This is a genomic window from Myxococcus llanfairpwllgwyngyllgogerychwyrndrobwllllantysiliogogogochensis, from assembly GCF_006636215.1.
Taxonomy (GTDB): domain Bacteria; phylum Myxococcota; class Myxococcia; order Myxococcales; family Myxococcaceae; genus Myxococcus; species Myxococcus llanfairpwllgwyngyllgogerychwyrndrobwllllantysiliogogogochensis.
This window is the reverse complement of record NZ_VIFM01000009.1, coordinates 1-57,671: the sequence shown is the minus strand read 5'-3', so window position 1 is coordinate 57,671 and position 57,671 is coordinate 1. Positions and strand designations below refer to the sequence as shown.

General features: G+C 68.4%; 37 protein-coding genes and 2 tRNA genes. 19 read left to right on the top strand and 20 right to left on the bottom strand.

Annotated features, from left to right (window positions below; all coding sequences use genetic code 11):
* Positions 1-278 precede the first annotated feature (278 nt).
* Genes hemE through FJV41_RS03910 form a run of 4 tightly spaced genes read right to left on the bottom strand, consistent with a single transcriptional unit; the run spans position 279 to position 7,814 of the window.
* Entirely contained in the window at positions 279-1,325 is a 1,047-nt protein-coding gene (hemE, locus tag FJV41_RS03925; RefSeq protein ID WP_141641044.1) for a uroporphyrinogen decarboxylase, read from the bottom strand.
* A 13-nt stretch (positions 1,326-1,338) separates the two neighbouring features.
* Entirely contained in the window at positions 1,339-3,843 is a 2,505-nt protein-coding gene (locus tag FJV41_RS03920; RefSeq protein ID WP_141641043.1) for an alpha-amylase family glycosyl hydrolase, read from the bottom strand.
* Positions 3,834-5,333, bottom strand: a complete 1,500-nt coding sequence (locus FJV41_RS03915; RefSeq protein ID WP_141641042.1) for a hypothetical protein — start codon at positions 5,331-5,333, stop codon at positions 3,834-3,836. Before FJV41_RS03915 ends, FJV41_RS03920 begins: the two co-directional genes overlap by 10 nt.
* Positions 5,334-5,372: 39 nt before the next feature.
* Positions 5,373-7,814, bottom strand: coding sequence for a glycogen debranching protein (locus FJV41_RS03910; protein WP_141641041.1), 2,442 nt, complete (start codon positions 7,812-7,814; stop codon positions 5,373-5,375).
* Between the two features lie 221 nt (positions 7,815-8,035).
* Between FJV41_RS03910 and FJV41_RS03905 the strand changes: the two genes are divergently transcribed.
* The 7 genes from FJV41_RS03905 (at position 8,036) to FJV41_RS53455 (ending at position 17,786) form a co-directional block, all read left to right on the top strand.
* Positions 8,036-9,124 (top strand): ABC transporter ATP-binding protein, encoded by a 1,089-nt coding sequence (locus FJV41_RS03905; protein WP_141641040.1) that lies wholly within the window; start codon positions 8,036-8,038, stop codon positions 9,122-9,124.
* The gene (locus FJV41_RS03900) at positions 9,121-11,301 is read left to right on the top strand and encodes an extracellular solute-binding protein (RefSeq protein WP_141641039.1); all 2,181 of its coding nucleotides are present in this window, start codon (positions 9,121-9,123) and stop codon (positions 11,299-11,301) included. The genes FJV41_RS03905 and FJV41_RS03900 overlap by 4 nt, the downstream gene beginning before the upstream one ends.
* Positions 11,298-12,146 carry a sugar ABC transporter permease gene (locus FJV41_RS03895; RefSeq protein WP_141641038.1) on the top strand — a complete coding sequence of 283 codons (849 nt, stop codon included), beginning with the start codon at positions 11,298-11,300 and terminating at the stop codon, positions 12,144-12,146. The genes FJV41_RS03900 and FJV41_RS03895 overlap by 4 nt, the downstream gene beginning before the upstream one ends.
* Before the next feature lie 6 nt (positions 12,147-12,152).
* A complete protein-coding gene (locus FJV41_RS03890; protein WP_246136975.1) occupies positions 12,153-16,268 on the top strand; it encodes an IPT/TIG domain-containing protein in 4,116 nt (1,371 codons plus the stop codon).
* A gap of 141 nt (positions 16,269-16,409) precedes the next feature.
* A tRNA-Val gene (locus FJV41_RS03885) sits at positions 16,410-16,481 on the top strand.
* A gap of 7 nt (positions 16,482-16,488) precedes the next feature.
* Positions 16,489-16,565: transfer RNA gene (locus tag FJV41_RS03880), tRNA-Asp, on the top strand.
* A gap of 513 nt (positions 16,566-17,078) precedes the next feature.
* Positions 17,079-17,786 (top strand): cell wall protein, encoded by a 708-nt coding sequence (locus tag FJV41_RS53455; RefSeq protein WP_246136974.1) that lies wholly within the window; start codon positions 17,079-17,081, stop codon positions 17,784-17,786.
* Positions 17,787-17,950: 164 nt separating this feature from the next.
* Here FJV41_RS53455 and FJV41_RS03870 read toward each other — a convergent pair whose 3' ends face one another.
* Both FJV41_RS03870 and FJV41_RS03865 read right to left on the bottom strand, forming a co-directional pair.
* Positions 17,951-18,196 (bottom strand): hypothetical protein, encoded by a 246-nt coding sequence (locus FJV41_RS03870; RefSeq protein WP_141641037.1) that lies wholly within the window; start codon positions 18,194-18,196, stop codon positions 17,951-17,953.
* Positions 18,197-18,359: 163 nt separating this feature from the next.
* On the bottom strand, positions 18,360-19,760 hold the full coding sequence (locus tag FJV41_RS03865; RefSeq protein WP_141641036.1) for a hypothetical protein: 1,401 nt from the start codon (positions 19,758-19,760) through the stop codon (positions 18,360-18,362).
* A gap of 414 nt (positions 19,761-20,174) precedes the next feature.
* Here FJV41_RS03865 and FJV41_RS03860 point away from each other — a divergent pair, with 414 nt between their 5' ends.
* The 3 genes from FJV41_RS03860 to FJV41_RS03850 all read left to right on the top strand — a co-directional run bounded on the left by FJV41_RS03860 (position 20,175) and on the right by FJV41_RS03850 (position 23,708).
* Entirely contained in the window at positions 20,175-21,053 is an 879-nt protein-coding gene (locus tag FJV41_RS03860) for an alpha/beta hydrolase family protein (RefSeq protein WP_141641035.1), read from the top strand.
* Positions 21,054-21,211: 158 nt separating this feature from the next.
* Positions 21,212-22,027: an SDR family oxidoreductase gene (locus FJV41_RS03855; protein WP_141641034.1), complete on the top strand. Its 816-nt coding sequence runs from the start codon at positions 21,212-21,214 to the stop codon at positions 22,025-22,027.
* A gap of 337 nt (positions 22,028-22,364) precedes the next feature.
* Positions 22,365-23,708 carry an alpha/beta hydrolase family protein gene (locus FJV41_RS03850; RefSeq protein ID WP_141641033.1) on the top strand — a complete coding sequence of 448 codons (1,344 nt, stop codon included), beginning with the start codon at positions 22,365-22,367 and terminating at the stop codon, positions 23,706-23,708.
* Between the two features lie 65 nt (positions 23,709-23,773).
* Here FJV41_RS03850 and FJV41_RS03845 read toward each other — a convergent pair whose 3' ends face one another.
* Both FJV41_RS03845 and FJV41_RS03840 read right to left on the bottom strand, forming a co-directional pair.
* Positions 23,774-24,583, bottom strand: a complete 810-nt coding sequence (locus FJV41_RS03845; RefSeq protein ID WP_181790366.1) for an outer membrane beta-barrel protein — start codon at positions 24,581-24,583, stop codon at positions 23,774-23,776.
* Between the two features lie 180 nt (positions 24,584-24,763).
* A complete protein-coding gene (locus FJV41_RS03840; protein ID WP_141641031.1) occupies positions 24,764-25,840 on the bottom strand; it encodes an NADH:flavin oxidoreductase in 1,077 nt (358 codons plus the stop codon).
* 177 nt (positions 25,841-26,017) lie between these two features.
* Here FJV41_RS03840 and FJV41_RS03835 point away from each other — a divergent pair, with 177 nt between their 5' ends.
* Positions 26,018-26,713 carry a DUF6766 family protein gene (locus FJV41_RS03835; protein ID WP_141641030.1) on the top strand — a complete coding sequence of 232 codons (696 nt, stop codon included), beginning with the start codon at positions 26,018-26,020 and terminating at the stop codon, positions 26,711-26,713.
* Positions 26,714-26,757: 44 nt separating this feature from the next.
* On the opposite strand, the gene FJV41_RS03830 is transcribed toward FJV41_RS03835, so the two are convergent.
* From FJV41_RS03830 to FJV41_RS03815, 4 genes are all read right to left on the bottom strand, one after another.
* A complete protein-coding gene (locus FJV41_RS03830) occupies positions 26,758-27,852 on the bottom strand; it encodes a fatty acid desaturase family protein (protein WP_141641029.1) in 1,095 nt (364 codons plus the stop codon).
* Positions 27,853-27,877: 25 nt separating this feature from the next.
* The gene (locus FJV41_RS03825; RefSeq protein ID WP_246136973.1) at positions 27,878-34,660 is read right to left on the bottom strand and encodes a type I polyketide synthase; all 6,783 of its coding nucleotides are present in this window, start codon (positions 34,658-34,660) and stop codon (positions 27,878-27,880) included.
* Positions 34,661-34,683: 23 nt separating this feature from the next.
* Positions 34,684-36,198, bottom strand: coding sequence for an SDR family NAD(P)-dependent oxidoreductase (locus tag FJV41_RS03820; RefSeq protein WP_141641028.1), 1,515 nt, complete (start codon positions 36,196-36,198; stop codon positions 34,684-34,686).
* Between the two features lie 477 nt (positions 36,199-36,675).
* On the bottom strand, positions 36,676-37,098 hold the full coding sequence (locus FJV41_RS03815; RefSeq protein WP_141641027.1) for a YciI family protein: 423 nt from the start codon (positions 37,096-37,098) through the stop codon (positions 36,676-36,678).
* A 351-nt stretch (positions 37,099-37,449) separates the two neighbouring features.
* On the opposite strand from FJV41_RS03815, the gene FJV41_RS03810 reads away from it, so the two are divergent.
* The 6 genes from FJV41_RS03810 to FJV41_RS03785 all read left to right on the top strand — a co-directional run bounded on the left by FJV41_RS03810 (position 37,450) and on the right by FJV41_RS03785 (position 47,126).
* Complete coding sequence (locus tag FJV41_RS03810) at positions 37,450-37,899, top strand: YciI family protein (protein ID WP_141641026.1); 450 nt, start codon at positions 37,450-37,452, stop codon at positions 37,897-37,899.
* A 107-nt stretch (positions 37,900-38,006) separates the two neighbouring features.
* Positions 38,007-39,842, top strand: a complete 1,836-nt coding sequence (locus FJV41_RS03805; RefSeq protein ID WP_141641025.1) for a fibronectin type III domain-containing protein — start codon at positions 38,007-38,009, stop codon at positions 39,840-39,842.
* Positions 39,843-39,916: 74 nt separating this feature from the next.
* On the top strand, positions 39,917-42,937 hold the full coding sequence (locus FJV41_RS03800; protein ID WP_141641024.1) for a DEAD/DEAH box helicase: 3,021 nt from the start codon (positions 39,917-39,919) through the stop codon (positions 42,935-42,937).
* 156 nt (positions 42,938-43,093) lie between these two features.
* On the top strand, positions 43,094-43,528 hold the full coding sequence (locus tag FJV41_RS03795) for a hypothetical protein (protein WP_141641023.1): 435 nt from the start codon (positions 43,094-43,096) through the stop codon (positions 43,526-43,528).
* Positions 43,529-43,644: 116 nt separating this feature from the next.
* Positions 43,645-46,188: an excinuclease ABC subunit UvrA gene (gene uvrA / locus FJV41_RS03790; RefSeq protein WP_141641022.1), complete on the top strand. Its 2,544-nt coding sequence runs from the start codon at positions 43,645-43,647 to the stop codon at positions 46,186-46,188.
* A gap of 38 nt (positions 46,189-46,226) precedes the next feature.
* Positions 46,227-47,126, top strand: a complete 900-nt coding sequence (locus FJV41_RS03785) for a glycosyl hydrolase (RefSeq protein WP_141641021.1) — start codon at positions 46,227-46,229, stop codon at positions 47,124-47,126.
* A 54-nt stretch (positions 47,127-47,180) separates the two neighbouring features.
* Here the strand turns inward: FJV41_RS03785 and FJV41_RS03780 are convergent, their stop codons facing one another.
* The 4 genes from FJV41_RS03780 to FJV41_RS03765 all read right to left on the bottom strand — a co-directional run bounded on the left by FJV41_RS03780 (position 47,181) and on the right by FJV41_RS03765 (position 51,910).
* Positions 47,181-48,557, bottom strand: a complete 1,377-nt coding sequence (locus tag FJV41_RS03780; RefSeq protein WP_141641020.1) for a DNA/RNA non-specific endonuclease — start codon at positions 48,555-48,557, stop codon at positions 47,181-47,183.
* A 120-nt stretch (positions 48,558-48,677) separates the two neighbouring features.
* Entirely contained in the window at positions 48,678-49,238 is a 561-nt protein-coding gene (locus tag FJV41_RS03775; protein ID WP_141641019.1) for a gamma-glutamylcyclotransferase, read from the bottom strand.
* 101 nt (positions 49,239-49,339) lie between these two features.
* Entirely contained in the window at positions 49,340-50,848 is a 1,509-nt protein-coding gene (locus tag FJV41_RS03770; protein ID WP_141641018.1) for a M28 family metallopeptidase, read from the bottom strand.
* Positions 50,849-50,968: 120 nt separating this feature from the next.
* Complete coding sequence (locus tag FJV41_RS03765; RefSeq protein WP_141641017.1) at positions 50,969-51,910, bottom strand: LysR family transcriptional regulator; 942 nt, start codon at positions 51,908-51,910, stop codon at positions 50,969-50,971.
* A gap of 155 nt (positions 51,911-52,065) precedes the next feature.
* Between FJV41_RS03765 and FJV41_RS03760 the strand changes: the two genes are divergently transcribed.
* Positions 52,066-52,635, top strand: a complete 570-nt coding sequence (locus FJV41_RS03760; protein WP_141641016.1) for a nuclear transport factor 2 family protein — start codon at positions 52,066-52,068, stop codon at positions 52,633-52,635.
* On the opposite strand, the gene FJV41_RS03755 is transcribed toward FJV41_RS03760, so the two are convergent.
* Positions 52,618-53,409, bottom strand: a complete 792-nt coding sequence (locus FJV41_RS03755) for a class I SAM-dependent methyltransferase (protein WP_141641015.1) — start codon at positions 53,407-53,409, stop codon at positions 52,618-52,620. The genes FJV41_RS03760 and FJV41_RS03755 overlap by 18 nt on opposite strands.
* 28 nt (positions 53,410-53,437) lie before the next feature.
* Positions 53,438-53,839: a GFA family protein gene (locus FJV41_RS03750; RefSeq protein ID WP_141641014.1), complete on the bottom strand. Its 402-nt coding sequence runs from the start codon at positions 53,837-53,839 to the stop codon at positions 53,438-53,440.
* A 289-nt stretch (positions 53,840-54,128) separates the two neighbouring features.
* Between FJV41_RS03750 and FJV41_RS03745 the strand changes: the two genes are divergently transcribed.
* On the top strand, positions 54,129-54,755 hold the full coding sequence (locus FJV41_RS03745; RefSeq protein ID WP_141641013.1) for a LysE family translocator: 627 nt from the start codon (positions 54,129-54,131) through the stop codon (positions 54,753-54,755).
* A gap of 81 nt (positions 54,756-54,836) precedes the next feature.
* On the opposite strand, the gene FJV41_RS03740 is transcribed toward FJV41_RS03745, so the two are convergent.
* Both FJV41_RS03740 and FJV41_RS03735 read right to left on the bottom strand, forming a co-directional pair.
* Positions 54,837-55,796, bottom strand: coding sequence for a hypothetical protein (locus tag FJV41_RS03740; RefSeq protein WP_141641012.1), 960 nt, complete (start codon positions 55,794-55,796; stop codon positions 54,837-54,839).
* A 38-nt stretch (positions 55,797-55,834) separates the two neighbouring features.
* Positions 55,835-57,400: a hypothetical protein gene (locus tag FJV41_RS03735; RefSeq protein ID WP_141641011.1), complete on the bottom strand. Its 1,566-nt coding sequence runs from the start codon at positions 57,398-57,400 to the stop codon at positions 55,835-55,837.
* Positions 57,401-57,671: the final 271 nt, after the last annotated feature.

Below are 57,671 nucleotides of genomic sequence, written 5' to 3'. Positions count from 1 at the left end.
AGTGACGATGTTGCATACGCTCCTCGTGGTGCCGCGGGTTCAGCCGCACCGGTCCGGGTCGAAGAGGTCAGAATCGAGATGAGTGAATGAATGGCGGGCTGCGGCCGGCGAGGGAGCAATGCTCGTGCCCAAAACCAAACAAAGACATTGCGGGGATGACGCACCGCTCAATGCCTCGCGCAGAGACCTTTCACGCCACAAGAGTCGAACTCCGTGTGGCGTGAAAGGTTACGTCGGGCCGCGCGCATTCCCAGACGGCGCGCAGCGGCCCTGAAGCTTTACGGCGTCAGCGTTCCCTGACGAAGCGCGAAGCCGTGGCGGTGCACGGCCTCCACGGCGAACTTCGCGGCCTCGGGGTCCGTGGGCGGGAGGATGCCGTGGCCCAGGTTGAAGATGTGCCCCACGGGGCCCGCGCGCAGGAGGATGTCTTTGACGCGCCCATCCAATTCCTCACGCGGAAGGAACAGGTGCAGCGGGTCCAGATTGCCCTGGACGGCGATGTCCGGCCCCAGCACGCGCCGGCCTTCGTCCATGGGCAGCGTCCAGTCCAGGCCCACCACGTCCGCGCCCGTGCGCTGGAGCAGCGGCAGGTGCGTGGACATGCCCACGCCGAAGACGATGACGGGCACGCCGGTGGCCTTCAGCTCGGACACCATGCGCGTCAGGTAGGGCAGACAGAAGCGCTCGTAGTCCCACGGCGACAGCTCACCGCCCCACGAGTCGAAAATCTGGACGATGCTCGCGCCCGCCTCCACCTGCATCTTGAGGTAGGGGATGAGCGTGTCGGTGAGCTTGCCGAACAGGCGGTGCGCGAGCGCGGGCTGCTCGAACATCAGCCGCTTGATAAGGATGTAGCTCTTGGAGCCGCCGCCCTCCACCATGTACGCGGCCAGCGTGAAGGGCGCGCCCGCGAAGCCGATGACGGGCACGGAGTCGTTGAGCGCCTTGCGCGTGCGGCGGATGGCCTCCGCCACGAAGCCCGTGCCCTCCACCGGGTCCGGCACGCCCAGCTTGTCGATGTCCGCCGCGGTGCGCACGGGCTCCGGGAAGTGCGGGCCCTTGTCCCCCAGCTCCAGCGTGATTCCCATCGCCTCCACGGGAATCAGGATGTCGGAGAAGATGATGGCCGCGTCCACGCCCAGCCGTGTCACCGGCTGCACCGTCACTTCGGCGGCCAGGTCCGGGTGCTTGCACAGGTCCAGGAAGGCGATGTTGCCGCGGATGGCCCGGTACTCGGGCAGGTAGCGGCCCGCCTGACGCATGAGCCACACGGGCGTGGTGTCGGTGGGCTGGCGGCGTGCGGCGCGGAGGAGTCGGTCGTTCACTTCAGGCTCTGGGTCAAAGCTCCGGTCGGGAGCGGAGAAGGATGGGACGGATGAGGGACCACGGTGCCGCGGCAGCGGGGCGCTGCTCCCAGGCCACTTCCACGCGAAGGGGCTCCTGGCTCGCGACGTCGGACTCATCCGACTGGGGAACGTAGAGCAGACGGTTGGGTCCCGCTTCCCAGGAGAACTTCCCCGGGCCGTCGTCGCGGACGAGCTTGTACTCGAAGACGCCCCCCACGGGCAGCGACAGTGTCACCGCGCCGGCCTCGGGGCGCAGCGAGCGCTCGGCCTTCCACCCGCCCAGCTCCGGCCCGCCGCCCACCACTCGCACGGACGCATCGCCCGTCGCGAGCACCACGGTGCGCCGCTCGCCTTCGCCGCGCGACCACGCCCGCGCCTTCTGGGCGAGCGCCGCGAAACCACCCGGAGTGCGCGGCGTCAGCCGACGCAGCGTCACCTGACCGGGCGGATTCGTGACGTGGAAATACGCGGACTCGGCGAGCCGCCCCAGCATGCCCAGCGAGCCCGTCAGCGGGTCCACGCCCTGGCCGGCCTCGCCCAGCGCCTCCGGCAGGAACACATCCCGGGGCTTCGTCCCGGAGTTGATGCCGATGAACACGGCTTCGTCGGGAGTCACACGGGCGTAGGCGAAGAGGTCCTCCCGGGCGGCGAGCACCAAGCTCTCGCCACGCTGGAGGGCCTCACTGCCCCGCCGCGCTTCCAACAGCCGACCAATCCACGCACGCAGCGGGTGGTCCGGCGTGAAGCGCATGTCGCCCCGATTCTCCGGCTCCTTCGCGCCGGTGAGCCCCTCCTCGATGCCGTACGTCAGCGCCGGCACCCCCCGCGCGGTGAGCTGCACCGCCAGCGCCCGCTTCACCTTCTCCACGTCGCCGCCGCACTCGCTCATGACGCGGGGCAAATCGTGGTTGTCCAGCAGCGTCACCAGGGAGCCGGGCGCCGGGTTCAGCCGGTCGTTGAAGAGGACCGCGCCCAGGTGCGCCGGCGAGCGGCCCCGACAGAAGACATCCACCAGCGCGAAGGCCAGCGGGAAGTCGAACATCGTCCCGAAGCGGCCCTCCTTCATCACCCGCGCGAGCAGCACCGGGTCGCCGTCCAGCAGCTCGCCCAGGAGGAGGAAGTCGTTGCCCGCGTGCGCGCGCAGGTCGTCGTTGTAGCGGGCCCAGAAGTCCATCGGCAGGTGCTTGACGGCGTCCAGGCGGAAGCCCGCGGGCTTCACCGCGTCCACCCACTTCAGCGACTTCGACAGCAGGTGCGCGTAGACCGCCTCCTGCTCCACCGCCAGGTCCGGCAGCCCGTGCACGTCGCGCATCACCAGCTCGCGCGAGTCATTCCAGTTGTCGATGGGCCCCAGGCCGTGGAACCACTCGGGCTTCTCGCGCGTGAGCCGCGTCTCCGGGCCCACGTGGTTGAGCACCACGTCCAGCACCAGCCGCATATCCCGGCGGCGCAGCTCGTCCGACAGCCGCGTCAGCAGGGCCTCGTCACCGAAGCGCGGCTCCACCCGCCCGAAGTCCTCCACCCAGTAGCCGTGGAAGGCGCCGTAGCCGTAGAACTTCTCCGTCCGCATCTGGAAGACGGGTGAAAGCCACACCGTGCGGACACCGAGCGACTTCAGCCCGTCCAGTCGGTCGATGACACCCCGCAGGTCTCCGCCGTGAAAGGCCTGCGCGTCCTTCGCATCCACCGTCCCGTCATTGCCCGCGTCCCCGTTGGAGAAGCGGTCCACCATCACGAAGTAGATGGCGTCTCCGGCTGGCGGCGTCCACAGGCCCCTGTACGGCGCGGGAGAGGGAGGCGGCACGGGAGGAGCCTCGGGCCCGGGAGGCGGCAGCTCCGTCGGCGTGCTCTTGCCCGGCTCGATTCCCTCGCCGGCTGGCGCGTCCAGGCCGGGCACCACGCCAGGGCCCCCTTCCGTGTTCGGCACGAGCATGGGAGAGGCGAGGAACGAGTCGAACAGCGCGGCTGCCTGTCCCGAAATCTGCCGGGACACCTCGTTCTGCGCGTCGTCCTCGCGCTGCTGGTCGAACTGGAGCGCGGCGCCGTAGTCCTGCAAATCACTGGTCGGCTCCAGCGTGGACGTGGCGCGGTTCGCCGTCGTCTTCACATACACGTCCCAGGAGAAGCGCCCACCCACCTGGCCGAAGAACGACACCCGCGTCTCCACCAGCAGCAGCAGCGGAGCCTCCGGGGCCTGCGCCTTGAGCATCGCGAAGCGGCGCTGCGAATCCGTCACCTTCGCGAAGTCGGTGGCGTACCGCTCGTAGGGCACCTCCTGCACCTGGAGGTTGCGTTTGGCCAGCGCCTCCAGAACGCGCTGACGGACGCCTTCGGGGACCTGCGCCACGGTGCCGCGTCGCTGCGCGTCGTCCCGGATATAGGCCACCGCCACCACGGTGCCCTCGGGCGCCAGCACCGGCGGCCCCTGCCGCTTCAGGCAGCCCGACGCCATGAGCGCCAGGAAGAGGACGACCACCCACCGCTGTCTCAGAACCATCCTTCGGCCTCGATGGCGACCACCGAGTGCCAGTGGCGCTCGGGGCCGATGTACGTGTTGTACTGGTCCAGGCTATCCACGAAGGAGTTGCCGAACGCCGCGTGCTGCGAGGAGTGCTGCAAGCCATACAGCAGCCGCAAGCTGGGGCGCGCGTAGATGCCTCGTCCCGTTGGATTGAGGACGACACCCACCTTGCCCTGCCACGTGTTGCGCGTGTCGCTGTCGCCGTACTCCAGGCCGCGCGAGTCCGGCACGCCCCCGGAGTTGGTGAACACCGAGTCCACGTGGTTGCGATACAGGTTGCCGTTCTTGCTGCGCTCCGTGGCGATGCTCGTCTCCACGAGGAGATGGACGCGCTCGGTGAGGAAGTACTGGAGCCGCAGCACCGTGGACGCGATGAGGCGGTCGTCGTCGCCGGGCTTGATGGCGTTGTCCTCGTTGAACGCGTACCCCACCCAGACGCCCCACAGGGCCTCCAGCTTGTCGGGGATGAGCTTGATGTAGGCCTCGTTGCCCAGCGCCGCCTCGTAGCGCTCGTCGGTCTGGTCCGCGATGAAGACCGAGAACTCCCTGTCGCGAACGCGCTCCGTGTAGGCCTGGTCCGGGTGCTTGCGCTCGAAGGTGAGGTACAGGTTGTCCCAGATGAGCGGCCCCACGTTGCCGAAGCCCACGTAGCCCATGGCCCGGTAAGACAGCGCGCTGCGCGGAGTCAGGTTGCCCACCGCGTAGTCCGCCTGACCCGGGTTCTGCTCGAAGTAGCGCTGCACCACCTCGCGCCGCACATAGTCTTCGTAGTTGGTGTTGGGCGACGCGTAGAGCGCGTTGCGGTTGCCCCGCACCTTCGGCTCGTAGCCGAGCTGTCCGCGCACCCCCAGCTCCAGATGCCCCGGAATCAGGCGGTAGCGGAAGGACGCGGCGCCGGTGAGCACCGTATTGTACTTCTGGGGACGCAGCGTGTAGCCGCTGTCACCCACCGCCAGCAGCACGTCGTAGCGGTCTCCCTGGTACGTGCCGGACAGGCCCACGGTGTCCCAGAGCAGCGTCGCCGGCCGCTGGTCGTAGATGTGCAAGTCATTCCAGCGGTCCTCGAGCGTGCCGAGCTGCCACGTCACCCTGTCGAGCAGGATGTTGCCGGCGCGCACGAACAGGTAGTCCGCGCGGAAGTTGACGAAGGAGCCGTTGCCCGGGTCCGCCGAGCGGAACGAGGTGCCGGAGAAGCGCGTGTGCACCTCCGCCCAGGCCTCGTCGGTTCCCGGCGCGGACTGGAGCACGTCCAGCCTCAGGTTCAGCTCGCCGTAGGGGCTCTCGTTGAGGAGCCGGCCGTACAGCCAGTAGTACCCGAGCTGGCCGGAGCCGCCCGAGAAATCCGGGCGGGTCATGATGCGGAAGTAACCCGCGGCGCCGAAGCGATCTCTCGACGCGTCGGCCAGGGTGACGAGCGGGATGAAGAGCAGCAGGAGGGCGCCGAGGCGCGCTGGCAGGACTCGCATGGACGGGCCCCGCTTATAGCGCACCTCGCCTGCCTGCCCCTACTCCGCGCGCAGGACGACGATGGTGCGCTCGGGCACCCCGTAGGTCACCCCCGTCACGGGGGACGGCGCGTCCAGCCAGGAGTTGCCCGTGACTCGGGACTCCAGGCCCGTGGCGGACAGGTACTCGGGACTGTCGAAGTACGCCTGGGTGTCGATGAGCCGCTTCCACTGGCGCCCCGGAGGCAGGGTGAACTCCACCGCGCGCGGCTCCATGTTGATGAGCACCACCAGCTCCGGGCCGAACGACGTATCGGGGTAGTGCATCATCAACTGCTTGGTGTCCCAGCCCACCTCCTCGGTGTTCTGGGCGCTCTTCCACACCAGGGGCGAGCCCTTCTCGTAGTCGGGCGGCGCGAAGGCGTAGGCGTGCTCCTTGCGCAGGCGGATGGCGGCCTTGACGAACTCGTACATCCGGTGCCGCTCGTCGCGCGCCAGGTAGGCGCCCCACTGGTACCAGTTGAAGGAGTTGTCCGCGCGCGTGGAGTAGGCGTTGTTGTTGCCCAGCTGCGTGCGCATCCACTCGTCGCCGCCCAGAATCATGGGCGTGCCGTGGCTGATCATCATCGCCATGAAGGCGTTGCGCATCATCTGCCGGCGCATGCTCTCCCCGCGCGGGTCACCCACCGGGCCCCAGTTGCGCGAGCGGTTGTGGTCCTCGCCGCTCACCTTGTCGCAGAAGGGGCTGTTGGGCGTGTCGCAGCACACCGGGTTGAGGGGGCCGCACTTGTTCTGCTTCACCTCGTACGTGAACAAGTCATACATCGTGAAGCCGTCGTGCACGGTGATGAAGTTCATGGAGTGATACGGGCGCCGGCCGTTGCGCGAGTACCACTCCTTGCTGCCGTACATCAGGAAGGCGCCGTCCGCGGAGCCCGGCCTGCCGCACAGCGAGCCCTCGTTGGAGTTGAGCTTCCAGTCGTCGCGGTTGATGAACGCGCGCCACCAGTCGCGGAAGCGGCCATTCCACTCGTACCAGCCGTTGCCGGGCTGGGTGAGCGAGTTGGGGAACTCGCCCATGGGCATGCAGTACCAGCCACCCGCGCTCCAGGGCTCCGCGATGATGCGCGTGTTGTAGCGCTGGAGCACCGGGTCATCGACGATCTCCTGAAGCACCGTGTTCTTCGGGTCGTCCCAGCGGTTGTAGTCCTGATCCCTCTCGCCCAGGATCGGCGCCAGGTCGAAGCGGAAGCCATCCACGTGCAGCTCTTCGACGTAGAAGCGCAGGCTGTCGATGATGAGCTTGCGCATGGGGCGGTGGTTGGGCCGCGTCTGGTTGCCCACGCCCGTGTTGTTCCAGTACGTGCGCCGGTCCCCGTTGAGCCCGTAGTACGCCTGATTGTCGATGCCGCGGAACGAGTACACGCCGGCGACCTCCGCCGGGTCCAACGAGTCCAGCGGCTCACCGGGCAGCACGTCGTCCGACTCCAGCTTCTCGCGCCAGAGGCCGCCCTCGCCGGTGTGGTTGTAGACGACGTCGACGATGACCTCGATGTCGCGCTTGTGCAGCTCCTCCACCATCCACTTGAACTCGTCGACGACCTCGTTCGGCCGCTTGAAGGCGGCGTAGGACAGCTCGGGCGCGAAGAAGTTGATCGTCTGGTAGCCCCAGTAGCCGCCGTCCAGCGGCTTCTCGTGGATGGGGAGCAGCTCCACGGCGGTGATGCCCAGGTCCTTGAAGTAGTCGGCCTTCTCGCCCAGGCCCCGGTAGGTGCCGGGGAAGCGCACGCCGCTGGCGGGGTCCGCGGTGAAGCCCTTGGCGTGGACCTCGTAGACGATGAGGTCCTGCCACTTGTGGCCCGCCCACTGCTCGTTCTGGCGGTTGTCCCGCCACTGCCGCTCCCCGTCGCCCCACTGGTAGTCGCTCTGGACGAGGACGCTCTTGGCGGAGGCCGCGTACGTCACCTCCGTGCGCGCCGGCCCGCTGGCGGTGCTGCCCTTGCTCCAGTCGTGGTCCCGGTGCAGCGCCTTCGAGTACGGGTCCGTCAGCAGCTTGTTCGGGTTGAAGCGGTTGCCGTCCACGTCCGCGTCCGCGCGGAAGCCGTGGATGGAGCCGGGGAACCAGCGTTGATCGAACTCCCAGTTGGGGCCCCAGGCCCGGAAGCCGTAGTGCTGCCCCAGGCCCACGCCCTCCACGTAGACGTTCCACACGTCCCCGTAGCGCGTCAGCTCGTAGGTGCGCGAGGGCCGGTTGCTCTCCGGATCATCGAACAGGAGCAGCTCCAGCCGCGTCGCGTTCTCCGAGTAGAGGGCGAAGTTGACCCCCTGGTCGGTGAACGTCGCGCCCATGTGCTTCATCGACTCGACGTCCTCGACGGTGTAGCTCGGGGCGCGGGCCTCGCTGTGGTAGAGCCGGACGTAGTCGCTCTCGCTGCAACCGACGGCGAACAGAAAAGCGACCAGGGTCGCGCCCCTCGAGAGGGACCAACGGGGAGTGCTCATACGGTGGGGTAGACCTCGACGGACCGGATGTCAGCTTCCATAACAAGCGCCTTCTGGGGCTGACAAGGCGGCCACCCCAGTTGTCCCTCTACGGACCCCGGAAACTTCCGGATGGCCCGGCGCGAGAATAACGCACCGCGCCCAACCGGCGAGGTTTGGGGAAAGCGCGACGCTCCGGGTAATGTGCCCCGCCGTTCTCTCCCCTCATTTTCGAGCGCGTCTTGTCCGAAGTCACCTTGAGCGGAATCAAGAAGTCGTTTGGCCCGAACCTCATCGTGAAGGGCGTGGACCTTCAGGTGGGACAGGGCGAGTTCCTGGTCATGGTGGGGCCGTCGGGTTGTGGAAAGACGACACTCCTGCGGCTCATCGCGGGGCTGGAGCAGGTGGACTCGGGCGAGGTGCGGATCGGCGGGGCGCGCGTCAACGACGTGCCCCCGAGGGATCGCGACGTGGCGATGGTGTTCCAGTCGTACGCGCTCTACCCGCACATGACGGTGCGGGAGAACCTGGCCTTCGGCCTGACGCTGAGGAAGTTCCCCCCGGCGGAGATCGCCTCCCGGGTGGCTGAAGTCGCGACGATGCTGGAGCTGGGCCACCTGCTGGAGCGCAAGCCCAAGGCGCTGTCGGGTGGACAACGTCAGCGGGTGGCCATGGGGCGAGCCATCGTCCGGCGCCCGAAGGTCTTCCTCTTCGACGAGCCCCTGTCCAACCTGGACACCGCCCTGCGGGTGCAGATGCGCGGGGAGCTGGCGCGGCTGCACCGCCGGCTGGGCGCGACGATGATCTACGTCACCCACGACCAGGTGGAGGCGATGACACTGGCCACCCGGGTGGCTGTCTTCAACGCGGGCGTGTTGCAGCAGGTGGGGCCGCCGTTGGAGCTCTACAACCGCCCGGCGAACCGCTTCGTCGCGGGCTTCCTCGGCTCGCCCGCGATGAACTTCCTGGAGGCCCGACGCGAAGGCGCGAACCTGGTGGGCAAGGGCTTCACGCTGCTGTCCCCCTCGGACCTCGCCCCGGGTGCGACGAACCTCCTGGTGGGCCTGCGGCCCCAGGACCTGCGCGTGGCGGCGCTGGGGCCCCTGACGGGCACGGTGGACGCGGTGGAGCGGCTGGGCTTCGACGGCTATGCCTTCGTCAGCACGGAGGCGGGCCTGGTGGCCGCGCGCTTCGACAAGGGCTCCCAGGTCTCGGTGGGGGACAGGGTGTCGCTGTCGCCGGTGGCGGACGCGCTGCACGTCTTCACCGAGGATGGGTCCGTGGCCCTTCGCCACCCGGTGGACCGCGAGTCGCTCGAGGTGGCGTCTTGAAGAGGCTGCTGGCGCTGGTGCTGCTCGCGACGGCGTGGAGCGCGCACGCGGCGGAGCCCCAGACCGCACCCCTCAAGCTGTGGCACGCGTACCGGGGTGGCGAAGAGGCCGCGCTCCTCCAGGCGACCACGCTCTTCACCGAGAAGACGGGCGTGCGGGTGGACATGCTCGCCCTGCCCTATGACGTCTACGCGGCCAAGCTGACCAACGCCATCCCCCACGGCGCGGGGCCCGACGTCTTCATCTTCAACCACGAGCGGCTGCGCAACTTCCAGGGACAGAACCTGCTGGCGCCCACGACGGCGACCCTCGTCCGGGCCGACTACTTCGCCAACACGGTGGAGGCGCTGGAGGTGGATGGCCAGGTGTACGGCTATCCGATGTCGCTCAAGTCGCTGGCGCTCTATGTGAATACGAAGCTGGTGCCGCGCCCGCCGACCACCACCGCGGAGCTGCTGGCGCTCCTGCCCACCCTGTCGAAGCCCGAGGAAGGGCGCTTCGGGCTGGCGTACGAGAGCGGCGACTTCTACTTCCACGCGCCGTTCCTCTTCGGCTTCGACGGGCCGCTCTTCGACGCCACGGGCCGCGCGAGCTTCGACACGCCGGGGATGGCGCGCTCGCTGGCCTTCGTGAAGCGGCTCCAGGACGAAGGGATGATGCCCCAGGAGGTTTCGGGCGCGCTGGTGAAGACGCTCTTCAACGACGGCCGCGTGGCGATGACCATCAGCGGCCCCTGGTTCACGGGAGAAATCGCGCCGTCCGTGCAGTTCCGCGTGGTGGCGCTGCCCACGGTGAGCGAGACGGGCACGCCGATGAGGCCCTTCCTCGGCGTGGAGGCGGCGTTCGTCTCCTCGCGCACGGAGCAGGCCGCGCGGGCGCACGAGCTGGCGCGCTTCCTGTCGCTGGGCGAGGCGTCGCGGGTGCGCACCACGGTGGGCCGGCAGATTCCGGCGGACGTGGCCGCGTACCAGCTCCAGGAAGTGAAGGACGACACGCTCATCTCCTCCTTCCGCGAGGCGGCGAAGGACGCCACGCCCATGCCCAACACGCTGGAGATGGCCCGCGTGTGGGAGCCGATGAAGCTGACGTTGCGCGCGGTGCTCCAGGGCGGAACGCGGCCCGAGGACGCGGGTGCGCTCGCTGACCGTCGCTACCGGGCCCTGCACCGGGAGCGCCCACCCGACGCCAGCCCCATGCCCTGGCTGGGTCTCGCCGGAGTGATGGTCCTGGGCGGAGGCACGGCGTGGGTGCTGCGGCGGCCGGCACAGAGCCAGACATTCCGTCAGCGCTATCCGGATGTGTCGCGCGCGGTGGCGTATGTCGCGCCCGCGGCGGCGGGTCTGCTGGTGCTGGTGTTCATCCCCTTCGTGGTGGGCCTGTCGCTGTCGCTGTTCCACCACGACGCGGGGCAGTACACCTTCGTGGGCCTGGCCAACTTCGTCGACATCCTGGCCAGCCGTGGCTACAGCATCACCGAGCCGCTCTCGTTCTACTTCACGCTCGCGGTGACGCTCCTGTGGGCGGTGGTGAACGTGGTGCTGCACGTGAGCATCGGCCTGGGGCTGGCGCTGGTGCTCAAGGACCCGCTGCTCAAGATGCGGGGGATTTACCGGGTGCTGCTCATCATCCCGTGGGCGGTGCCCAACTACATCACCGCGCTGATGTGGAAGGGGATGTTCCACCGGCAGTTCGGCGCCATCAACGGCCTGCTCGTCGCGCTGGACCTGGAGCCGGTGAGCTGGTTCACCCGCTTCTCCACGGCCTTCGCGGCCAACGTGGCGACCAACACGTGGCTGGGCTTCCCGTTCATGATGGTGGTGGCGCTGGGCGCGCTGCAGTCCATCCCCCCGGAGCTGTACGAGGCGGCGGAGGTGGACGGGGCGAGCAAGTGGACGCAGTTCCGGCGCATCACCCTGCCCCTGCTCAAGCCCGCGATGTTGCCCGCCGTCATCCTGGGCAGCGTGTGGACGTTCAACATGTTCAACATCATCTACCTGGTGTCCGGAGGCGAGCCGGGCGGCGCCACGGACATCCTGGTGTCGGAGGCGTTCCGCTGGGCCTTCCAGCGCAATGAGCAGTACGGCTTCGCGGCGGCGTACTCGGTCCTCATCTTCGTGGTGCTGATGGGCTGGTCCGTCTTCACCCGGCGCCTGATGAAGCCCGAGGAGGCGTCATGAAGAAGCCCTCCGGCTTGAAGATGGCCGTCATCCACATGGGGCTGAGCCTGATGTGCATGGTGACGCTCTACCCGGTGCTGTGGGTGGTGAAGATGGCGCTGTCGCCGTCGGACGGCCTGTCGCTCACCGCCAACCCGTTCCCGGACGCGGTGACGTTCGACCACTTCCGGGACGTGCTGCTCGGCTCGGATGCGCAGGGGCGCTGGGTGTTCGGCCGGCAGGTGCTGTCGAGCTTCATCGTCTCCGGCGCCACGACGGTGGTGGGGCTGACGCTCGCGGTGACGGCGGCCTATGCGCTGTCGCGCTTCAAGTTCCCGGGCAAGGAGGGCGGCATGCAGGCCCTGCTCGTCACCCAGATGTTCCCGGCGACGCTGATGCTGGTGCCCATCTACGGCATCCTCCAGAAGCTGCGGCTGCTCGACAGCCTCACCGGGCTGGTGCTGGTGTACGCCACCACCGCCCTGCCCTTCTGTATCTGGATGCTGAAGGGCTACTTCGACACGCTGCCGCGCGAGTTGGAGGAAGCGGCGGTGATGGACGGGGCCTCGCCCTTCCAGGTGTTCATCAAGGTGGTATTGCCGCTGGCCCGCCCCGCGCTGGCCGTGACGGCGCTGTTCTCCTTCATGACGGCGTGGAACGAGTTCGTCCTCGCCGCCACGTTGATCAATGACCCGACCCGCTTCACCCTGCCCGTCGCCCTCCAGCGGTACGTGGGCGAGTACAAGGTGGAATGGGGCAAGTTCGCCGCCTGCGCGTTGATTGTCTCCGCGCCGGTCATGGCGTTGTTCTTCGCTCTCCAGAAGCACCTCGTCGGCGGGTTGACCGCTGGCGGCGTCAAGGGGTGATGGCCGATGTCGTCGCGTTGTCCGCGGTCCCTTCTTCTCGTGTTGTCGTTGCTCGTCGTGGCCTGTGGTGATGACCCGGAGGGAAGCCAGCCCCCCTCGCTCACCCCGCCCACCGTGAGGGAAATCACCCCCACTGGTGGCCCCATCGCGGGCAACACGCTCATCAACGTCTATGGCTCCGGCTTCGAGCCGGGCGCGAAGCTCTACCTCGGCACCCAGGAAGCCCTGCGCGTCGTCGTGGTCAACGCCTTCCGCATCTACGGCTACTCCCCTTCCGCGAGCACCGCGCAGGTGGATGTGCGCGTGGTGAACCCGGACGGCGCCTATGGCGTGCTGGTGAAGGGCTTCCTCTACGAAGGCCCCCCGACGGCGAACATCGACCAGGCCGAAATCATCAACGGCAACACCGACGCCGTGAGCGGCGGGCAGCCGGTGGGCGTGCTGGTGCGAGGCGCCATCACCGTGGCCGGCCTCACCCGAGGCGTGGGTCAGGGCGGCGGCGTGCGCGCGCAGGTGGGCTTTGCTCCGGCGAACGGCGAGCTGCTCAAGACGGAGAGCTACACCTGGGAGGAGGCCACGTACGAGGGCGACTCCGACAGCGGTGAAGCGGACATCTACAAGGGCAACGTGCTGTTGCAGCCGGCCATCGGAGGAGAGAGCCGTGAGTGGGTCATCACCATCCGCTTCTCCATCGACGGCGGGAAGACGTGGGTGATGGCGGATGGCGATGGCACCGCCAACGGCGTGACGGAGGACATGCTGCGCCGCGTGTTCATCACCCGGCCGCGCGTGGACTACTGCAAGCTGGGTCCCGACGGGAACCGCGCCAACCCGGAGCTGTTCTACCGCCCCACGGACTCGACGCTGATCAAGGTGGCCGGCCAGGTGTACGCGGCGGGCATCACCCAGGGCGCCGGCGGGGGCTCGGGGCTGGTGGCGCAGCTGGGCATGGGGCCGGTGGACTCGGACCCTCGAAACTCCGCCGCGTGGACGTGGGTCCCCGCCGTCTACAAGGCCGAGCACGGCAACAACGACGAGTGGGAAGCGGACCTGCCCAACCCGGGCACGGTGGGCACGTACAAGCTCGCCTTCCGCTTCAGCATCAGTGAGAACGCATGGCGCGTGTGCGACGCGGACGGCGTCAACGACAGCGTCGAGGGCGAGCTGACCTTCAGCCTGGCGAAGCTGGGCACGCTCACCGTGGGCACCGAGGCGCCGAAGCCGCCCGTGAGCTGGTGCAAGATTGGCGAGGACCAGAAGGCCCCCGAGGTCATCAACTACCAGACCACGCAGACGTCGGGACTCAAGACGGTCTTCGCCCAGGTCCACATGCCGGGCGTGACGGACAAGGTGGGCGCGGGCCCGGGCATCTCCGGCCAGCTCGGCTGGGGGCCCGCGGGGGAGGACCCACGCACCTCGCCCTTGTGGAACTGGGCCACGCCGCTGGCCTGGGCCAAGGACAACTTCGAGGTCAACGATGAGTGGAAGGGCACGCTGCCCAACCCCGGCCTCAATGGCGACTACCGCTACGCGGTGCGCTTCAGCGCCAACGGCGGTCCCATCCGGGTCTGCGACGGCAACGGCGTGGATGACGGCGGCCAGGACTTCGAGCTCGCGCAGCTCGGCCAGCTCACGGTCGCGGGCGAAGTGGTGGTCCCCAAGGTCATCGGCTACTGCAAGCTGGGCCCGAACGGGAACGACACGCCGGAGACGGTGACGTACGCGACGGACGCGGTGGCCAACCGCAAGGTGGTGGCGCAGGTGTTCGTGCAGGGCGTGACGAGCGGCGCCGGCGCGGGCACCGGACTGGTGGGCCAGGTGGGCTGGGGGCCCGCGGCGGAGGACCCCGCCACGTCGGCGCAGTGGAACTGGACGACGACGGCTTCGTACAAGGACGAGGTCGGCAACAACGACCAGTTCGAGGCCACGCTGCCCAACCCGGGCACGCTGGGCAGCTATCGCTTCGCCTATCGCTTCAAGGTGAACGACGGTGCGTATCTGCTGTGCGACTCGGACGGCAACAGCGGCGGCCCCACGGGCTTCGACCCGACGAAGATGGGCACGCTCACCGTGAGCGCGGCGCAGGACATCTCCATCGGCTGGTGCAAGCTCGGCGGTGAGGCCATCGAGCCTCCGCCCAGCGAGGTGTACCGCGTGGGCCAGGCGACGAAGGAGATCTACGCCCAGGTCTACATGGAGGGTGTCACGCCGGGCACGGGCGCGGGCACGGGCATCCAGGGACAGGTGGGCTACGGCCCGGAGGCGGACGCGCCGGAGACGGCGAGCTGGCAGTGGACCTCCACGGGCGCGAGCTTCAACCGCGAGTCAGGCGGAGGCGGGAGCAACGACGAGTGGAAGGCCGCCCTGCCCAACCCGGGGACGGTGGGCCGCTACAAGTTCGCCATCCGCTTCAACGTGAATGGCGGCGCGTACCGCTACTGCGACGCGGACGGCCTCGGCAACGGCTTCACGCTCGCCCAGGCCGGTGGCCTGGAAGTGAAGCCCGTGGCCGTGGACGCGTGCCAGTTGGTGGGTCCGGCCACGTTGAGCGCGACGCCGGGCGGCGCCACGCAGGTGGTGCACGGCAAGGTGCTCGTGACGACGGTGACGGACGTCACCAGCGGCGCGGCGGGCGCGGGAATCACCTCGGAAGTGGGGTATGGCCCGGCGAGTTCGGACCCGGCGACGGGGACGGGCTGGAACTGGAAGGCCGCGAGCTTCTCGGGCGAGACGGACAGCGGAGCGCAGGACGCCTATGAGACGTCGCTGACGGCGCCCGCCACGGAGGGCACCTACGCGGTGGCCGTGCGCTTCCGGTATCAGACTGGGGCCTGGGCCTATTGCGACCGGGACGGCAGCGCCAACGGCTACCAGACGGCGCAGGCGTCGGTCCTGACGGTGGCCGTGGTGGTGCCGCCGCAGGTGGACTGGTGCCGCCTGGGCGGTGAGACGCAAGCCGCGCCCCCTGTCGAGGCCTACGCCATTGGTGAGGCGGCCTCGAAGGTCATCGCGGTCCAGGTGCACGAGGCGGGCGTGACGCCGGGCGCTGGCGCCGGTGCGGGCATCGTCGCGGAGCTGGGCTACGGGCCGGATGGCACCGCCCACACGAGCGGAGGCTGGCAGTGGACGGCCGCGACGCATGGCGCAGACACGGGCAACACCCAGAACGACGAGTACCGGGCCACCCTTCCCAACCCAGGCACGGCGGGCAGCTTCCGGTTCGCCTACCGCGTGAAGCTGGGCACGGGCCCCTACGTGTACTGCGACGCGGACGGCACGGATGACGACTTCGACATCGCGGACGCCGGCACGTTGACGGTGCAGGCGGCGGCCACGGGCGTCTGCCGGTTGCAGAGCGTGAGCGGGACGACGGTGGGCAGCGGCGATGCCGTCATGGTGACGGGCCGCGTGCGCATCCCCGGGGTCACCAACGGCCCCGGTGCGGGCACGGGGCTCCAGGTGCAGGTCGGCCTGGGCAACGCGGACGTGGACGCCTCCACCACCCCGGCGTCGTTCACCTGGAAGCCGGCGACGTACGCCGGAGAGGCCTCGGGTGAGGCGGACACGGACGAGTTCACCACGACCATCCATCCGGCCTACCAGGGCAGCCGTGCCGTGAGCCTTCGCTACACCACGGATGGTTCGACGTGGGCCTACTGCGACAAGGACGGCAGCGACGTGGGGGGCTACACCCAGGGCCAGCAGCATGCCCTCACGGTCAACAAGCACTCGGACATCGAGTACTGCAACCTGCAGTGGCCGTTCTCCGCGACACCCGGAACGACCATCTACGGGCAGGTGTACCAGGGGGGCGTCACGACCCAGGGGGGCCCTGGCCCGGGCCTCGTGGCCGAGCTCGGCCATGGCACCCTGCAGCAGGATCCCGGTGTCGCGGGCTGGACGTGGATCTCCGCGCCGTTCCTCAGTGAAGAGGGAGGGGGCAACAACGACCAGTTCTCCGCGACCCTCCCCTCGGGCGTGGCCGCGGGGGCGGCGTACACCTACCGCTACTCTCTGAACGGCGGCCCCTACTGCTACGGGGAACGGGAAGACCGCGGAGGCAACGGCAAGAACACCGACGGCTTCCTGGGCACCGACGTGGGCACCGTCGTCGCTCCCTAGGCCCCTAAGTCACCGGCCGCACGAGCGTTTTCACGCTCCGCGCGGCCGGTGACGGAAGATCCTGGGTCTTCGAAACAGGTGCTTGACAGTGGAGTGAGCCACTTATAAAAGCCCGCTCGTCGCAACGCGGAACACGCCTGCGGGCGGATAGCTCAGCGGCAGAGCGTCGCCCTTACAAGGCGAGGGTCACAGGTTCAATCCCTGTTCCGCCCAAGGTTGTGGGGAGTTAGTTCAGTTGGTTAGAACGCCGGCCTGTCACGCCGGAGGCCACGGGTTCAAGTCCCGTACTCCTCGCCAAGAGAAGGCCCCCAAGTCCAAAAGACTTGGGGGCTTTCGCTTTTTCAGGCCCTCGTATCGCCGCCGAACCGTTCGGCCCATTCACGGGCTGGATGCGACGAAGCCAGGCGTGGCGATGCCGCTCGCACCAATACAGGCCCTGATGTCGAACCCGATGAGGATGACCTCGGGTGACTCGGCCCACCGGCCCGCGAGACCTCACGCGGCGCGGGCACCGGCGACAACGAGGGTGTCCGTCGTGACGACTTCCCATCCATGAACACAGCGGAGGGCCGTCGAGCTACGCGAACAAGGCATGCCGGGCACGCCTCGGGCTCGTGCTGCGAAACACGCGGCGCGAGAGCGAGTGGGGAGACACGGGCCCGTCCTGCTCAGGCATGGCGCGACGAACCACTTCTACGCGACATGCGGAGGAGAGGTGCTCTTCGCGATTTACAATCATGAAGGCGGCGCTCGTCTCCTGGAGAGGCTTTGGAGCAAGTGTCCCTCCGCCCCGAGGAGTTGGATTCACGGATGGTCGAACAACCTGAGCCGTGCTACGCCGGGCTCTACATGCCCAGAGCCCGTCGCGTCACCCCCTCCCCCCGAACCCCTCGCTCTCTTCCCGCGCGCGGCGCTTCCTCGGCGACGCCGTCACTGGATGAGGCCTTCCAAGCCATCGTGCACGGCGCCGTGCAGGAGTCGTTCGCCCCGCTGATGACGGCCATGCGCCGCCTGTCCGAGCGACTGAGCGGCCAGCCCTACTCCGCCCCGCCCGTACAGCAGCGCAAGGCTCCCGCGCCGCAGCCGCCTCCCCAGGTGCAGGCCGTCGTCGAGCAGCCCGTCGCCTGCGCGGTCATCGGTTGTCGACAGCCCGTCCGCACGCTCGGCTACTGCTCGGCGCACTACCAGAAGCGTCGGCAGATGGTGGCCACCGGTCGGCTCCATGCCGCCTGGATTGAGCACGCCGCGCCCCACTCCATTCCGGATGTCATCCTGTCTCGCCGTCGTCGCTCGGATAGCTCGGCGGCGACCCCCGCGAGCACCGCGACTCCCGCTCCGAGCGGTCCCCGCGTGTGGGTCCGCAAGAAGGGGCAGACGCAGTCCGTGGGTCCCCAGGGTGAAGAGGGCCCTTCCGCGCCGTCCATCCTCCCCACCCTCCGCCCGGCCGAGGGCGCCGACGCGGCGGACACCGTGAAGCGTTGGGCCGCGGAGTTCCTCGCGACCAAGCGTCGCAGCTGAAGACTGTCTCAGGACCCCGCGCTGCACCCGGGCAGACGTCCCGCTCCTCGCGAGTCGGGACCCCCGAGGGGAGCGCGGGGTTCATCCCCGCGTGACACACGACAGGGATGAGCCTGTTTACTCCCCCCGGGTTTGAAGCCGGCCGCGCCTGAGAGCCTTTGCGCTCAGTGGCAGGTCCAGGACTCCTCGGTCCAGTCCCCACAGACACTCTTGCGACACAGCGTGTAGTTGCACGTGTCGCCCATATAGCCACAACACGCCACGTCCGCGTCGCTGGTGCCAGAACAGTGCACCCGATTGGCCGACTTGTACGTCTCGGGCGACTCGTTATCACCACACGACTCGCCGTCGTCACCACCACAACCCACCAACAATGGAACCGCGATGAGCATGCACAGAAGGGTACGCATGTTTCACAGAGGAACATGAGGCACACATCCAGGGCCACGGAACCCGAGTGAAACATCCACCCTGTCTCATGTATCAATCACCAGGAAAGTGTTTCTCGCGGCCCGAGAGCGCGGTGTTCATCTCGTCTGGATTTCCAGAACACCGCGCAAACATTCGCCTCGCTCAGTAGCGAGCCTGGAGCATCACCGTCGCTCCGAAGGTGCTCGCATCCTTGAAGACAGGCACCGCCACGCCGGTCACGTCGTCGGTGAACTCCACCTTGTTCGGGTCATTCGCGTAGGAGACCTCCGCCACGACGCCCGCCAGCGAGCCCAGGTCCCACCGGGTCGTGGCCTTCAACGTCAGTACCGTCATCCGGTCCTCGCCTGCCGGGAGGACGCTTATCTGATTGGGCCCTCGGAGCAGCAGGTGATTGGACTGGCTCGGCCCCAGGAGTCCCCCTGCATTGAGCACCGCGGGCAGCGTGAGCCGGGCAAGGAATCCTGGCGTCAGGCCCCAGCGCTCGAGGTGGTAGTCGGCGCCCAGCGAACCCGTGACTTCCGCCCGGGGCTTCGCGGAGCGACGAAAGGCCTCGTTCGGGAAGACCCACGGAGCGTCCAGTTGAATGAAGCTCGGAGTCCGGTAATAGGCCAGTCCGTACACCCGCAGGAAGTCGTGCCGCACCCGAACCTCCAGGGCCGCGGCGCTGGCGCTCTGGGTACGACGCCGCTGAGCCGGCCACACCTCCGGATCCAGGAGGTCCTGCGACACCAGGCTGCCTTCCAGGGAGACCGAGGCGGCGAACCCGGCGGAATACGTCCCGGCCGTGAAGAACCGTTCAAAGAAGACAGGGTCGCCTCGATAGAGCGACAGGTCCACGTTGCTCCCGATGGGCTCGCCGTGGTGCCACAAGGCCCGAAGTGAGGCTCCCCTCATGGTCATGGGAAGCTCCGCCCCGCTCGCCGCGGCGGTCGGATTCTCCCCCTGGTTCCAGGACATGCCCTTCAGCTCCACCTGGAGTTGGGGCGACACGTCCACGAAGCCACCCGCGAGCAGCGCGTAGTAGCGCCCCGAGTCCCCCAGCACCTCGTTGACGACCGCGGATTTGAGGGCCGCGAACACGCCCCACTGCCGCCGCGCGAGCCGCAACTCCAGTGCCGGCTCGTTCCCCGGGCGGCGCGGGAAGGCCTCCCGCCCCCACGTCACGGGGTACGTCGAGCCCAGGTACAGCCGGATGGAGCTCAGCGGATAGACCCCCAGCGCCAGGCCTTCATCGGCGGCCCAACTGGAAGGCCGGTAGCGCAGGCGGAAGGCACTGCCATTGTCCACGAAGATGGCCCCCCGACTGGCACCACTCGACGAGAGGAAGAACGACAGCGCCGCCTCGGCGCGCAGGCCCGAGGTCAGCTCGGGCGTGTGTGCGTCCAGCGCCGCGTTCCACAGGGTGGCCGAGCCCGCGGTGTCGACATCCTCGTCACCCGCGAGAAAGGAGAGTCGCGCCTGGAAGGGCCGCTCCGCCGGGGGTGATTCGGGAGCCTGCCCCAGGGTGAAAAACAACGACAAAGACAAGAGCACAGGAGACATGGGGCGCCGCGTCTATCATGACTCCCCGCCCATCGCGCCTTCCCTGTGTCACTGCTTGGAGTGCCAACGGCGGCCGCGCCACCTTCCCCTTCTGTCCGCGGTGCGGAACCACCCTGTCCTGGGAGTTCGACGGCCTCCCGGAGTTCCTCGCCATCGCCGTGGGCCCTGCCCACCCCCCTGGAGCTTGAACACCTCGCATGACATTCCGCCCCGCGAAACAATGACAACCATGTTTCGCGTCGCGGAACAAAACGAGGAAAAACCTAACAGTACGAAAAATCAGATAGACTAGGAGACATCCTCGGAGTCTTAATCGTGAGAACGGGGCCGCCTGTGAATGCAGCGTCGGCTCACGTCGGTCCGGGTGCCTCATGCCCCGGGCATGAAGTCCCACGTCACCCACGAGGAGAAGTCATGAATCAGAGAGAGCTGACCTTCCGTCTCGGATTGCTCCTGACCCTGGCCTGGACGACCACCGCAGGAGCGCAGTCCCTGAGCAGCTTCACGGCGACATACCGGGGCGGCGGCACGTCGCTGTGCAGCTCCACGTACAACCTGCGCGGCCAGGAGCCGTCGGCCTCGGGCAAGTATCCGGTGTTCATCTACACGGTGGGCACCACGGAGCCGTACGAGCACTCCTCGGCGCTGGCCGCCGTGGAGGAGATGGCGTCGCGCGGCTATGTCGCCGCCACCGTGGAATACGACAACGCGACGTTCGGCTCCTGCTCCTCGATGACCGCCCGCTCCAAGTGCATCTACGACGGCAGCCGGGCCACCAGCGCCGTCGGCACGCTGTGTGCTCGCGCCAAGGCGGACTGCTCCAAGGGCATCGTCGTGGCGGGCTTCAGCCAGGGCTCCATCATGGCCATCCTCGCCAAGAACCATGACTCGCGAGTCCAGGCCGCGTACGGACTGGGCGCCGGCGTCCAATACTCCATCTACAACCTGCGCTCCTGCGTGGCCAATGGCAACCGGACGCTGCCGAGCAGCCGCCTGCGCATCGTGAACGGCGAGCAGGACATCTTCGTCGGCCCCACCGAGTCCTCCGTCCGCTCTCAAAACACGGAAACGACGGGCCAGTCCTGCCCCCTGGCGACGTCCTGCTTCGCGAGCAACAACAGCGGCTGGTACATCATCAAGGACATCCAGCTCGGCGACCTCAACGCGGACCACTGCTACATGCGCTCGGGAGGCTGCACCGGGCTCTTCCTCGACTCGACCTGGCGCACCGGCTCCGCGCCCTGGTCGCTGCGGACCAACCTGGACTGGCTGAAACAGTTCACCACGCCGTAGTTGACGCCTGGCGCCAGCCTCCGGGCACTTGCGTGAGGCTGGCGCGACGACGGACAGCGAACACTCCGGCGCCGGGAATGCTCGGGACGTGTTGAGTATCCGCACGGACGCCGAGCATTTTCCCCAGCCGGGTGAGGTGCGCGTGTTTGCGTCGCGCCATGACCACTTCGAGCATCCTCATCCTGGGCGCGAGCGGGACCACCGGACGACGCGTCACCCGGCTCCTCCAATCACAAGGTCACTCGGTAAGGGCCGCGTCGAGACACGCGGACGTGCGCTTCGACTGGAAGGACCCCGGCACCTGGGAACAGGCCGTGGGCCCGGCGTCGCGCATGTACCTCATGGCGCCTCACGAGCAGCCCATCGACCCCGCCTTCGTGTCCCTGGCCGTGTCCAAGGGCATCCGCCGCATCGTCCTGCTGTCGAGTCAGGGCATCGAAATCATGGGAGACGAGCGCCTCATGTCCGCTGAGCGCCTGGTGCGCGGCGCGGGCGTGGACTGGACCCTCGTCCGCCCGGACTGGTTCAACCAGAACTTCGACGAGGGCTTCTTCAAGCCCGCGGTCCTCGCCGGACGCATCACCCTCCCCGTCGGGGACACGAAGCAGGCCTTCGTCGACGCCGACGACATCGCCGCAGTGGTGGCCGTGGCGCTGACGAAGGACGGCCACGAAGGCCAGAGCTACGACGTGAGCGGACCTCGCGCGCTGAGCTTCGGCGAAGCCGCGGCCATCATCGGCCGCGCCGCCGGACGACAGGTGAGCTTCGCCGGAGACGCCGACACCTATCTCTCCGAGCAGCGGGCCCTGGGCCGACCCGACGAGGCCATCCAGGGCGAAATCAAGGCGTATGGCGCCCTGCTCAAGAGAGGCGACGCCACGCCCACCGACACCGTGCGCGCCGTCACCGGCCACGCGCCCAAGTCCTTCGAGACCTACGCCGCGCACGCCGCGGCCTCGGGCGCATGGAAGTGAGTTCGGCCCGCGCGAAGCGCCAGTCCCCTTGACAATCATGCGGACCAATCGCACGATTCAATCAGACGATTGACCCATCCTCGGAAGGCACGGGACACCCCGTGGCCTTCCCGGTTTCGTACGTGTTTCTGCACGAGGCTCTCGGTGTGCCCGCGGTTCGCCGGGCACGCGCGAGACCTGACGCCCGGCCTTGCCCTCTCGTGCTTCAGGCGCGCGGCCCTTCGTCTGTCTTCAGCAGACCTGGCCCTCTCGGTGTCTGTGATTTGAAGACCGCGATGACAGAAATAAAGACCCGCGGTGTTCGAGCCTTCAATCCCTCATCAGGAGGCAGCACACCATGGGTTTCACCCTGAATCGCCGTTCCCTGCTCCACGCGAGCCTGGGTCTCACCGGAGGTCTCGCGCTCATGCGCGCGCCATCCTCACTCGCGGCACCATCACCCGGCGCGGCCCCGGCCCCCGGCGCCCAGGAGCCCTCGCGGCCCTGGTATGAGCTGGGATTGCTGTCGGACCCCGTCATGGAGAACCAGCTCCTGCATTTCCTGGCCGCGACGTACAGCGCCCAGGCGGATATCGGAGAGGTGCTGGACACCGCGAGCCGCATCCACCCCGAGGACGAATGGAGCTGGCCCACCGAGTGGGTCAGCACGGCGGACCGCCTGAGGGCCATGGGGGATGCGAGCCTCGCCCGCCACCACTCCCGCAGCGCGGGCCACGCCTACCTGCGCGCGGCCAATTACTACCGCGCCGCGCTGATTCACCACCCGGAGCCGGGCCACCCCAGCGTGCTGGCCACGGGGCGGAAGTCCGTGGACGCCTACGACAAGGCGCTGACGCTGCTGCGGATTCCGGCGACTCCCGTGCGGATTCCCTACGAGAACACCACCCTCCCTGGCTACTTCTTCCGCGCCCCCCATACGCGGGGGCCCGCGCCGCTGCTCATCTTCCAGCAGGGACGCGACGCGTGGCCGGAGGAGTCCAAGTATGTGATTGATGCCGCCCTGGAGCGGGGCTACCACTGCCTCATCGTCCATGCACCAGGACAGGGCATGGCCATCCGGGAGCAGCACCTGCCGTTCCGTCCCGACTGGGAGAAGGTCATCACCCCCGTCATCAACTTCGCCGTGCGCATCTCCGGCGTGGACTCCCGGAGGCTCGCGCTGCTGGGCTGGAGCATGGGCGGAGCGCTGGTGCCACGCGCGGCGGCGTTCGAGCGGCGCCTCAAGATTCTCATCCCCAACCCGGGCGTCCTCAACTGGGGCCAGTCGCAGTTCGACCAGTTCAACGGCTACTTCCCTGAAATCATGAAGCTGCTCGACACGGACCCGGCGGCGTTCGACGCGGCGCTCTACGAGCTCATGTCGCAGGTGTTCCTGTACCGCTGGTACATGCGCGACGCCATGTCCAAGCACGGCGCCAGCTCACCGTCGGACCTGCTCTTCAAGCTGCGGGAGTTCAACAACGAGCCCGTCGTCCACCGCATCCGCTGCCGCACGCTCATCATGGACGGCACCGCGGAGGCGTACTCGGGGGGACAGGCGAAGCAGCTCTACGACGCGCTGACGTGCCCCAAGGACTACCTGCTCTTCACGGAGGAGGACACCGGACTGTTGCACTGCCAGGAGGGCGCTCAGGCCGTCGCCAATCACCGCATGTTCGACTGGCTCGACGAGTACATCTGAGGCCGCGTCCCAGACAGCGGAACGTCGGGCCGGTGAGTCCCGGCCCGACGTCTCACACCTGACGACTAGAAGCGGTACTGCGCGCGGACGCCGCCGTAGATGAAGCCGTGGATCTTCTTCGTCTCCAGGTCCTCGGTCTCATCGAGTTCGTCGCTGCCAGGGATTTCCACGCTCGAATCGACGGACAGCGAGGTGGAGGAGTACTGGCCCGCGGTGACGGTGGCGAACGGACCCACCGAGAACTTCGGGGAGATGCGGTAGTCGAGCCCCACCTGGGCGGCGACGAACTCGAAGCCCTTCACGGAGGCCTTGGCGGTGATGGACTCGCCATCCTGCTCGCCCTTGACGGCCGTGTTGAGGAACTCATAGCCGACACCCACGCTCACCCAGGGGTCGATCTTGGGCGTGACGTTGAAGTGATAGGCCACGTTGACGCCCAGGCGGAGCTGGCTCGCGCTGCAGCTCACGCTGACAGCGCCCTGGTCCTCGCAATTGGCATTCTCGTCATTGAAGCTCGCGATGCCGTACTGGAAGGTCGCGCCCAGGTATACGTTGGGGTTGAAGAAGTAACCGGCCTCCAACTGAATCGGGATGACGCCCGTGACCAGGTCACTCACCTTGTTGGTATCGTCGTCGTCCGCTTGAACCGAGCCCAGCTCGCCGTAGGGCGCGCCGTACCCCAAGCTCAGTCCCAGCGCGAAGCCCTTGCCGCCCCCAGAGTCGTCCGCCGCCGACTCCTCGCTGGAATAACCTTCCTCGGAGTAACCCTCCTGAGCGGAGTCATCCTGCATCTGGAAGGTCTCGCCAGCCAGGGCCGGAGAAGCAACGAGCGCAAAGGACAGAGAGCACAGCATCATCTGGGTGCGGCTTTTCATGACGAGGGTCCCGAAAAGAAGTGGTGAGAAGTTGAGCCCCACACCCTCAAGGTGTCGGACGCGCATTAAGACGCACGTCCTCGTCACATATTTAAAGTAACAAGGCCACAAAAGTGCTGGGTTCCAGGTGACCCGGCCCCTCCTGAGCCCCGTCCAGTGCGCTCCCGGACGGTGCGGCCCTCAGGGGACGACGAAGTTCTTCCAGCCGCGCAGATAGTCGACGAAGCCCGCTGACGCGCCCTCCGCGCGCAACACGGCTCCAGGGAAGGGTGGGCGTTGGATGGCATCGCCCCGCCGGACGCGCTCGGGCCAGTCGTGGTTGGCGATGGCGGAGCGGCCGAGGGCCACTGCGTCCGCGCCGAGCGCCAGTTGCGCCTCGGCGTCCTCCTTCGTCCAGATGGCGCCCGCCACGACAATCTTCACCCGCGAGGGCACCGCCGCGCGGAAGAGCGCCGTCGCGTGCTCCTGGGGCCGCTTGTTCGTGTTGAGCGCCGAGCGCCAGAGCGACAGGTGGAGGACGTCCATGCCTCCGTCCGCGAGCATCCGCGCGACCTCCAGCGTCTCGTCCAGGTCCAGGCCCTTGGCCTGCCCGAAGTCCTCGGGCGACAGCCGGACCGCGAGCACGCGCTCGGGCACCGCGCGCCGGACGGCGGCCACCGTCTCGCGGATGAGTCGCGAGCGATTCTCCAGAGAGCCGCCCCAGCGGTCCTCACGTCGGTTGTAGACGGTGCTCAGGAACTGCGACAGCAGATAGCCATGCGCGCCGTGGAGTTCCACGCCGTCGAAGCCCGCCTGGGCGCAGCGGCTCGCCGCGTTCGCGAAGGCACGGATGGCGCCCTGGATGTCCTCTTCGGTTCCCTCCCGGCACCGGTCCGCCGCGTCGGTGTGCGCGCTCGCGCTCCAGCGCTCCAGCCCGCTGACGGCGGGGTCCGCGCGCAGTCCTCCGTGGAAGAGCTGCGCGGACAGGAGCGCGCCCCCTTGGTGGATCCGCGCGGCCAGGCGGCGCAGGCCCGGCAACATCGCATCGTCGTGAACTCCCAGCTCGCCCGGCCATGCCTTGCCGTCCTGCTCCACATGCGCCGCGCACGTCTCCACCAGCCCGAAGCCTCCGTCCGCGCGCAGGGACAGGAAGTGGAGTTCAGCATCCGACAGCGTGCCATCGGCGTGGCTCTGCTGGTTCGTGAGCGGCGCGAGCCAGATTCGGTTGCGCGCGACGACATTCTCACGGAGTTCCAGGGGGTCGAACAGTCCTGCCATGTGGTGCATCTCCCACGTGTGGGCCAGAGGAGGCTGGGCCCTCGGATGCCTGGAGCGCGGGGCCGTCGCTTCCCTCACGATGATTTTCGCATGCCAGCAGGCCAGCGACCCGACCGGGCAGGCAAGTGCCCTCCCATGCCGGCTGCGGGGGGCGGCGTCGTGGACAGATTTCGAGGGATGGAGAACTCGACCTCGCCGGGTGCCCCAGGCAAGGGGCCCCGCTCATTTCTGTCGAACAACAGTCTCTCCCTCGTCCTTCTCGCCGCCTTCCTCCTGTGCTGGGTGGGACAGGCCATCTCCGGCTTCCTCCACCACAACGAGGAGCAGCGGGAGCATGGCCAGCCACCCCTGACGTTCGGAAGGTATCTGCGCTCGGGCGATTTCCTGGAGGCCACCTTCGAGAACTGGGAGAGCGAGTTCTTCCAGATGGGGGCCTTCGTCATCCTCGCGGCCTTCCTCCATCAGCGCGGCTCCGGCGAGTCCAAGGACCCCGACGCCCACAAGGCAGAGGAGGACAAGGACCTGGAGCCGACACCGGACGCGCCTCGCGTGGTCCATCGTGGCGGACTGGCCCTCAAGCTCTACAGCCACTCCTTGTCCCTGGCCCTGCTCGCGTTGTTCGTCGTCTGCTTTGGACTGCATGCCGTCACCGGGGCCGCGGCCCGGAACGAGGAGGCCCAACTGCACGGAGAGGCCGCCGTGACGGTCCTCCAGTACATGGCCTCCTCGCAGTTCTGGTTCGAGTCCTTCCAGAACTGGCAGAGCGAGTTCCTCTCCGTCGCCGCCCTCGTCCTGCTGTCCGTCTGGTTGCGTGAGAAAGGCAGCCCCGAGTCCAAGCCCGTCAACGCCCCCCACTCCCGGACCGGGAAATAGTATCTCGCGATTCTATTGTATCGGAGAAACCGGAGTGGCGCTGTTCACGACGCGGCATCCCGGGGTGCTTCGAGCCGCCTTCGAAGCTCGTCCGTGCTCACCGCGGGCGTTCCGTCCCTGCCCACGAGCATCGTCCCCTCCGTGGGCGAATAGAGCGCCGGGCGTGAGTACAGGGTGCGCAAGGCGTGGATGTGGGGGAAGACGGCGGAGGCTCCCGGATGGAGTTCCCGCAGTCGCTGGCGCAACAGCGGTGCGAAGCGCGGGCTCATGGCCGGGAAGATGTGGTGCTCCTGGTGATAGCTGAAGTTGAGATGGGCCCAGTTCATCACCGGGTGCGTCTCCACGCTGGCGGTGTTCACGAAGGGGTTGTCACGGTCCTCTGACGCCGGCAGCAGCCAGTGGTTGGTGGCGATGTAGATCATCAGCGTGACGTTGGCGACGATGAGGGGAATGACGAGCGCGAACAGCGCCCCTCGCGGCCCCATGGCCCAGCCCAGCGCGAACCAACCCCCTGTCACGAGCACCGTGAGGAGCCGCTCCTTCGTGCGATTCATGCGCACGTGCTGGAGCTGGGGCTGGTTGATGTGGTGCCACAGGAACGCCTGTCCCTGCGCGGTGAAGAACAGGCCGAAGCTGACGTAGCTGACCCAGGTGCCCGAGCCCGGCGAAATCGCGTGGAACAGGCGCGCGAACCGCTGGGTGTCCAGGTCCTGCTGACGCGGGAGGATGTCCGGATCCCTCTGGTGGATGTTCGCGGCGCTGTGGTGCGCCTGGACGTGCCAGGCGCGCCAGTTGCCGGGCGTGACGAGGAACGGGCTGAAGCCCGCCCACCCGAGCACCTCCTCCCAGCGCCGGCTGCGAAAGACAGCGTGGTGCAGCGCCTCGTGCGCGGCCAGCCCCACGGTGGTGACCATCTGCCCGAGCAGGAACGAGAGCGGCAGACAGAGCCACCAGGGCAGGCCGCCCCAGCCCAACAGCCCCATCAGGGCCATCATCACCGGCACCAGCGCCAGTGCGATGACGCCCCGGTGGGGCTGTGGCTCGAAGGACTCGGGAGGCATCACCCGGCGAAGCTCCGCGCGGAGCGGCTTGGGGTCATCGATGGGCAGGGTCGCCGTCGAAAGTGCGGTGGAATGCATTGTGTTCACCCGATGAAGAGAGGGTTCAAGCCATGGGACGCGCGAGGCCGCCCTCGAGCAGCATTCGCAGTCGTCCCGCCTCGTCGACCGCCGCGACGGTGCCGCATTGGAGGATGTCCCCGTCCAGCCGGGGACTCAGCGCCTTCAATGACAGTCGCAGCGGCGCATCCGTCTTGCCCACCAGTCCCCGGTCGAAGGTGGCTCGTTCGAACTGGATGGGCGCGAAGACGGCGCTCGACACGCCATCCACGTGCATCGCGCTCAGGCGCAGCGCCGCGTCCAGGACGAGCGCTGGCACAGCGGTCCCCGCGTCTTCTCGCCGCGCTGGCAGCCCCACGCTCGCGAAGCGAGCCGAGCGCTCCAGGCGGATGTCCTCCAGGCAGTCGAACATCTTCGACAGCTCGATGGGCCCTCCTCGCGCGCAGTGGGGATCCTCCGCGGAAAGCCCACGCCCCGAGGGGGTCGCCGCATCGAGCCCCGGGGTGCCTCGGGGCGGCTGGGCCGACAGTGTGTAGCGGGCTTGCGCGAAGACGAGGTCTCGTTCGAGCACCACGCCGGAGGCATGGACGATGTCGCCCAGCAGCTTCACCCGCACGCAGTGACGACCGGGCTCGTCGGTGAGCTGGGTGCACTCGGCCCGCAGGGCCTGATGTCCACCCGGCTTCACGCGGATGAAGCGGGAGAACCTCACGTCCTCGATGGTGACGGTGCGCAGCTCCGGTCGTCCGTCTCCCAACGCGGCCCGCAGCATCAAGTCCAACGCCCAGGCTCCGGGCAGCGTGGGCGTGCCTCGGACCAGGTGGTCTTCCAGGCATGGCACGCTCGCGGCATCGACCATGAGGTCCTTCAGCACGGCGGACGGCTCCGTCGCCGGCGGGGGCTCCGCGGGCAGCAGCTCCAGTCCGTAGTAGGAACGCTCGCTCTCCGTGAGCTGCACGTGGATGGACTCACGCAGGGGGCCTTCGAGGAGTTGGAGGAACAGTGCCTCGCCCTCCTCCGCGCGAATCCCACGCAGCTTCCGGCTGGCGCCGAGCACGCGGTACTCGGAGCCTCGGGTCATTCCGATGCCATCCCAGGCCAGCCACCCCACGCTGCACCAGGGCACGTCGGGATGGGCGTCGCTGGACCAGGCGCACAGCCGGTCCAGGGCCTCGTTCGCCGCTCCGTAGTCCGCCTGTCCGTCATTGCCGATGAAGCTGAACGCGGACGTGAGGACATGGAATGGCACGGGACGCGCGAAGCGGCTCGCGCAGGCGGCGTGCAGGTTGCGGAGCCCGAGCAGCTTGGTGTCCAGGTTCGTCCGCAGCTCCGCGAGGCGTCGGCGGTTCAGCTTCTTGGACGTCTGCGTACCCGCCCCATGGACCACCAGGTCCAGACGCCCGTGCTCTCGCGTGAGTTCGTCCATCACCCGCGCGACGTCGCCGGGACTCGTGACGTCCGCGACGCGGTAGACCATCCGGCCTGGCAGCCGCGCGAGGCCCACCAGGGTGGAGCGCAGCTCCCGGACCGCGAGGTACCGTTCGAAGCGCGCTCGCAGCTCGGGCATCCGCGTGCCCGGCTTCGCCGCGAGCTCCGAGGCGTAGAACTCCCGCTCCACGACGGGGAGCTGTTCCTCCGCGGCGTGGAGCACTCGCTCGGGAGCGGCCTCCGGGTCGCTTCGTCCCAGGAGCACCACCGTGCATCCGTACCGCTTCAGGAGCGCCCCGGCGAGCACCGCCGTGACACCTCGCCCTCCGCCGGTCAGCAGGACCACGGAGCTGGCATCGAGCGTGGAAGCGCCCTTCGAGGGGATGGCCGAAGGACGGAGTCTCCGGACACATCGAGTCACGCCGTCGAAGCAGACCTCGACCGACGGACCACCCTCTGCTTCCGAGCCCAGTTCGGACAGGGCCTGCGCCAGGGCTTCCGGCAACAGTCTCCGGGAGGTGGCGATGGCCCGGACGTTTCGCGCCGGCACCTCGCGAGCAATCGACTTGAGCATTCCCGCGAACAGTCCCGTCACCGGGTGCAGGACACGCCGAGGACCCACGCCTCCCACGCACAGGCTCGCGAGCTCCACCTCACCGGCGAGGAGTCCTTCGTAGGAGCGCCGCGCCGCGAGGAAGAGCAACTCCAGCGCCTCATGGCTCAGCGCCGTGTCGGAGACCACCTCGGCCTCGCTCGCGTCCGGCTCGATTCGACTGACAGCGAGGATGAGCTGGGGCGAGAAGCCCAGCGCTTCCAGTGCCGCGTCGGCCGTCTCTTCGCGTGTCAGGTCGATGCCGCGAACCCGCCCCGTTGCTTCCGAGGCGCCCGCGAAGAGCACGAAGTACCCGGGCCCACACAGTCGGCGCGCCTGCGCCTCCAACTCGTGAGCCTGCGCTTCGTCCCCAGCGATGAAAAGGACCCGACGCCCTTCGAGCCGCACGGGCCGCGTCGACCGGACCTGCTGCTCGACGAGCACTGGCGTGTAGTACCCAATCGGCGCGCTGTGGTCGAAACCACTCGTCGACTCGTCAGTCGCCACCTCACCAGGCTTCGGGGGCGGTTGTGCCAGGGACAGATGCGCCTCGGCTTTCGACTCCACCGGGTGGACGGACGCTTCCGGAAGGAGCTGAAGCTCCAGGCGGGCACCGCTCGCGGCTTCGGGATGGAAGCGCAGCGTGGTGGGGCGTCCCTCCGCGGCCGTCTGCACGGCGCGCAGGACCGCCAGGGCCTCTCGTGCCGAATGCGGTGGCAACGACTGGCCTGCTTCTTCTCGCGAGTCCGTGGCCTCCGACATCCGGAGGCGGCACAGCACCTTGAGCCCTCGCTGGGCGGCCTTCTCGGCGGTGGTGACCGCGAGCAACGCCAGGCCCTCCTCTGGCTGGGACCCACTGGCGACAGCCCCTGGACGAAGGACGTGCGCGCCGCCCACGAGCACCAGCTCGAAGCCCGTCTCCAGCACTCCGCGCGCGGCCTTCAACGCGGCGGCCAATGAAGCGCCTCCGGCATCCACCACGAAGTTGGGCCCCTTGACGTCCAGCGCCCCCGCCACCCGTCCCGGCGTGACGTTCGCCATCATCCCTTGCAGCGTGTAGGCCCCCGAGGGACGCAGCGTTCCCGTCACCACGTCATGGAAGCGCTCCGCCAGCGGTAGCAACGCGGCCTGCTCGGGAGCCTGAAGGACACGCTCTCGCAGCTTGCGGCGCGTGGATGCGGCCAGCACGCGCTGGATGGCCTCCACCCCTCGGCGGGTCTTCCCTTCGAGCCCCAGCACGATGGCCGTCCCCGTACGCAGCCCATCGAAGCCCTCCAGCTTCTGGACGAGCGCGCTGGCCGCGGTGAGCGCGAGCCCCTGCGTCAGGTCCATGTCCTCGGAGATATCCGGCAACAGCCGCACCGACGACGGCAGACGGAAATCCTCTCCGTTGAAGCGAGTGCCAACCTCGGATGGCACACCGACTCGCGCCACGCCGTTCGAGTCCGGGAACACGCCCTCGGCGGCCACCACGACCAGCTCGCTCCGCTTGCCAGCACGCGCCGGGAACCTCGGGAGGACGGGCCCGCCTCGGTACTCCTCGAGCACCAGATGCGCATTCGTTCCCCCGAAGCCGAAGCCATTCGTGGCGGCGCGGCGCGGATGCACTCCGTTCTCCGGCCAGGGCTTCTCACGCAGGCTCACCTCGAAGTCGGAGCCCAGTGCGCGCAGCTCCGCGCCGGGTCGCTCGAAGTTCGCCTGCCTGGGGATGAGTCGATGTTCCAGCGCCTTGCACAGCTTGATGACCGAGGCCGCTCCCGCCGCCCAGCCCACATGGCCAATCAGCGCCTTGACGCTGGCGAGTTGGATGCCCTGGCGCTTGCCTCCGAAGACGCGGGCAATCGACTTCAGCTCGGTGGCGTCACCCGCTGGCGTGGCCGTGCCGTGTGCCTCCAGGTACTGGATGGTCGCGGGGTCGATGTCGGCCGTCGTGTAGCAGGCGGTCATCGCCGCCACCTGTCCCTCGACGCGCGGGACATTCGCGGAGCTGCTGCGACCATCACTGGAGAGCCCCGTGCCCCGGACGATGGCGCGGACCTGGAGTCCCGCCGAGAGCGCGTCCGACAGGCGCATCAGGCCCACCACGCCCGCGCCTTCGCCGAAGATGACGCCATCCGCGCGCTCGTCGAATGGGCGGCTCCCCGTCGCGGAGAGTCCATTGAACTGGGAGAAGAGGCAGCTGTTGCCGGGGCCCGGCGAGAAGACGCCACCGGCGAGGACGAGGTCCGCATCCCCCTGCTGAAGCGACTTCATCCCCAGCGCGATGGCGTAGAGCGATGATGCACACGCGGCATCGAGCAACACCGTGGAGACTCCGCGCCCGACCACATCCGTCACCACCGTCTGGAGCGTCGGATGTGGCGCGAGTTCAGAGGACCGGGCCGTCACGCCCATCACCGAGCGCGCCGCCTGTGCCAGCAACGCGAGGTCTGGCCCCAGCATCCCCTTCGCGCGGAGAAGGGACTCGCCCGCTTCCAGGCTGAGTGCCGCGTCGTACTCGGAGGACCCTTCCGCCGTGGAGCCGAGCAGGCACTGGATGCGTGCGGGTGAGCGCGCGGCGAACTCCTCCAGCCCCACCATCCCCTGTGCGAGCGCGATGGCCAGGAGCTTCTGTTCCCGGACGTACCGCTGGAAGCGCACCGGGTCGATGCCTCGCGGTGCCACCAGGTCAGCGTCTCGAACCGCGCCTGTGAGCAGTGTGTAGGCTCGGTCCGGCGTCCCCGTGGGTCCGACGAAGTCCGTCATCAAGGAAGGCTCGTTGGCGCCCGGATCGACGATGCCACTCACGCCCTGTCGGATGTTGCGCCAGTAAGCCTCCGGGTCCGTCGCGCCGCCTGGGAACAAACACCCGAGGGAGACGATGGCAATCGCCGGGTCTTCCCCTGCGGCCTCGCCGCGCCCTTGGGCCTGTTCCATGGCAGCAACCTCCGAGGGAGGCATCCGCGCCTCACCTCGCGCGCGGGTCTGCGCCGAGGGAGCAGCCCCCGAGGGTGGCATCAGCGCCTCGCCACGACGACCAGCCTGCTCCACAGGAGTCCCTTCCGAAGGAGGCATCCGCGCCTCTCCACCTGCATGGGCTTGCCCCATGGCAGCAGCCTCCGAGAGAGGCATCAGCGCCTGACCCCGAGCACCTGCCTGCTCCACGGGAGCCCCCTCGGAAGGCAGCATTCCGGAAATGGCGCTGACCTCGGTGACGGATGCCGAGGGCAGGATGCGCTGAACGATGCGCGCCAGTCGCCCCTCCGTTCCGCAGTCCAGGAAGCGGGTGCAGCCCGAGCGAGACAACCACTCCACTGCGCCCAGGAAATCGAACGGATGCACCAGATGTGACGCGAGGGCCTCCGCCAGCTCGCCCGGTGCGCCCGCATACACACGCCGTTCGATGGGCGAATAGATGGGCCCGCGGGGCTCCTTCATCGCGACGCGTGCGAGCGCGGTGCGAAATGCCTCCGCCGCGAGCCGTAGCCCTGGATGGTGGAACGGATACCGACTGACGACGAAGGTGAACCCCTGGCCCCGCTGCTCCAACCAGGACCGAAGCCGCTCGAGTTCCGCGCGAGCCCCCGCGACGACGGTCTGCTTCGCGTGGTTGCGTCCCGCGATGACCAGCCCGGCCGCACCACAATCGCTGATGGCGCGCGCGGTCTCCGCCTCTCCCAGCGCGACAGCGGCGAGCGTGCCCAGGTCGTCCGACACCAACTGGAGTGCCTGGCTGCGCAGGCACACCACCTCCGCGCCCCCACGCAGGTCCAGCGCTCCGGCCGCGGTCATCGCGGCAATCTCCCCGAAGCTGTGCCCCACGAAGATGTCGGGGCTCCGCCCCTCGCGCATCAGCCACCGGGCACCGAGCACCCCCGCCAGGAAGATGCCGAGCTGGTCCAACCGGGGCGATTTCTCCAGCGCACGCCGCACCTCGTCCGCGTCGCGCGCCGCGAGCAGGGGCCCTGCGTCGAACCCGTGACGCCTCGCCACCTCCTCAACCGCCGCGAGTTCATCGCGCAGCTCCGGCTGCAAGAGCCTCAGTCGAGCGAACAACCCAGGCTCGAAGGAGCCCTGCCCGGCGAAGAGGAACGCGGTGGCCCCCGTAGGAAGCCTCAAGGTCGGCACTTCCTTCCGCCCTTCTGGAGCGAACCTCTCGGATGCCAGTGCGACGTCCATCGAGCGGGCCGCACCCACCGTGACCGGTCCAGCGAGGAGCCCCAACGTCGGCGCGTCCTTCCGACCTTCTGGAGTTGCTGGCGCGATATCCACCAGGCGGGCCGCCCCCAACGTGGCCGCGTCCGAGAGCAACTGCTTCGCCAGCCCCCGGACGCCTTCCGAGAACAGCTCCGCGATGGCGGAGCCTCCCTTGAGCGCGCGCTCACGGAAGCTCATCGCCGCCGAGGGCTCGAACATGCCAGCCAGCGACTCGAAGCACGGACGGAACGATTCGGGGAACGGGCACAGGGCTCCGGTCTCCTTGTCGGCGCAGAGCACCGTCTGGTAGCCGCAGGCCACGGGCGTGCCGTCCTGCTTCAACGTCCGGAAGCAGAAGCGGACCGACACCTCGCCCCGCTCCTCGAACGAGGTCAGCACCACCAACCTGTCACCCAGGTTCGCGGGCGCGAGGTTGCGCGAGTACCCCTCGTACGTGAGCAGGAGCACCCGGTCGAAGTCCCGACGGAACTCGGGCACCTCGAAGAAGTGCGGGCTGAACAGCAGGTGCTCGCGCCCCGCGCACTGGAACTTGAAGTTGGTGAGGAAGTGATGGCTCCCGTAGGCCATCGTGTCATCGAAGTGGATGACGTACGGGACAGCGAAGTAACCCATGGCGTTCTCCCCGTCGAAGGTGTTCAGGAGTCGAGGGCGAGCAGCGCCCGTACATCGTGTCCGTTGGAGGGCTGCCGGCCGACGGGCAACAGGCCGTCCACCGTGCCGGAGAGCCCGCCGTCCACCACCCAGATGGCTCCGTTCACCCGCTGCGTCTTCGGCCCGAGCAACAGCTCCGTCACGTCGGCCACGTCGTCCGCCGTGCAGAGCTGCCCGCCGGGCGTCGCCGCCTCCCAGCGCGAGACGCGGCCAGGGGCGTTGGGGAACATTCCCAGCAGCTCACCGTGCACCGGCCCCGCCGACACGCAGTTGGTGCGAATGCCCTCGGGCGCCAGCTCCGCGGCCAGGTAGCGCGTGAGGGACTCGACGCCCGCCTTCACGACCCCCTGGCAGCCCAGGTCATGCATGTACCGCTGGGACATGGACGTGGACATCGTGACGATGGCCCCGCCTCCTCGCCGCGCCATCAGCGGACGTGCCCGCATGGCGCACTCGTAGGTGCCGGTGACGCACGTGCGGAACGCCTTGTCCCAGTCGCGCGGCGCAATCCGGTCGAACGGTCCAATCAGGCCGTTGGACGCGTTGCACACCAGGAAGTCCAATCCACCGAGCCGCTCCTCGATGGAGGAGAACAACCGCTCCAGGTGCTCCTCCTGCGCGACGGACCCCCACAGGTGCAGCGCCTTGCCTCCCGCCGCGACAATCTCCTGGGCCGTCCGCTCCCCTTCGTCCCGGGAGTGGAACGAGTTCACGACCACCGTCGCCCCCGCGCTGGCCAGCCGCATGGCGACCACCTTGCCAATGCCCTTGCCCGAGCCCGTGATGAGCGCGACCTTCCCCTCGAACGGAAGCCGAGCCACGACAGGCGGCGGCGAGGCCCGCACGGACTCCTCTACTGGGTGACGAGGAGCGGTCACCGTCCCTCGCGACGCACGAATCGCCTCGCAGATGGCGGAGAGCGTCCGCAGCCGCTGGGAGGGCTTGGGGCCCACCTCCAGCCCCAGCTCCTTGACGAGCACGGCCAGCACCTCCGCCTGCTTGACGGAGTCGATGCCGAGCTCGTCCTCCAGGTCCGCCTCCAAGGTCAACAACTCCACCGGATAGCGCGTCACCCGCGCGAACACGGACCGCACCTGCGACTCGAGGTCCGACGACTCCATGGACGCGGGAGAAACCACCCGAGGTGGGACAGCGACGGGAGCAGGCGCCGCGACGGGAGCGGTGGCTGCCGGTGGAATCGGCGCGACGACCGACGCGGGCGCCCCTTCCGCCAGCAACTCCACCACGCGCTCGGAGATGGCGCCCAGCGTGCGCGCCTTCGCCCCGCGCGGCAGCCGGTCGGCCGCGAGGTTGAACTCCCGCGCGACGACCGCGGCAATCTCAGCGAGCTTCACCGAGTCGATACCCAGCTCATCCTCGAGCTGGGCCTCCGCCGTGAGGATGTCGAGCGGATACCGCGTGACACTCGCCGCGCAACGACGAATCTGCTCCAGGACCTGAGTCAGCGACCCGGAACCCTGATGAAATGACGGGGACATTCTGAACCCTCACAATTCAAGAACCGCATGGAGATGAATGAGCCACGTGCGTTGTGCATCAGGGGTCTGACATTGCCTCTCAAACCCACCACATGCGACACGCAATCAGGAACAAACAGACTCGCGGGAATACGCACCCGCGAAAATGAATCACTCACCGCGCGCGTTCGCTCTCGTCAGCGCTGGGAGGAATTCTTCGAGAACGCCACGGCGAGGGAATGAGCACGCCGCGGAATACACACGCACGCGAACCCCTCCAGACACACGTCTCCCATCAATGGCCATACAAGGCCTGGCGGAGCGGCATCGATGATTTAAAACACATCCATCGCTCAAGCCGAGGGCTCTCGCGACAGGCCTTCCCGGCGGCACGGACCATGCCATTCACGCCAGGGAATAGAATGTCTCGCACGAGCCCCCATCAAAGTGGGGCCGCGTGCGTGTCCAGCGGGGGTGTGGGGAAGCGGTGCGGGGTGCCTAGCTCTTCGTGGCCTGCTCACGCAGACGCGCATCCTGCGCACGCAGCTCGGGCGTGAGCTCGGCACCGAAGTCCTCCATCTCGAAGACCTGTCGGATTTCAATCTCCGATTCGCCGTGCATCGGGTTCGGGCAGCGCTTCACCCACTCGATGGCTTCCTCCTTCGACTTCACCTGGAACAGCCAGAAGCCGGCCACCAGCTCCTTCGTCTCCGTGAAGGGGCCATCCACCACGGTCCGGCTCGTTCCAGAGAAGCGCACCCGCGCGCCCCTGGCGCTGGGGTGGAGTCCCTCGCCCGCGAGCAGCACCCCCGCCTTCACCAGCTCCTCGTTGTACTTCCCCATCTCGGTCAGGAGCTTCTCGTCCGGCATCTTTCCGGCTTCCGAGTCCTTCGTCGCCTTGACCAGCACCATGAATCGCATGTCGTACTCCTTCGGGTTCCCGAGGTTCGTTCGTGCCCGTTGTCCCGGGCTCTACTCCTTCGTCGAACAGGCTCGCGGGAGATCGACACGGCCTTTTAATTTTCTGTGCGCCGCCTTCAACCCCGTGAAATGACAGGCCGCCCCGCGTCCTTCTCTGGAAATTGGGGCGTGCGTCGCCAGAAATCATAGAGCCGGTCGCTCGCCCGGTCCGGTGGCGAGGAGCGCATCCCTCCCCTGAAGCGAGGGGCGCCAGCGCGTGTCGATTTCACCAACGTCCGTTCGTTCTTCCAGCACCACCCGAGACGGAAGGCCCGACAGCCCCACCGTCCCGCCACGAGGGAACCGACGACGATGCGATTCTTGATTCTGCGCAAGGCCGACGCGAGCACGGAGGCCGGTGAGGTGCCGGACGCGGCACTGCTCGCGGCGATGGGGAAATACAACGAGGAGCTGATGAAGGCCGGCATCCTCGTCGCCGGTGAGGGACTCCATCCGAGCGCCCAGGGTGCGCGCGTGAAGTTCTCGGGCGGCCAGCCCCGGGTGTTGGACGGGCCCTTCGCGGAGACGAAGGAACTCATCGCGGGCTTCACGATGATTGACGTGCGGTCGAAGGAAGAAGCCATCGAGTGGCTGAAGCGCTGGCCCTCCATCGACGGGCGCGGCGAAGTCGAGCTGGAGCTGCGTCGCGTGTACGAGCTGTCGGACTTCGACACCGGGCCCACACCCGAGCAGAAGGACGCCAACGCGCGCATGCGGGACCACCTCCAGCAAGCCGGCAAGCCCCTCACGCCTCAGGGATAACCACGAGGCCGCGAGCGGCGTGAGGGAAGAGAACGAAAAGAAGGGATTGACCCGAAAAATGGGGCGGTCCGCTCTCTTCGTTCTCTCCCAGCCGAAAGGCAGACGCCATGCAGCTTCCAGGACACCTCCCCCGGGCGACACTCATCGCCCTGGTGGCCTTCGTCACCCTGCTCAGCACCCTGCTTCCCGCTACCGCCTTCGCGGCGGACCGAGGGGCCTGGGCCCCCAATACGCAGTACACCGTGGGCGACATCGCCTCCTATGGAGGCAAGGCCTACGACTGCCGTCAGTCCCATTTCTCCCTCGTGGGCTGGGAGCCCCCCAACGTCCTGGCCCTGTGGCTGGAGCGTACGGGGAATCCACCACCCGACACCCAGGCCCCTTCCACGCCACCTTCGCTCACGTCCACGGCGAAGACCTTCGACAGCGTGTCGCTGTCCTGGGGCACATCCACGGACAACGTGGGCGTCACCGGTTACGAGGTCTTCACCAACGGCGGCGCCGCCGCGTCCGCGTCCACGTCCGGTGCCACCAGCGTCACCGTGACGGGCCTCGCGGAGAACACCACGTACACCTTCACCGTGAAGGCCCGTGATGCCGCGGGCAACCGCTCCTCTGCGAGCACCGCGCACAGCGTGACGACGTCACCCCGCCCGGCGAACGACACGGTGGCGCCCTCCACTCCCGCCAACCTCGCCTCCGCCGGCGTGAGCAGCAGCAGCGTGTCGCTGTCCTGGGGCGCATCCACGGACAACGTGGGTGTCACCGGCTACGAGGTGTTCGTCAATGGAGGCGCGTCCGCGTCCGCCACCACAGCCGGTGCCACCAGCGTCACGGTGACGGGGCTGGCCGCGAACACGACGTACACCTTCACCGTGAAGGCCCGCGATGCGGCGGGCAACCGCTCCACCGCGAGCAACAGCATCTCCGCGACGACGACGGGCACTCAGCCGGTGGGGAACAAGATTCTGGTCGGCTACTGGCACAACTTCGACAACGGGTCGACGAACATCCGGCTGCGCGACATCTCCGCGAAGTTCAACGTCATCCAGGTCGCGTTCGCCGAGCCCGTGGGCGGCGCCGGCTCCGGCAACATGGCCTTCACGCCGTACAACTCCAGCGTCGCGGACTTCAAGGCGGACGTCGCCCTGCTCAAGAGCCAGGGGCGCAAGGTGCTCATCTCCATCGGCGGAGCCAATGGCACGGTGCACCTGGATGACGCCGGCGCCCGGCAGAACTTCGTCACCACCATGCAGGGCCTCATCGACACCTATGGCTTCGACGGGTTCGACCTGGACCTGGAGGGCAGCTCGCTGTCGCTCAATGGCGGCGACACCGACTTCCGCAATCCCACCACGCCGCGCATCTCCAACCTCATCCAGGCCACGCGCCAGTTGCTCAACCAGAATGGCTCCGGCTTCATCCTGACCATGGCGCCGGAGACGGCCTATGTGCAGGGTGGCATGGCAGCATACGGCGGCCCCTGGGGCGCGTACCTGCCCGTCATCCACGCGCTGCGCGACAGACTGACGTACCTGCACGTGCAGCACTACAACACCGGGACTGTCACCGCGCTCGACGGCCGGGCCTACGCGCAGAGCACGCCGGACTTCCATGTGGCGATGGCGGAGATGCTCCTGCGAGGCTTCCCCGTCGGCGGCAATACCAGCGCGATGTTCCCCGCGCTCCGGCCCGACCAGATTCTCATCGGCCTGCCCTCCTCCCCGCAGGCGGCGGGCGGCGGGTACACCACTCCGGCCAACGTACACAAGGCGCTCGACTACCTCCTCAAGGGCCAGTCCTTCGGAGGCACCTACGTCCTGCGCAACACCGCGGGCTACCCCGGCTTCAAGGGCCTGATGACCTGGTCCATCAACTGGGACAAGTTCACCAACTTCGAGTTCTCCAACAGCCACCGCGCGTACCTGGACACCTACCCGTAGCCACGCGCCTACAGGCCCGGCGCAGGCGAGCATTGCGCCGGGTCCTCCAACGGAGCTAGGGAGGCGGTCCTCGTATGTCCGCGACCGCCGACCTGCTCGAAGCCATCCAGGAGGAAGCGCGCCAGGAGACCTGGTCCGCCGGCATGGGCCTCGCTCGTGCTGGCGCCGTCTCGGTGCAGTCCATCGGTGAAGAGGAGACGGTGCTGCGCGTGCGCGCCACCGGCCGTCCCGCGCCGGTGACAACCGTCCTCTATCCCGAGGACGAAATCTGGGAGTGCGACTGCAAGGGGAAGGTGGACCCCTGTGAGCATGTGGTCGCCGCCGCCCTCTTCCTCCACCACTCCTCGCAGAAGGCCGCGCCAGCCCGCCCCGCCGCGCCCGCGCGTCCACCCGTTTCCGCACCCGCGCGCGCGGCGGCCCCCTCCGCCCCGCGTCCCGGCACAGCGACCAAGCCGGAGCGGATGGTGTACCGCTTCAAGCGCGTGGACGGGGGCCTCCAGCTCGAGCGCCTGGTGGTCCGGCCCGACAACACCGCGAGACTGCTGGCGCGCAGCCTCTCCTCGCTGCTGACGAACCCCGTGGAGGCCGCTCGCATCCAGGTGGAGCCGTGCGACCGCGTCGCCGACGCACTGCTCGCGAAGCCCACGCGCGGCGCCCTGCCACCCGAGCGACTGGAGGCGCTGCTGCGCGCGCTGGAACCCGCGCGCACGGTGCTCTTCGACGGAAACCTGGTCTCGATATCCAGCGAGCTGCTCCTGCCTCGCGTCACCGTGGAGGACCGGGGCGAGCAGACGGTGCTGAAGGTGGACCGCGACCCACGCGCCACCGAAGTCGTCAGCCCCGGCGTGGCGGTGGGCGGTGGCATCCTCTTCCGCATGGGCGAGCAGTCGCTCACCGGCTCACGGTGGGAGAACCTGCCCCAGGAGCGCGTCTTCTCGCCCGACCAGATGGGCGACCTCACCGGCAAGGTGCTGCCGGAGATGGCGCGGCGTCTGCCCGTGGACGTGAAGAGCCAACGGCTGCCACGCATCGACCGCACGCTCAAGCCGCGAATCTCCCTGGAGCTGGACCCGCTGGGCACGGGGCTCTCCGTGCTGCCCACGCTCGTGTACGGCTCACCGCCCACGGTGCGCATCGACAACGGGCGCATGGTGTACCTCACGGGCGCGGTGCCCGTGCGCAACGAGCCCGCGGAGCAGCAGCTCATCCACGGCCTGCGCGACGAGCTGAACATGGTCCCCGGTCGCCGGGTGACGGTGCAGGGCCAGGAGGCCTTGCAGCTCGCCGACAAGCTGCGGCGCTGGCGGGGTGGGCTCACCGGAGATGCGGCGCGCTTCGTCAGTCCCGACGTGAAGCTGCGCCCCATGCTCGACGTGAAGGCGGGGACCACCGAGGCGGGTGCCCCACGCGTGGACTTCTCGTTCGACTTCCAGGTGGAGGGCGCGGGACCGGATGCGCCTCGCACGGTGGACGCGGGCGCGGTGATGAAGGCGTGGGAAGAAGGACTCGGCCTGGTGCCGCTGCAGGGAGGTGGCTGGGCTCCGCTTCCCACCGCGTGGCTGAAGTCACATGGCCAGCGCGTGACGGACCTCTTGGCGGCACGCGGCTCGGATGGACGGCTCGCCAATCACGCCATCCCCCAGCTCACGGACCTGTGCGAGGCGCTGGAGCATCCGTCCCCGCCCGGCCTGGAGCGGCTGGCGCCCCTGGTGCAAGGCTTCGAGAAGCTCCCCGACCCGAGGCTCCCGGCGGACCTCACGGCGACGCTGCGGCCCTACCAGCTCCAGGGCGTGAGCTGGCTCACGTTCTTGCGTCAGGCGGGCCTGGGCGGCGTGCTCGCGGACGACATGGGTCTGGGCAAGACGCTGCAGACCATCTGCATGGTGGGCAAGGGCACGCTCGTCGTCGCGCCCACCAGCGTGCTCCCCAACTGGCACGCGGAGGTGAAGCGCTTCCGTCCCTCGTTGAAGGTGTCCGTGTACCACGGCCCCGGACGCTCGCTGGACGAGACGGCCGACGTGACGCTCACCACCTACGCGCTGATGCGGCTGGACGCGGAAGTCCTCGGCGCGAAGACGTGGGACATGGTGGTGCTCGACGAGGCCCAGGCCATCAAGAATCCCGACAGCCAGGTGGCTCGCGCGGCATACGGGCTGGAGGCGACCTTCCGACTGGCGCTCAGCGGCACGCCCATCGAGAACCGGCTCGAGGAGCTCTGGAGCCTGATGCACTTCACCAACCAGGGACTGCTCGGCGGGCGCAAGGAGTTCGAGGAGCGCTGGGCCCGTCCCGTCGGTGACAACCACAAGGGCGCCGCCGAGCGACTGCGCGCGCGCATCCGTCCGTTCGTGCTTCGCAGGCTCAAGCGGGACGTGGCCCCGGAGCTTCCTCCGCGCACGGAGTCCGTGCGTCACGTCACGCTCAGCGAGCACGAGCGCGCCGTCTACGACGCGGTGTACTCCGCCACCCGCGAGGAGGTGGTGTCCCAGTTGGAGGCGGGCGGCAGCGTGCTCAAGGCGCTGGAGGCCCTGCTGCGGCTTCGTCAGGCCGCGTGTCATCCCGCGCTCGTCCCGGGGCAACACGCGAAGACGTCGTCCAAGGTCCAGGCGCTCCTGGAGGCGCTCGGCACGGCGGTGGAGGACGGACACAAGGCGCTCGTCTTCTCGCAGTGGACGTCCATGCTGGACCTCATCGAGCCGGCGCTGAAGGAAGCGGACATCGGCTTCATCCGACTGGACGGAAGCACGTCCAATCGCGGCGCCGTGGCGGAGTCGTTCCAGGACCCCAAGGGTCCGCCGGTGATGCTCATCTCGCTCAAGGCGGGCGCCACGGGCTTGAATCTCACGGCGGCGGACCACGTGTTCCTGGTGGACCCGTGGTGGAATCCCTCCGTGGAGAACCAGGCCGCGGACCGCGCGCATCGCATCGGCCAGCAGCGCCCCGTCATGGTGTACCGGCTGGTGTCCCAGGGCACGGTGGAGGAGAAGATCCTCACGCTCCAGGACAAGAAGCGCGCGCTGTTCGAGTCCGCGCTGGGTGGAGCCTCCGGTGGCGGCGCCATCACCCGCGCGGACCTGATGCAGCTGCTCGACTGACGACAGGCGGCTCCGTCAGGAGCCGTGGCCCCACGAGCGCCCTCCTCCACGGCTTCATCGATAACAGGGAGTGATTGACTGAGGCTCGATTAGTTCCCAACAGAATTCATGGGAGCCCGGTACGGTGGCTGTCGCCCGAAGGAAGAAGGGGGACCCATGAAATCGCTGCTCGCACTGGCCGCCGCCGCGCTCTTCAGCGTCATCGTCAATCCACTGGGCGCGGAGCTGGCCCGCCTCTTCTCGGACATCGGTCCTCAGAACCAGAGCGCCATGTTCATGCTCGCCCCGTATGTCGCCGTCCCGCTGGTCTGCTTCGTCACCGTGGGTGTCGTCGTTGCCTACGGAGTGCCCAGGACTCCTCCGGTGACCTGGGGGCTTCTCACCGGCGCCGTCAGCGCGCCCGTGCTGCTCCTCGCCGGACAGACTCGGGTCTGGAGCCATGTGGGCGAGGATGCCCAGGCCGCCATCGCCCTCATCTTCATGCCTATCCGCGCGGTCATGGCCTCGGGAGCCCTGGCGCTGGGCGCCATCTTTGTCCGTTGGGTGATAGGGCGGTGGAGGAACGCCGTCGACCGCCCCCGGCATGGCTAGGGCGCACGTTCCCGGCGGCCCGCGCAGAGACTCGAGCACGGGCTCCGTCGGTCGGAGCCTGTTCCTCCGCGCCTCCCGGCACCAGATTCGGTAGGACGCCCGGAGGAGCGTCCCTCATGAGCCGACCCCGCCGTCTTCACCTCGCAGGACCGTCCGGTGACACCCGGACGGGCTTCGTCCGCGTCCGGGGTGCCCGCGAGCACAACCTGAAGCACGTGGACGTGGACCTGCCCCGCGACGCGCTGGTCGTCTTCACGGGCGTCTCCGGCTCCGGCAAGTCCTCCCTCGCATTCGGGACGCTCTACGCGGAGGCCCAGCGGCGCTACTTCGAATCCGTGGCCCCGTACGCTCGGCGCCTCATCGACCAGGCAGGCATCCCCGAGGTGGACTCGATCGAGGGTCTTCCCCCCGCCGTCGCGCTCCAGCAACACCGGGGCGCCCCCACGACACGCTCATCGGTGGGCAGCGTGACGACGCTGTCGAACTCCCTGCGCCTGTTGTACTCGCGCGCCGGCACCTACCCGCCGCACCAGCCGCATCTCGACTCCGACGCCTTCTCCCCGAACACTCCGGCGGGAGCGTGCCCGAACTGCCACGGCCTGGGCCGCGTCTACGAGGTGACGGAGCGGACCCTGGTGCCGGACGACTCGCTCACCATCCGGGAGCGAGCCATCGCCGGGTGGCCGCCCGCGTGGCACGGGCAGAACCTGCGCGACATCCTGGTGTCGCTTGGCTACGACGTGGACACGCCCTGGAGGGACCTGCCCAAGAAGGACCGCGACTGGATTCTCTTCACGGACGAGCAGCCCACCGTCCCGGTGTACGCGGGCTTCACGCCCGCGGAGACGCGTCAGGCGCTCAAGCGCAAGACGGCGCCCAGCTACATGGGGACCTTCACCGGCGCCCGGCGCTATGTGCTGCAGACCTTCGCCACGACGCAGAGCCCGCTCATCAAGAAGCGGGTGTCGCGCTACATGGAGAGCGGCGAGTGTCGCGTCTGCCACGGCAAGCGGCTGCGCCCCGAGTCCCTGTCCGTCACCTTCGCGGGACTGGATTACGGAGAGCTGTCGCGCCTGCCGCTCAAGCGTGTCGCCACCCTGCTCCAGCCCTACGCGGAGGGGACGGCGTCGCCCCTGAAGAAGCTCACGCGAGAGCACCCCGAGAAGGCGCTCGTCACGGAGCGCATCGCGAAGGACCTGGTGGAGCGACTGCACGTCCTGCTGGAGCTGGGCCTCGGATATCTCTCACTGGAGCGCGGCACGCCCACGCTCTCCCCGGGTGAGCTGCAGCGGCTCAGGCTGGCCACCCAGGTGCGCTCCAACCTGTTCGGCGTGGTGTACGTGCTGGACGAGCCCTCCGCGGGCCTGCACCCCGCGGACACCCAGGCGCTGCTCAGGGCGCTCGACGCGCTGAAGGGCTCCGGCAACTCGCTCTTCGTCGTGGAGCACGAGATGGACGTCATCCGCCACGCGGACTGGGTCATCGACGTGGGCCCGGCCGCCGGAGAGCAAGGCGGAGAGGTCCTCTACAGCGGTCCGTTGGACGGGCTCAGGGGCGTGGAGGCGTCCCAGACGCGGCGCTACCTCTTCGGAGCCGAGCCCTCGCGTCCCCGCCCTCCGCGAACTCCCAAGGGGTGGCTGCGCCTGCGAGGCGTCTCCCGCAACAACCTGCAGGGGCTGAGCGCCGACTTTCCGCTGGGCGTCTTCACCACCGTGACGGGCATCTCCGGCTCCGGCAAGTCGAGCCTGGTGAGCCAGGTGCTGGTGGAGCTGGTCGCCGCGCACCTGGGCCACGAGCCTCCCGAGGAAGAGGAGGACGGCGAGCCGCTGGAGCGCCCCCTTGTCCTGACCACGGGCGGGAAGATCACCGAAGGACTGGAGGACATCCACCGGATGGTGCGGGTGGACCAGAAACCCATCGGCCGCACGCCGCGCTCCAACCTCGCGACGTACACGGGCCTGTTCGACCACGTCCGCAAGCTCTTCGCCGCGACGCCGGCCGCGAGGTCTCGCAAGTACGACGTCGGACGCTTCTCGTTCAACGTGGCCAAGGGCCGCTGTGAGACGTGCGAGGGCGAGGGCTTCGTGAGCGTGGAGCTGCTGTTCCTGCCCAGCGTCTATGCGCCCTGCCCCACCTGTCATGGCGCCCGCTACAACGCGAAGACGCTGGAGATTCGCTACCGGGGGAAGAACATCGCCGACGTGCTGGGCATGACGGTGGACACCGCCCATGCGTTCTTCACCGAGGAGCCCCACGTGCAGCGCGCGCTGGGCGTCCTGCGCGAGGTGGGCCTGGGCTACCTGCGCCTGGGCCAGCCCGCGACGGAGCTGTCCGGCGGCGAGGCCCAGCGCATCAAGCTGGCCACGGAGCTGCAACGCACCCAGCGAGGCCACACCCTCTACGTCCTGGATGAGCCCACCACCGGCCTGCACCCCGCGGACGTGGACAAGCTCATGGCGCAGTTGGATGGGCTCGTGGAGGCGGGCAACACCGTCATCCTCGTGGAGCACGACATGCGCGTCGTCGCCGCGAGCGACTGGGTCATCGACCTGGGGCCCGGTGCCGGGGATGAAGGCGGCCACATCGTCGCGGCCGGCACACCCGCCCAGGTCGCCGCGTCATCGAAGAGCCGCACCGCGCCATTCCTCGCACTAGGATGACCGTCTCCACGCGCCCTCGCGGGCGGAGGTGACGGCACATGAGACGCTGGCTCGCGCCATCCTACATCGCGTTGTTCCTGCTCCTGGGTTGCGACCCGGCGGACCCCATCAAACCCGGGCGCCCTTCCACGGACGACGCGGGCACCCAGACGCCTCCGCTCATCAAGAGCGCCAAGCGCGGCATCGCCTTCGACCTGGCGACGCCCGAAGACCTGGCTGCCGTCTCTCCGGGCGTGAGCTGGTGGTACAACTGGAGCCCCCGTCCCCATACCAACGTGCCCACGGACTTCCGCACCCGCTACGGCATGGACTTCATCCCGATGCTCTGGAACGGCGACTTCGACGCCGCGCGCACCGAGACGATGCTCCGGGACAATCCCCACATCGAATACCTGCTGCTGCTCAACGAGCCCAACCTGACGGATCAGGCGAACATGTCACCGCAGGCCGCCGCGCGGCTGTGGCCCCGGTACGAGAGCGTCGCCGCCAACACGGGCGTGAAGCTGGTGGGCCCGGCGATGAACTGGGGAACGATGTCGGGGTACTCGGACCCGGTGGTCTGGCTGGATGCGTTCTACGCCGCCTACCGCGCGGAGAACGCCAACCGCGAGCCACGCATCGATTACCTGGCGTTCCACTGGTACGACTACGGACTCGACGGCCAGCTCAACCGGCTCACGAAGTACGGCAAGCCGTTCTGGGTCACCGAGTTCGCCAACTGCCACCAGCAACAGGATGGCGCGCAGATTGACTCGGTCGCCAAGGCGAAGGCGCAGATGACGGAGATGGTGGCCGTCTGCGAGCGCCGGGCGGACGTGTTCCGCTACGCGTGGTTCACCGGACGGTGGACCCATGACCCGTGCTTCGCGAGCCTCCTGGGCGCGCCCGGCGTCCTGAACGAGCTGGGCAGGCACTACGTCTCACTGCCCGCGCCCTGAAGGCGGACAGCGCGCCACCGGGCCCGTGAGAGAGGGCCCGGTGCTCGGGAGGGGCTACCGCTTCGTGAGCAGCGTGGCGGACTCGTACTTGCTGCCCTGGAGCTGGAAGGCGCCAGGGGCCGACGTGTCCTTCTCCAGCTTCGCCTGCACGCTCTTGGGAAGCTGCGCGTACAGGTCCTGACCCAGCAGCTTCTCGAGCTGGTCCACCGGCACGCGCGAGGACTCCAGCAGCGGGATGATGGCGTCCTTCTTCGAGGGCCCGTCCTTCACGTTGGGCACCATGTACGCGAACATCGTCACGTTGCCGTTGGGCAGCTCCAGCAGCACCGTCTTGAAGTTGTGCGTGGGAACGCCAATCTTGCGGTCCTTGGCGCCCGTCGTCTGCACCGACTCCTGAGGCAGCGGCTTGCCGTCCGCGTCCAGGAACAGGTTGCCGGTCATGATGTGCGCCTTGCCACCGGTCTCCTTCACCAGACCCGTCACGGCCTGCTCCAGCGTCTTCCACACCTGCTGATTGTGGTTGCCGTACTGGGGGGCGATGTTGGTCATCTGGTGACTCTCGTTCATCGCCTCCTGGTTGGGAGAGTCGTCGGCGGGCTTCATGTGCCCACGGTCGAAGCCCGTGTGGTCGTAGTCGGAGTCCGAGACGCCGTTGGCGCCCAGCAGCGGGTCCCTCACGAAGGAGCTCTTCGTGCGGTTCACCTCGGCGGGCGTCTCCTTGATGTCGGCGGCGGACAGCATGTAGCTCACGAAGGTGGGGAGGTTCTTCCCCTCATCCAGCGTCAGTCGCGAGTACTGCTTCACCAGCTCCATCCCCTTGCCGTCGCCGCCCGTGGGACGCAGCGGGTCTACCTCTCCGGCGGACTCGGCGACGCGGCTCTGGATGACGGCCATCTGCTGGTCCGGCACCCACCGCGTGCCGTCCACCTGGTTGGCCTTGGACTTCTGGATGTAGGCCGCCAGCTCATCCTGGCTGACCTTGCCATCGCTGTTGCCACCCAGGAGGTCGGCGCGCTTGGCGAGCCCGTCCTGCCACTTGGTGTCGAAAGCGTCCACGTCCACGGGCGTGCCGCCGCCCTTGGCGACCTTCGCCTCCACCGCGGAGCGACCCTGCTGGAGCGCCGTGGAGGTGAGGTATTTGCCGTCCGTGGGCGCGGAGAGGTAGGCCTGGATTTCCGCCGCGGACACCTGGCCGTTGCCACCGCGCGTCTTGGTACCCGCCGCATCCGCCGCCTTCAGCAGCCCGGTCTCCCAGCTCTGCTCGGTCCAGCCGAACTTCGCCTGGAGTTCGGCGATGGGGACCTCGCGAGCGGTGGAGCGGTTCCAGCTGCCCCCCTTCGGCGCCACGACGTTGGTGGGCGCGGCGTCCGCCGTGGCGACCGTGGCGGGGGACGGGGTGCTGGCACGAGCAGTGGGTCGCAGCGTCGTCATGCGGAAGGCATCCTTGGGCCGCCCAGGGGAGGAACGGAGTGAGGCCCTGGTAGAGCTATGGTCGGTCGGGGACGACACCGGGTTGCGTCATCGCCCCGCCTTTTTTCCAGAAAGTTGCGATCACGGCTTCTTCGCGGACGGGCCTGGGACGGAGCGTGCGTCCGCCTTCGCCTGTTGGAGCGTTCCCACGATGTGGGCCTCGGCCTGGAGGCGCTCCACGTAGTCGGCGGGGAGGCCGGTGCGCTCGGCGGCCAGGGCCACGGTGACGAGGAAGGCCTCGCTGATGGGGCCCGTGGCGGGAGGGCCGCTTCGGGCCGGAGCGGTGAAGGCGTGGGCGGAGAGCACGGCGCCAGTGGCGGTGCGCACCTTCACGGGCCGTGACGCGGTGGCCTCGGCGAGCACCGACTCCAGGCGGCTCACGGCGTCCCACGTCTCCGGCGAAACGCGCCGCAGCAGCCCGGGGAGCGTCTTGCCCGGGGCGTCCACCAGCCGGGCCACCTTGCCGCCCCAGGCCAGCGAGGGCACGTCGTAGACGACGTCCACGTCCAGCGCCTCGGCCGGCTCGCCATCAGGCAACGCGGGCGCGGAGGGGAGACCTGGAAGGCGCTCACGCGCCGTCGCGGGGGACAGGTCGACGGAGAAGGCGAACCACGGACGCGGCGGAGGAGTACCTGCGGACATGGCTTCGAGTCTCGGCGGGTGATGGCCTGGGAACAAGCCCCCTGGAGTGTGCGCCGGGCCCCGAGGACTTCGAGGCCGGCGCCTTCACGCCCGAGCGGGCGCTACTCCTTGGCGGTGGTGCGGTTGGCGGCCAGCTCGATGACGTTGACCATCAGGTCCTTGACCCGGCGCGGCTTCTCGCCGCCGTTGTCGCGGAGGATGAGGTCGATGTCGTCCTCGGGCTCATGGTACTCGGGGATGAGGTCGCCGCCGCCCTTGGGATTGGACAGGCCCTCGAAGAGGAAGAGGACGTCCTCGCCCTTGCGGCCGAAGACGGCGCCGTCCTGGCGGTCCCGGTACACGTTGATGTCGCGGTTGATGCGGTCGAACGGGTCCGCGAGCTGCGCGTTGGCCTGGTCCACCACGTCGCGGAAGTAGTTCGCCTGGCCCCTGCGGTCGGTGTCCACGACGGACAGGCGCTGGTCATCCCAGCGACCCACCATGTCCACGTTGACGACGCCAGAGATCTGCTCCGTGCTCAGCCCCGGAATCGGGTGGTCGACGAAGTACTGCGAGCCGACCAGCCCCTTCTCCTCGGCGCCCGTCCAGATGAAGAGGATGGAGCGGTCCAGCTCGCCGCGCTTCTGCGCCTCGGCCAGCTCCGGCACCGCCGCCATCAGCACCGCGCTGCCAGACGCGTTGTCGTCCGCGCCGTTGTGGACGTTGCCGCGACGGTCCGTGCCCACGTGGTCCAGGTGGGCCATCACCACGATGACCTCGTCCTTGTGCGGCCCGGTGCCGGGCAGCAGCGCCATCGTGTTCACCGCCTGGCCAGACGCCGTGGCCAGCGCGCGCAGCTCCTCGACGCTGCGCAGGTCTCCGCTGCGAGCGGGCGCGAGCGGCTGCCCTTCCGCCTTCATCGTGCTCTCGTACTTCTTGTTGAGCATCTCCAGCGTCTCGCGGGGCATCCCGTCCTCCAGGTAGAACCCCTCCTGGAAGAGCTGGTGGCCGAACTCCTTGTGCGCCGCGTGGTCGTGCTCCCCGGCGTCACCCGTCGCCGACGTCTCCGGCTTGCCGACGAAGGAGAACACGTCGAACTTCTGCTGGAAGGGGTTCTCCGCGTTGTTCGAGTTGGGGCCGACGAGGCCGTACTTCTCGACGTGCGCCTGAACGTACGCGGAGGCCGCGTCGAGTCCCGCCGACGGGCTGTCCCGGCCCTGGAGCTCGTCCGAGGCGAGGTACGCGATGTGCGTCATCGGGTCCGAGTCGGTGATGGAGGGCTCGGGCTTCGGCTCGGGCGTGGGCTCCACGGGGCCGGGCTCGGGAAGCGGCAGGGGCTTCGGATCCGTCGGCAAAGGCTTCGGGTCCGTCGGCAGCTGCGGATCCGTCGGCAGAGGCTTCGGGTCCGTCGGCAGCTGCGACGGAGGCTTGGGCAGCGGCAGGGGCAGCGACACCGGGGGCTTGGGGAGCGGCAGCGGCTGGGCGTTGCCCGGCTCGAAGCAGTCCTTGTTCCACTTCAGGTCGGGCGTCTTGACCTTGTTCGTCTCCGAGGGCTGGGGAGCCTTCGCGGCCGGGGTTCGCGTCGTCGCGGTAGGGAGTGGACGAGGCGGGTCGCTGATCTTGGAAGCCATGGTGGGGGATCCCGATGGAGAGCGTGAACGGCGCGCTTCGGGATTATCGCCACGAGGGAGTTCCGTGTTGCGAGAAGGTTTCACTTTCTCGTGATTTCAGTGACTTGTCTCAGCCATGTATCACCGCCGGTGGATCTGCCGGCCCCGAGGCCCCGGGTGGTGCGCGCGCAGGGCCGCCACGAAAGCGGTGAGCGCGGGCTCCGTTTCTCCGTCCCGGGTGGCCACGGCCCAGTCCAGCCAGAGCCCACGCGGGCCGATACGGAAGGCCCTCAAGCCGCCGTCGTCCAGTTGGGGTGCCACGGCCCATCGAGGCAGCACGGTGACCCCCAGATTCGCACGCACCATCTCGACAGGGAGGCCCCCCGTCATCGGGATGAGCGTCACCTTGCGAGGCGAGAGGCCCCCCGCCTTCGCAAGCGCTCTGCCCAGGGGTGCATCGGCTCGGAGCGCGCCCTCATCGAGCCACAGGTGCTGGTCCGCGAAGGTCCGCACGTCGATCTGCCGCTGACGCGAGGAGGCCCAGGGGTGCTCCCGTCCCACCAGCGCGACGAGTTCGTCCCGGAACAGCGGCTCCATGCGGATGCGGGGGCTCTTTCGGACCTCCCCCGCCACGAGCGCAACATCGAGCTTGCGCGCGAGCAACCACTCGGCGGGCGCCACCCCCGCCTCCGTCACCACAGTGACTTCCGTCCCGGGCCAGTCCCGCGAGAAGGACTTCAGTAGCTCCGGAAGCCAGCGATAGGACTGGAGACACACCGTCGCCACTCGCAGCGTGCCACTCGCGCCGCGCAGGAGTTCGCGCGTCTCGGCCTCGGCGCGCGTGAGTTCCCCCAGCACGGAGCGCGCGGCCTCCGTGAGCCGCTGGCCCGCCGCCGTCAGGACCAGGCGCCTCCACTGCCGATGAAACAGCGCGCCTCCGAGCCGGTCCTCCAGCTCCCGGAGCTGCTGGCTGAGCGCCGATGGGGACAGGTGCAGCTTGCGTGCGGCCGCGTTGAGGCTGCCCACCTCTTCGAGCGCGGAGAGCAGGAGCAGATGTCGGGTCTCGACGAGCGGGCTCGGCATCGATTCAGCCTGCCTTAACAATCCGACGGGAACAACGCGTTCGACCGAATCGATGCCCCCTCACATATTCCGCCGTGCCTGCCCCGATATCGCGAGGTCCGGGTCACCCTCGCGCTCCACCCCGGGGCTTTCGCACCGACCCGAGGACACTCTCCATGCACACGCACAAACTCGCGCCGCTCGCGGCGTCGTTGCTCACCCTGCTCGGCTGCGCGAGCACCCACGAGGGCTCGGCCATGTCCTCGCGCATCGCCACCGCGGGCGTCTCGAATGTCGAGGCGTACCCCATCGACCACCTCGCCCTGCGCTCGCTCATCGAGCGCTTCGCGGACGCGGCGAATCACCAGGACTGGGCCGCGACGGAGGAGATGTTCGCGAAGGACGCGGTGTGGGAGGTCCTCGCGCCCCCACCGCTGGGTTGGACCTTCGAGGGACGCGACGCCATCCGAAAGGGCATGGCCGGCAATGCCGAGAGAATCGACCTGCGGGTCCAGAGCGTGACCCCCATCGTCGTCCACGTCGAGAGCCCGGAGCGAGCCACCGCGAGGTCTACCCTGGACGAAGTCCTGCGCTTCAAACAAACCGGGCTGGACCGGAGGATTGTCGGCACCTACTCCGACCAGTTCGTGAAGCAGGACGGACACTGGAAGTTCTCTCGGCGTACCTTCCAGCTTCGCTACGACGAAGAAGTCTTCATGCCCCCGGCCTCACGTCCCGCGCTGTGAGCCAACTCCGGGCGAGGACGAGGCCTCGCGCGACTCGCGACGCTTCACGGCGACGAAGGTGTCGTACGGCGCGCCCTCCAGGGTGCGCGTCTCCAGGCGGGCGTCGAGCCCCGCCTCGTCGAAGAGGCGCAGCCACGTCGCCCTCGAAAAGAGGCCATTCAGGTGCACGTCGTGGACGGAGCGGACGCTGCCGTCACGCTCCTTCAGCAACATCGCGAAGTGGGTCTCCGAAGTGTTGCTCCCCAGCTTCGGCGGCAGCGTCCACATGAGGTAGCGCAGGGAGCGCGAGCCCCGGCCCGGAGCCTCGGGCTCGTCGCCCCCTTCCGTGCTCGAGCCCGGCACGAAGCTCTCCTGCGTCGCATCCGGCGCCACCAGGACGACTCCACCTGGGCGCAGGTGCATCGCCGCCGTCTCCAGCGCCGAGCGCAGGTCCGTCTCGGTCGTCATGTATTCGACGGCGTCATGGATGAACACGGCGTCGAACTCGCGGCCCAGGCGCACGGTCCGCATGTCACCGGGCAGATGTTCGCACTCGGGATTGAGCTCGCGGCTGTGCTTGCGCATGCCCTCCGAGGGCTCCACCAGCGTGAGCCGGAAGTCGCGCTTGAGGAAGCTGGCGTTGTTGCCACCACCACTGCCCAGCTCCAGCACCGTCACCAAGGGGCCCGTCGCGCCGGCATGGAGCAAGCGGCGGTACTCGGACGCCTCCTCTTCGTAGTCGCTCGGAGGAGAGACCAGGGGCCACCACTCCGCCAGTTCGTCATAGAGCTTCATGCGCAGCGTTCCGTTCGAGCCAGCAGGTTCAGAGGTGACGGACCTCGGCCGGCGGCTTCTTGAAGTCGTTGTCCCGTTTGTTGACGTAGGTGATGGGGGAGCGCAGCAGCTCGTCGAGGTCCACGTCGTCGAGGCAGTTGACCTTGATGGTGTAGAACTTCCCCAGGTCCGCGTCGTCACCCCAGCCGAAGGAATGAACGCCGCAGTGCTTGCAGAACAGGTGATGGAGCTGCTTGGTGTGGAACTGGTACTCGGAGAGCGAGGACTCACCGGCCAGGAGACGGAAGTCCTCCGGCCCGATGATGGCGTGCCACAGCCGCGCCTTGGTGCAGATGGAACAGTTGCACTTGTAGGTGCCCTGGCTCAGGTCGACGTCCGCTTCATAACGGACCGCCCCACAGTGACAGCTCCCAACGTACGTCTTCTTCACGTGTGACGCTCCTCATGACGAGCCCAGGCCTCATCCGAAGCCGGAGCAGACCATGAGTGCGGCTTGATTCAACGCCGGGATTTCGCCGCGGCGATTCAGGTCATCCGTGGATGACACTCCGTGAAACGTCGTCATTCCGACGCCGCTTCAAGGACGGTGGCATGCCGGCCCTGTGTCACCGTGGAGCCCGCCCTTCGGGCGTCACGCACGCGTCATTTGCCGTGACACCGTCCCGTCCGTAGGGTGGCCTCGTCCGGGCCGGAGCGTCTTCCGGTCACGCGGCCACTCCATGGACCTCACCCTCTGGGCCACCTTCACGCTGACCATGACCCTCTTCGCCATCACCCCGGGCCCCGCCGTGTTGCTGGTGGTCTCCCAAGCGATGTCGCGAGGCTTTCGCACGGGAATGAGCGCCGCGCTGGGCATCCAGGCGGGCAATGCCGTGTACTTCCTCATCTCCGTCGCCGGCCTGGGCGCGGCGCTGGCCGCCTCCCCCTTCGCCTTCTACGGCATCCGCTATGCGGGCGCGGCCTACCTCGTCTACCTCGGCGTGAGGACGCTGCTCGCGGCGAAGCACGCTCTCACGCTGGAGCAGCGTCCGAAGCCACCCCTGTGGCGCGGGGCCTTCGTTCAGGGGTTCGCCAAACAACTCGCCAACCCCAAGTCCATCCTGTTCTTCGGCTCGCTGCTTCCGCAGTTCATCCACCCGGGCCCACGGGCGGGCTTGCAGTTCGCCGTGTACGGAATCTCCTGCATCGTGGTGGAGGTGCCCGTGCTCGCCGTCTACGCCTGGCTGGGTGTCGCGGGCGGACGGGTGTCCAGCTCACCACGCGCCCTGGTCTGGCGCGAGCGACTGTCAGGCATCGCGCTCATCGGCATCGGCGCGGTGCTCGCCACGATGCGGCCACAAGCCTGAAGCCCGTCTGAACCCTGACGGAGCGTTGACGACCGGAGCCACTCGCTCCGGCCGTCGTGTCCGGCACTCACCTCGACGACATCACTGCGCGGGAGCAGGCGCGGGCGCTGGGGCGTCGTCCTTCAACGCCTCCAGCTCCCGAGCGGTGGCGGGCCGCGTCCGGGCCTTGCCCTTCTCCACGGAGATGACCGTTCCCTTGGTGCCCAGCTGGCAGACCAGCGCGTCACCCAGCGAGGGCGCCTTCTTCACCGCGTCACAGCGCCCCACGTGCGCCACCTGTCGACGCGCGGGCTCGATGCCCAGCGCCACGGCGAAGACCTTGCCCGGGTTGCCGTCGAACGGCCCCCCGGACACCAGCGTCACCCAGGTGTCCTTGAGCAGCTCCTGCGTGTAGAGCACCTCATAGCTCTCCGCCTTGCACTCGGCCTGGGTGCTCCCGGCCTTGCAGCGCTGGGCCCCGCGAAGCTTCTCCAACAGGGCCGAGTCCACCCGCGCGGTGAACGAAGGCGTGGGCAGCTCGTAGCGGGCCGGCCCCGCCTTCTCCAACCCCGCGCACGGCCGCTTGCCGTCGGAGGCGGAGATGCGCAGCGCGAGCGGCACCTGCTGCGCGCCACTGGAGGGCACCGTGAGGAACGCCATGCCCGCGCTCGCGAGCGACTCCGGCACCGTGACGGTGAAGGCCCCGATGAAGTCCGACATGCCCTCGTCCGAGTCGGTGAGCAGCAGGCTCAGCGAGCCGCCCACTCCCACGGGCAGCCACGCTCCCGAACGCGTCTCTTCCAGGAAGAGGCTGTTCCACAGCAGGGTGCCGGCGTCCTCCTGCTTCGGACCGATGACGGTGGGCGAAGCCCCCTCGACGTCGACGGCCATCGCCGACAGCTCCGGGTCCGGCGCGGAGCCCTCGTCCCAGGATGCGCCACTGGAGTTCGTCGTCCCGACCTTCGCCGCCAGCGGGGACACGAACAGCTCCTTGCAAGCCCGATAGTCCTGCGCCCACACGCGCGTGGAGACACAGAACACCAGCAACACCCACCGTCGCATCGTGCTTCCTCTCATCCGTCCGGGCGACATCGCCTCGGCTACAGCCCCAGGGCGTATACCTTGTTCCGGTCCACCACATAGACCCGGTCCTTCACGATGACAGGGTCCCTGAGCGAGCCGCCATCCGACGTCCCCACCAGGGCCAGCTTGGTGGCGCTCCACAGCGAGGAGAGCGTCGAGACGGCGACGACGTGCAAACCCATACGCGAGGTGATGACGAGCGTGGGGATGCTCACACCGGACGCATCCTTCGTCCCCGAGGCCGCGGCGATGGAGGTGCTGCGCTTGCCCGCGAAGGGCGTCGTGGAAAAATCCAGGAGGTCACGTCCGTAGTAGGGAACGATGACATCGTAGACGCCCGGAAGAGTCGCCGTCAGCGGCGTGCCACCGGAGAGGGCATCGAAGGAATAGAGCACGGTGCCGGCGTTGGGACCGGAGCTCTCCTGCGCGGCGACGATGGCCCGGCCCGCCACCAGCACGGGCGCCTGATAGCCGGTGACTTGCGAGCTGGGAAACGGCGGGGACCGGAAGAGACTCGCGCCGTTGTAGCCCGCGTTGCGGATGTTGAACGTCACCGTGCCAGTGCCCAGGTCGCGCTCCAGCAGGTAGATGCGATTGCCCGACACGCTGATGTTGCTGGCGGGCTCCAGCGCGACTCGAGGCCAGCGAGGCGTCCCCGTGGCCAGGTCCCAGCCGAACAGGCCCGAGGCGAAGGGACGGGGCTCGTTCGCGTCGCAGTTCGTGGAGCACTGGAAGTTGTAGATGGCGGCCAGGTAGATGAAGCCGTTGTCGGTGGCGATGGAGCCCAGGCGGTCTTCCACCGTGTCCCACTGGTGCTGCGGAAAGACGCGCGTGCCGCCGTAGTAACCGTAGGTGTTCAGCTCGAGCAGCAGGTTGCCACGCTTGTCCAGCGAGCGCAGGCCCAGCTTGGGGCCGTGGTAGTGGAGCTGGTTGTAGACCCATAGGCGCGTGCCGTCCGACAGCGACTGGCCCCAGCTGTCGTTGTTCGCCTGCTCCTGTTCCGCGTACGGTGTGGTGCCACCCGAGTAGTAATTGGCGCCGAACTGCTTGCTCCAGGTCCGGATACCGTCATCGTTGCGGACGACGCCATCGCGTGCCTCATAGACACCGCCGCCGACAAGCTTTTCATACGCGAAGAAGGAGGGCCAATGTCCCCGGTTGTCATTGAGCTGCCGGTCGACGCTCCACACGCTGGCGCCCGTGGCCGGGGCGATCTTCTCCAGGGCGGGGCTTCCACCAGAGCCGACGTAGTTGGGGTTGGAGTTCCATGCCAGGTAGACGCCGTCGGTGTCCGCCACCGCCCGCTCCACGCCTTGCACGGAGCGCCCCGTCCCCGCGGTGGGCGCGAACTCCCAGAGCTTGCGCAAGGGATGCCACGCACAACCATCCGAGGTGAAGGAGCGACGTGCGTCATGCCCCATCGTGGCCCACGCATTGGTCCCCGTGCAGGGTGGCACGACGGCGGCCTCAATGACTCCCGGCGATTCGGGCGGAGGCGAGGAAGGCCCCTCCACCGAGCCTCCACACGCAACGAGCCCCACGACAGACAGCAGCAGCACCACGTCTCGCGTTCGCAGCGTCATGGCACGACCTCCACGTCAGGGCACGCCGGGAACTCCCGGACGCGCCAGGAAAGCGCCTCGCGTCACCACGCCCTCCACCGCACCTCTCCGTAACCGCCCCACCAGAAGCCCCCCTGCCGCCGGGACGATGAGATGTGTCACGGGCTCCGGCAGCGTCGCGGGTGAGCGTCTCTCATGGAGCGGGCCTGGCTGTGGCGACGGGAGGACGGGTGGCCCCGACACGATAGCAGCATGTCTCCACCCGCCCCGAATGCCCGAGTCCCACCCGGTC

Excerpts from the sequence above, each read along its gene's own strand:
- FJV41_RS53455 (WP_246136974.1), top strand. The coding sequence starts at position 17,079 with ATGGTCGAACAACCTGAGCCGTGCTACGCCGGGCTCTACATGCCCAGA.
- FJV41_RS03735 (WP_141641011.1), bottom strand. The coding sequence starts at position 57,400 with ATGACGCTGCGAACGCGAGACGTGGTGCTGCTGCTGTCTGTCGTGGGG.
- FJV41_RS03775 (WP_141641019.1), bottom strand. The coding sequence starts at position 49,238 with ATGTCCGCAGGTACTCCTCCGCCGCGTCCGTGGTTCGCCTTCTCCGTC.
- FJV41_RS03830 (WP_141641029.1), bottom strand. The coding sequence starts at position 27,852 with ATGCATTCCACCGCACTTTCGACGGCGACCCTGCCCATCGATGACCCC.
- FJV41_RS03800 (WP_141641024.1), top strand. The coding sequence starts at position 39,917 with ATGTCCGCGACCGCCGACCTGCTCGAAGCCATCCAGGAGGAAGCGCGC.
- FJV41_RS03915 (WP_141641042.1), bottom strand. The coding sequence starts at position 5,333 with ATGCGAGTCCTGCCAGCGCGCCTCGGCGCCCTCCTGCTGCTCTTCATC.
- FJV41_RS03805 (WP_141641025.1), top strand. The coding sequence starts at position 38,007 with ATGCAGCTTCCAGGACACCTCCCCCGGGCGACACTCATCGCCCTGGTG.
- FJV41_RS03795 (WP_141641023.1), top strand. The coding sequence starts at position 43,094 with ATGAAATCGCTGCTCGCACTGGCCGCCGCCGCGCTCTTCAGCGTCATC.
- FJV41_RS03920 (WP_141641043.1), bottom strand. The coding sequence starts at position 3,843 with ATGGTTCTGAGACAGCGGTGGGTGGTCGTCCTCTTCCTGGCGCTCATG.
- FJV41_RS03820 (WP_141641028.1), bottom strand. The coding sequence starts at position 36,198 with ATGTCCCCGTCATTTCATCAGGGTTCCGGGTCGCTGACTCAGGTCCTG.
- FJV41_RS03770 (WP_141641018.1), bottom strand. The coding sequence starts at position 50,848 with ATGGCTTCCAAGATCAGCGACCCGCCTCGTCCACTCCCTACCGCGACG.
- FJV41_RS03895 (WP_141641038.1), top strand. The coding sequence starts at position 11,298 with ATGAAGAAGCCCTCCGGCTTGAAGATGGCCGTCATCCACATGGGGCTG.
- FJV41_RS03890 (WP_246136975.1), top strand. The coding sequence starts at position 12,153 with ATGTCGTCGCGTTGTCCGCGGTCCCTTCTTCTCGTGTTGTCGTTGCTC.
- FJV41_RS03755 (WP_141641015.1), bottom strand. The coding sequence starts at position 53,409 with ATGAAGCTCTATGACGAACTGGCGGAGTGGTGGCCCCTGGTCTCTCCT.
- FJV41_RS03835 (WP_141641030.1), top strand. The coding sequence starts at position 26,018 with ATGGAGAACTCGACCTCGCCGGGTGCCCCAGGCAAGGGGCCCCGCTCA.
- FJV41_RS03785 (WP_141641021.1), top strand. The coding sequence starts at position 46,227 with ATGAGACGCTGGCTCGCGCCATCCTACATCGCGTTGTTCCTGCTCCTG.
- FJV41_RS03745 (WP_141641013.1), top strand. The coding sequence starts at position 54,129 with ATGGACCTCACCCTCTGGGCCACCTTCACGCTGACCATGACCCTCTTC.
- FJV41_RS03845 (WP_181790366.1), bottom strand. The coding sequence starts at position 24,583 with ATGAAAAGCCGCACCCAGATGATGCTGTGCTCTCTGTCCTTTGCGCTC.
- FJV41_RS03780 (WP_141641020.1), bottom strand. The coding sequence starts at position 48,557 with ATGACGACGCTGCGACCCACTGCTCGTGCCAGCACCCCGTCCCCCGCC.
- FJV41_RS03810 (WP_141641026.1), top strand. The coding sequence starts at position 37,450 with ATGCGATTCTTGATTCTGCGCAAGGCCGACGCGAGCACGGAGGCCGGT.
- FJV41_RS03870 (WP_141641037.1), bottom strand. The coding sequence starts at position 18,196 with ATGCGTACCCTTCTGTGCATGCTCATCGCGGTTCCATTGTTGGTGGGT.
- uvrA (WP_141641022.1), top strand. The coding sequence starts at position 43,645 with ATGAGCCGACCCCGCCGTCTTCACCTCGCAGGACCGTCCGGTGACACC.
- FJV41_RS03865 (WP_141641036.1), bottom strand. The coding sequence starts at position 19,760 with ATGTCTCCTGTGCTCTTGTCTTTGTCGTTGTTTTTCACCCTGGGGCAG.
- FJV41_RS03860 (WP_141641035.1), top strand. The coding sequence starts at position 20,175 with ATGAATCAGAGAGAGCTGACCTTCCGTCTCGGATTGCTCCTGACCCTG.
- FJV41_RS03765 (WP_141641017.1), bottom strand. The coding sequence starts at position 51,910 with ATGCCGAGCCCGCTCGTCGAGACCCGACATCTGCTCCTGCTCTCCGCG.
- FJV41_RS03910 (WP_141641041.1), bottom strand. The coding sequence starts at position 7,814 with ATGAGCACTCCCCGTTGGTCCCTCTCGAGGGGCGCGACCCTGGTCGCT.
- FJV41_RS03740 (WP_141641012.1), bottom strand. The coding sequence starts at position 55,796 with ATGCGACGGTGGGTGTTGCTGGTGTTCTGTGTCTCCACGCGCGTGTGG.
- FJV41_RS03760 (WP_141641016.1), top strand. The coding sequence starts at position 52,066 with ATGCACACGCACAAACTCGCGCCGCTCGCGGCGTCGTTGCTCACCCTG.
- FJV41_RS03840 (WP_141641031.1), bottom strand. The coding sequence starts at position 25,840 with ATGGCAGGACTGTTCGACCCCCTGGAACTCCGTGAGAATGTCGTCGCG.
- FJV41_RS03815 (WP_141641027.1), bottom strand. The coding sequence starts at position 37,098 with ATGCGATTCATGGTGCTGGTCAAGGCGACGAAGGACTCGGAAGCCGGA.
- FJV41_RS03850 (WP_141641033.1), top strand. The coding sequence starts at position 22,365 with ATGGGTTTCACCCTGAATCGCCGTTCCCTGCTCCACGCGAGCCTGGGT.
- FJV41_RS03855 (WP_141641034.1), top strand. The coding sequence starts at position 21,212 with ATGACCACTTCGAGCATCCTCATCCTGGGCGCGAGCGGGACCACCGGA.
- FJV41_RS03825 (WP_246136973.1), bottom strand. The coding sequence starts at position 34,660 with ATGGGTTACTTCGCTGTCCCGTACGTCATCCACTTCGATGACACGATG.